This window comes from Atopobium sp., from assembly GCF_034113385.1.
In the GTDB taxonomy this organism is placed as follows: Bacteria; Actinomycetota; Coriobacteriia; order Coriobacteriales; family Atopobiaceae; genus Atopobium.
The window spans coordinates 1-57671 of record NZ_JAXEXL010000011.1 but is presented as its reverse complement, the minus strand read 5'-3'; the positions used below and the strand labels follow the sequence as shown (position 1 = coordinate 57671).

The window sequence follows — 57671 nt, the reverse complement described above, 5'->3', positions numbered from 1 at the left end:
GCATAATCACCCGAACCACCCAATCCTTGGGCGAAACTTTTAGCCTTAGTAACAAGGGGTCGCACATCCTCGCGCAACCCCTTGTTAAAGTCCTTAGCTATATCACGGTCGATATTCTTTAAGGCTGCGATGGTCTCTGGTACTCCATTGACCCGTATATATGCATAAGTCCCCATATCTACCGCCTTAACCTTGCTAACAAATTGCCTACTCGCTCGCCCCTTGATTGCTCGCGCTTTTCCTCAAAGCTCTGTTTTGTTTGGTCTTTGACTGTATAGAGCTGCAAAAACTCGTCAAAGATAAGGGGGTATTCTTCATCGAGCTTTACAAGCTCATATGGAGACACCCCCGATATGCGTGCAAGCTGAGCTACTTGTCGGGCGTAAAGACTAAAGGGGCGCTATCGTCGATAGGCTCAAAGGCTATATCGTAGTTATCAGCAAGGAAGTTAAGGGCATCATCAATAGAACCATCGGGGCAGCCAAGCTCGCCAAGTTTGCCAGCCTGCTTAGCCATGAAGTATGCCCATGCGTAGTCGGTTTTACCAGTCTTGGAGTCAGTATCGGGCAAGGATGCCGAGAAGTCCTGAGACTGCCAGAGAGCAGAACGCCCGCCAATAACTTCAAGAGTTTTCTCGCCTTGAAAAGTGCACTTAACTTTAAACATAGCTCGCCACCTTATTTACAAGGGTAATCTTGATGGGACTGCCAGTCTTAGAGGCTACGCCGATGTTATCTGCGGAGAACTCGACCTCTGCGGCATTGCCATCAGGGGAAACCTGAGGGGTCTCGCAAGTCCAAGGTACGTTGAGGAACTCGACCTCAAGAGTGCACTTATCATCTTGGGAGTGCTTAAAACTCCAAGCAGCAGAGCCATACACAATCTTACCTGCGAGTTTCGTACCACTCTCGGAGCCAGTCAGAACCTTACGGATGATGGAGAAGTCATCGGGGATAGTGGTCACCTTTACGTTGGTTTGCAGCTTGGACTCTGCAATTTCAGAAGGAGAAACCTTGCCAGCGCCGCGATAGCTTGTGAGGCTATTAGACAACTCAAAATTACCCTTAGTGATGGTTACATCAGCAGTTGGGAGTTGGCTATCAGGAGAGAACTTGAATGTGCCATCGGTGGGGATGAAGTAGCCATCGAAACAAGACGGTTCAGTGGAGCCGCTCCACTGCCCGAACAAATCAGCATCAATACCAGCAGCAGTAAGACCGACCTTAAGAGGGTCGTTGCCATCAAACTCAAGATTGAGCGTGTCCATCTTACAGCCAACAGCTTTTTGCACAGTCTGCTGTGATGTATCGCCAATTTGTCCCCAAAAAGTGAGATAAGGGATCGTAGAACCGAGTGTAATTACATGCTTGTAATAGCCAGACTCGGTAGCAGATGTAGATACGCAATTGCCAAGCGTGGCAGCAGCATAAAGACCGAGCGCATCAGCGTAAGCCATAGTCTCGCAGTCAATAGCTACATTTACCTCTTTTACGTAAGACGAATTAGAGGTATTGGCACGCAGACCACAAGCAATGCCCTTTTGTTCCACACTTCGCTCTGGCTTAATAAGGCTTCCGCCAGTTAGACCGTGGCAGAAAGTAGGCTCACTAGCCGCAGTGGATTTATTTGTCTGCTTAGCTACGCCCAATAAACCGATGCTTGTATTAATCATTCTTGTTCTCCTTCTCGGCTGCGAAAGCCTTTACATACTCAATGATTTCTGCGGGGATTGTCTCCCCTTTTTTTATGCGGTACTCGCGACCGTTAATAACGGCTACGATTGCCTTCTTAGCCTTCATGGACGAGCCTCCTAAAATCCTCACTTACCATGTCATACACAGAAATGGTTGTCTCAATTTCAATTGCCGCAGTAAATCGCTTATCTGAATTGAAGTCATAACCTGCGTCACTAATGCGTGGGAGACACCTGTCAACTTTTCTGCCGAGAGTCGCATCGGCAGAAATGCCCATAATGACTGCATCTGCCCAGTAAGTTACCTGCTTTACCGCGTCATTAAAATTGGTTGATACGCACAAAAGATAGGTGCGCAGAATAAACTCGGTACGGTACTGATGAGAAGTTGCAGAGCCTTGTATTTGCACCTCAAAAGGCATAGGGTTAACCCATGCCATGCAAGCAGGACGAGCTTGTCCCAAGCCAATAGACAATACAGGTTTCTTTATGCCGTTGTCGTAAAGCTTGAGCGCCTTGTCAGATAAAACCAGCTCAAGGCGCTTATATAATGCTTCGGCTGCACGACTATAGGGGGTTACCGACCTCATAGCACCATCACCCGATTACAACCGTACTGCTCGATTACCGCATCAACCTCAGGCAGACCCGTAGCACCATCCTTACCAGCCAAAGTAAAGCGAATAAAGCCGCCTTCTACGGCTTCGCCAGTAGCACGCTCTGGCGTAGTAGATGGGCGCAAATAATAGCCAGCTAGGTTCATTACCGCAGCGGACACCTTAGCAGGTATCCAACTTACACCGTAGATGTATTCAATGGTGCCCCGCCCAAGAGGTGCCTGTACTGTGCAATTAGACAGTTGCTCGACATGGGGCGTAAAAATTGCGCTCACATCATTATGCTTGAGCCACATAAAACCACCCGTATATGTTTCCGTCTTTCCGAGACGGTCAACAAAAGAGCGGTGCGCATTTTGCTCAAATACCTCTGTAGCCGCTTGGCGAGCACGAAAAAACTGCTCATCGGTAACGCCCTGAAAATCGTCGGTATCATCTTGAGCTTTGAGCGCAGCAATTGAAAAATAATGACGCTCTACGACCTCGATAATAGCGCTGCAAACAAATGCGCCTCTATTGGTAAAGACGACCTCGCAAATATCGGGCACAGAACTAAAGACAAACTCGTCCGTTGCCTGCTCGGTCTTCTCACCTTTATAGTTGGTAATTTCTACGCGGTCGAACTCCGCGCCACAATCGAGCTTTACTTGCTCGTTGCGTGCTACGCGGAGATTCTCGCCATTATCGAGATGCAGAGTTAGCATTACTTAGCCTTGCCCTTCTTCTTAGGCTTGTCCTCTTGCTCCTCAGGCTTGTCCTCGTCGAGGAGGCCGCGCTCAGCAGCCTCCTCTTCAGACATAATTTCACCCTCAAAAGCAATAAGACGCTCATCGCGCACTACGCGCTTATCGCTAATAAACATGGCTTACTCCAAGTCAAGATTGGTCTTAGTTGCATAGCAGAAAGCAGAGGGTAGATTGACCTCGAGAGCGTTGTCAGTTTCGGCAAGAATGCAAAGCTCGTTCTTAATAAACTGGTCATTTACGTAGCCAACCTCAACCGTCATGCCATTACCGATACGGCGAGCGCGTGCAGAGTTGGCGTTATAGACCAAAATGCCGTCGCAGTCCACATCTTCGACAGCCGTCATGCCCCAGATGGTATCGGTGCCAAGTGACTGATACAGACCCTCTTTAGTCTTGTAAAGGTCGATAGCCTCTTTAATAAGTGGGTTGATGCACACGTGCGTAGGCACGCGGCGGGCAGCATCCATGACCTTAGTGCGCATCTTACGAATCGCGTCGTAATAATTCTTGCCCATGTGGTCTTCAAGCGCGATGATGCCAACTGTATTAGTTACACCAATAATGCCCGTATTGTTGTTCCCCTTGAGGTACTTAGAGTTACGAGCAATCTGTACATCTAAGGTAAGGTCATTGTTGATAACCGACATAAGGGTGTCGTAGTCGCGAAGGCTATCCTTAGAGATTGGAGCATAACCAGCTACAGTCTCCTTATTAGCTACTGCAGACTTAAAGTTATAAATAACCTTAGCCTTTGCGTTGGAGCTGCCTTCAGTTACGCCCTTCCAAGTATCGGGCTTACCAGTGGTGGCGATACGTTGCATATAGGTTACAGAACCGCTCGCAGGTACCTCAATGAGGGTGCTTGCAAAGTTGTTGAGCAGAGGCTCGCCGATAGAAGGCAAATCATAGTCAGTTTCGGTAGGGGTACCGAGGTGAGTTACGGTTACCTCATTCTGGAAACCAACGTTAAGACCTTGGAACTCATCACGTGCGCCAAGTACGCGCTCACCCAGAGTCTGACGAGGGGCAGGGGCAACTTGTGTGTTGCGTGCTTCTTGCTCGTCATTCATAACCTGCTCAAGCGTCAAATCAAGCTGCTTAATTTGACCCTCAATAATACGTGCCTCGTCTAACTTCTGGTCAGTAACAGCCTTAGCCTGCTCGACCTCAAGGCGCTTGCGCTCATTCCAGAGCTGCTTTGAATTAAAAATGCTCATGCGGTTTACTCCTTAATCGTGTACACGTGGTTGCCGAGCACGAGGCTACTTGCCTCAATTGGTAGATTATTTTCATCGTGAGATTTTTCTAACAGACCGTCTGGCACATGCTTAAAATTGCGCATCAAATCACGGTCAAGACATGCTGCATTACGCTGCTTTGTCTCGATTACCTCATCACAAAAGCCCGCTTCAAGTGCTTGTTCTGCGGTGTACCAAGTCTCGGCTGCCATTGCTGCCTTAATTTCGTCAAGCTCGGAGCCAGTGCGCGTCGCAAGAAGGCGAGCGATTGTGTCATCCAAGCCCTCAAGTTGCTTAATCACATCCATAAGCTCGTGAGCATTACCGCACGCAAAAGTCCAGGCATTGTGAATCATGAATTGGGCAAATGAAGACATGACCACTTTGTCAGCCATAATCGCAATGTATGAAGCTGCGCTTGCTGCCATACCATCAACATAGGCTGTTACTTGCCCCTCGTAACGCTGAATCGCAGAAGCAATAGCAAAACCCTCATATACGTCCCCACCACATGAATCAATGCGAATATCAATGGGGCGATTACCTAGCTCGTCGAGGGTCTGCGAAAAATTCTTCGCGGTATTAGACGAATCCTCGTCCCAGTAGTCTTTGCCAATAGTGCCGTAAATGTATACGGTCGCTTTCTCGGCTTCATTCTTGATGTGAAACATCTACTCTCCTTCTATCTTGTTGCTATCTGCATTGAACACATTTACAGAACCGTCGGGGTTGACAGTGCCGTAGTTAAGTGGGAGTAATGGCAGATTTATGCCGTCGATTGGCTTTAAGTCCTCGAGTTCGCGGACATCCTCACGGGTGTAAGTCCCGTTGAAAATCATCTGTTGGTAGTAGGCTCCACGCGCCGCATCGTCTCCGCGCATTAAGCCTTGAAGTTTAAATTTAACCTGAGCGTCGAAAAGCATCATCGAATCAAGCACGGGCTTAAGAGCAAGCTCAATAATGCGCACCTCAGGGACGATAGTATCCGTAACATAATCAATACGCATCTGCTGCCCACCATTGTAAGTGGCAACTTCGCCATCGTAGACCTTCCAGGGCGGCACGTTGCACGCGCGGCAAACTTGATGAAGAACCCATTTCTGTTGTTCAATCAAACTCGCGTCTTTCATCGTCTGATTATCAGTAATCCACTTAGCACCATGCGCAAATATTGGAGTTTCGCCAGCATTGCCAACGCCAGATTTACTCTTAATTGCCGCCTTGAGGTCTGTAAGTTCTTCGGACTTTAATTTCGAATCGTTAGGAACCTCGACATGACCTAATTGGTGATTGCCGTTATTAAGCATCGCGCGGTAAAAACGCTCGAGGTCAATTGACAAGCCTATTTGCTCAGCAGCGAGACTCGCAAGAGAAACACCCTTTACAGCATCGCGAGTAATCGCAGTAGGGATATTGATAATTTCATCAGCAAAGTAATTACCAGCTGGTACGTATTTATCACCCGACGAAACCGAATAAACGGTTCTCTTACCCTTTGGGCGAGATGAATCGTAATCATGTGATACCGCAACGTTAACAGGATAAATTGCAACGGGAACGCCGCCGCTCCACTCCACATACCAGTACGCATTACCTAAGGTGTCTCGTCTGAGAACCGTCCAAGCCATTAAAGAGGCTGCGGACATATCCTCATTAACCATGCCATTAAGTAATTTAGCGAGGGGGTTATCATTTAACTTCGTGTGTCCCTTAGACAGCACGATTGAAACTGGCAAAGATGCCATAGAACGAGCCTTGGTCTGCACACACGCCGCAAAGTCAACGGACATTAAAGAGCCGTAATTTGCAGGCGTGGGCAACATGATACGTTGCCCGTTATCATTGATAGCCACAGGCTCATCACGCTTATAAAACATGTTGTAAAAAAGACCCATGTATCCTCCTTTACTCAAAAAGAGGATATTTTTGGCGTGAGATTAGTTAAAGGTAGCGACATACTCGTCTTGCCCTGCTACAAGTTTATGATAAGCAAGCATTGCAATAGCCAAGGCAATGGCAGCATCAATTTTTGACTTCTTTTTATTCTTTCCAAATCGTGAGCCAAAAGGCTCCCGGTCAAGCTCTACTGTATTTGACAGGTGCTCTTTGAGTTTTGGACACTTATTTATTTTTAGACTACGACCTTTAATAGCTTGCATTACTAGAGATGTTGCTTGGCACATGGTCGGGTTGTTCTGCGCAAAGCTTACTGTTTCAATGCCGTGGACTTTTTGGAGCTGTGAGTCCATGACAATTAGGCGATTAGGATCTATGCCTATTACTTCCGGACGGTATTCAGAATCAAGCCAGACTAAAAGCTCGATAATCTGGTTGAGGTCATAATGCCCTAATTCTTCATCTGGCGTATCGAATACCCATTCCTTTGTATAGCCGACGGTTTTACCTTTGGCAGTCTTGCTCTCTTGGTATGCGACTATCGCGAAAGAGTCACCCGCAGTTGCGCCATCGATGCCAATAGCAAATGGTTTGTTCAAGTCAAAATTATTACGACCCCGATAGCAAGTATTTAGCTGGTTAGACGTAAAACAGCTATATTCGCTTTTGTCGCGCGGGAAGCGATTAGCTGTGTATCGCTCAAAAGACCGCTTAGAAGTTGCAGAGCCTCGCTGATCTTGAATTGATTCCCAGCTAACCCAAGAAGCACAGAGCAGAGGCTCCCAAGATTTACGTTTATTAATATCGGCATTATCATCAAGACCGAGCCAATATAAATACATGCTCGAATCGTCATCTGCTTTTTCTAATGTATCCCAAAGAAAGCCTTCCCGAGAATCGCCTGCAGTAGTGATGCCGATAGCCAAAGGATTATTTAAAACCTTTTGACCTTTCACGCCCGCGTCCCAGACTTTTGAATCTTTATAGGTGTGCAACTCATCAAAAATAACAACATTTAAGTGCCACGATTCCAGGGCATCAGCTTTATTCGGGAATACCATTATCTTGGCACCCGTTTCTTTGTGTGTGATAACGTCTTTTCCAATTTGCCATTGCTGCGACCATGTGTCGTTGAGCTTAATCATAGTCGCGATTTTCTCAAAAATATTGCGTACCTGGTCTTTCGAGGAAGCGACTACACCATACTGCCCGTTATGAATTACCTCCATCGTGGATATGACAAGCACAAGAGCAGCAGCAAGTTCTGTTTTACCAAAACCAGAAGGCAAGCCGATAATTGCACGACGATATTTTCTCTTGAAGCCGTCGGTGGTCATTTTCCCACAGGCAAATAATGGCTTCCAAATATTATCCCGTTGGAATGGCTCTAATAAAAAAGGTTTGCCATAATATCCGTCGTTCGATACATGGCAGCACATAGAGGACAAGCACCTCTCATAGTCGCGCGCAATAGTAAGACCTGCACGCGAATATTTAGTCTTAGTCCTCCTCAACTTCTATTTCTCCTTCTAGCTCATATGCCGAATCAATACTCGAAAACATTTTTGCGGTATCTGCTGCAGTCTTAACCGATGTAGCATCCATAAGCCCAATACGTGATCGTGCTAAAGGCGAAAGCCCGAGAATGTCAGACAGCGCGCGAATTTCTGAGGTTGCTTCCTTGAGAATCTGCAAGGCGGGGTTCTTCCTGACAAGCGGAACCTCTCGACCATCCTCGGTTTTATATGGCTTCACACCTATCTTGTCGAAAATATTTATGCGCCCATCCTCAGAATGGATAGCCTGCTCGGCTTGCTGTGCTACGGCATGCCAGTAGGTTAATCGTCTAAGGATTAAAACATCTTGAGGTGCAAAATTATTTACAGGTGGCGCAAGCCAAGCCCAAATCTCAGACTGCACGGGGTCACGCGCAATATCAGGCGGCATAGTAACGCCTGATGATTCTTCTTTGGCTAAGCCGTAAGCATCACTAAGCCCGCGACGGATTGCATTTTGTTTGGGTTTTGCCCCCTTCATAGTCCCTCACCTCGCAGAGCGTCCTCAAGCTTTTTAGCTACGCGGCGCAGTTTGAGACACAAAGGCGAATGCGTCATCATTGATGCCCGAGATAAATCAGATGCAGCAATATGCGCCTGTTGAATCGTGGACTGCACTTCTTCGGCAGTCATAATCGCAGTGGCTGCAGGTGGCTGCAACTCACCAATATATGGAACGCCGCGTTGTGCCATGAGGCGGCATTTATTCGAGCAATATTTAGCAGTTTTACGTTGAGCTGTAAATTCGCGCCCGCAGACTTCGCAGTTCTTAATCATTTAGATTAAGCCCCCCCCGCAGAAAATAGCGCATCTGTATCTGCTTCATTTGCAGAATTGCCGCACATAATTCTATGTTCTCCAAGCTGCCAAATATCGCCGCGCTTGCATTTGCAAATTACAGTTTCTGGCAACTCATCAGCAGCTTCATCAACAGATGGTGGAGTTTCGTTAAAACAAAACTCTTCAAAACCAAGTGCTTCCCAATTCATATTGAGGTTATCCATATCAGCTACTAAAATCTCATAGTCAAAGCCACTCGACATAGTGGTCTGATTGTGCACATGTGTATAAGCTCGTCGTTGTTCGTCAGTCAAATGGTCAAGGTAAATAACAGGCGCGGTTGTAATGCCGAGTTTCTTTAATGCAAGCACGCGACCGTGCCCCTCTACTATTTCAGGCTTTCCATCCTCATTGTGCCAAACGCCGATAGGGTCACAGTTTCCAAAAGTTGAAATGCTCTCGGCTATCTCATCTATTTGTTTTTGCGGATGCTCCTTAGCGTTGTTCGCATAAGGGGCAAGCTCATCTACGGGCAATTCTGTTACTTCAAGTTTTGGCATCGGACGCATACATTTTCCTTTCTCGGTTGCACTGAGAATAGCCATGCCGTGAGATAGCGGCTCAAAAAATCGAGAAGTTAGCGGCTCACCCCCCAAACCTCCAATTTCGTAGCGATAGATTTTGTTGACAGGGACGCGGGGTATACACATCGCTTTTTCAATTTTTTGAGGGGTACCCCCATCCACCAACAAACCAAGCCCCCCCACCACACCCCCCAACAAACCCCCAAAATGCATAAAAAAACGTACAGGGTCGTTCCTGACGACACCTGTACGCATAAAACACTAACTATTCGATTGTATCCTGCATAAAACTATCTACGCTTACGCCTTGCCGCGTCTACAAAACCGTGGCAGCTCTTACATAACAGCATCAGGTTACCAACTCCATTACCTCCACCATCACACAGAGCTTTAATGTGATGTATCTCTCCACCCATGCCCGAGGTCTGCCATCGCTTGCCATCCCACCAGGCTACCACTCTTCCGCACTTCTCGCACTTGCCACCTGCCATACTGATAACCTGCTGCCTTGCTTGTCTATATATCTTATCGTTGTAGCTGGTACGCCAAGGCTCACGCTTGCCCCTGGTCTGGTCTGCTGCTGTAGGCTTACGCTTGCGTAGTGGCTTACATGTGCACCTCTTCCCTGCCTCTACTACACGCCCACAATCAGGACAGAATCTCTTACGAGTCATCGCGCAATCTATCTTGTAGCTTGCTCTCCATTACCTTAGCTATAGACTCTGCAGCCTGCTTCAATTCGAGCAGGTTAAGCCCCTTAGCCTGTGCAGCCTCGAGCATCGCAGTAATACCTATCTCAACACGTTGCTCATTATAAATATCGTCCATACTCATCCCCCTATGGTTAAACGCTGGATAATATGCAACAACTTCATTGCTTAAGATACGCTTAACAATATTTAATTCAAACATTTACATCACACACTATATCTAGCTGCTTCTCTGATGCCGTACAGCTTCCCCACTCTCGGCAATTAGTCCATAAATTTCTTAACGTACAAAACGTTTTTGGTCCACCACAGTCAATAGTTTTTTGCTCATAGGGGCAATGAAAAGGATCGGGCTTATCCAGCGTAAATAGGCTTAATTGGTCTTGCATTATGCCCATCTCTCAAAAACTACTATCGCACTTGGAAATGGGGCGGCGTTTTTGCTATCGCTAAAATGCAGCCGCCCACGAATAAACCTAATATCAGATGCATTGGGGAACACATAATCATGCCAGTAAGCTGTGTCTGTGCGTGCTGGAATGAGCATCACCACAACCCCTCCTACAGCTTCAGAAGCCTTTTTAACCCACTTAGCAATCTGCCTGCCGTAGGGAGGATTGCACCAAACACGCTCACCATCCCAAGACTGAGCCAAACCGTCTTCTCGTATCGTCCAATGCTTGTCTACAAGTGCATTTTCATGTGTGCTTGCTGCATCTACTGTGAATTTAAATTCACGGTCTAGTGCGTCAAACAGATCTTGAGGGGTGCGCCACTCATTACTTGCACTTGAGCGTAAGCCACTAGTAAAGGTAGTCATCCCTACTCCACCTCATAAGGCTTTGGTAGTGGCATCCAGGCGATTATCTCTGCTTCTACTGGTTCCTCATTTTCAAAAAACCAACCAAAATCATAATCGTAGAATGCAGTCTGAGGTGCAGTGCATGTCTCGCCTGTGTCTAAAACGCTAAGTGTAAGAAGCACCAGCATATCTTCTTTAGGCAACTTCTCACTTACTAGTATCCATTGCATTGCTCCTCCTTTTCACGCATTTGTTCTTCAAAGCTTTCCCTAAGCTCAATAAGAGCATCTAAGCGCTTTTGCTCTATGTCTCCAAGTACCTCAAGCTCTTCTTCATCGAGTTCAAAAGTTGTGATAGAGCAGTGAGGAGCCAGAGCATCTTGACAGCGTATGATTGCCTTGAGCCTTCTTCTCTTTGGGATAAAAAACTCAAGCTTACGCGCGCAGAGCTGAGTAAATTCAGTATTCTGTAGATTGAGGGTGCGTTTTATCTGCTCGTCAATTGCCGCTTTAATTCCTTCTAGACCAACTTCATATGGGTCTGGTAGTCGCCACTTCATTTACTTCTCCTCCACAATACGTGCGCCGCAGTTTGGACAATAATTAGGCTCGCATACATCACCGCACCAGCCGCACGCGGAGCAGGCAAAATCGTAACCCTCGCCGTTGGTACCTTCCTCGCCGCCGAAGTCATTGCACGTCGGGTCTATCAGGTCGGCAAGACGGTCAAACATCTGGTCATCTGCGTCTTCGTAAGATAAAAATCCAAGTGCACGCATCAAATCTTCTACCATCCATGGATAACCGCGCTGATTACACTCTTCTTTTGTTTCGCGTAGCTTCTCGGCTATCTCTTTGCGCTGTTCAAAAATATTCATTTAAGCTTCCCTTCTGGGCATGTTTGTGAGCCTCGAACTGGCTCGATGCCATCTAATACGCCATCGCGGTTAAAGTCTGCAAGCAGCGTACATACTCCGAACTTCTCTACGCCCGAATCGTATGCCTCGACGAAATACATGCATCTCTTGCAATGGTCGTGATAACGCTCGTCTACCTCAGGCGGTTCACCTGCGTATTTGCTGCTAAACATTTAAATCTCCCTTATGACGAGCCTCTCACTCGTCCTTGTATTAAATATGTGCCACTCACCGAATAGGTAAAGCTTTGGCGAATGTGCCCCGTACTGCCAGAGCAGGTCACCACGCCACCAGGCATCGAATGCCTCTTGGTCGTCCCACTGCCACCGAGCGCAAAGGTATGCGCCTCCATGAAAGCCGTTATGGCATCCTGTCGTGCCGCTGCCACACAAGGCGAAAAGTGGGCTGCGCAGGATAAAGCCCGCAAGCTCGAAGGTCTCGCCTTGCCCTCGTGGAATGACGTGGTGACAATTACTCGCAGCCATCCCGCACACACAACACGCCTCGTCAGTGAGCTGGTAACGCTTGCTCTTACCGATATACTCAGCTCCAATGTGAGGCTTACCGTATAGCTCGGCTTTGCCGAGACTTAGCCCGTGCAGCTTGGATTTATCAAGCATGGAGCCTCCTATCTTTACCAGTAACCTCGATAAGCTCACACGCACCAGCGATACGTGATGCCAACCTCTGACCGCTCACTCCGCCCCACAGGCTGCGCAACTCTCCGAGGCGGTAATTGCTCGTAAAAATCGTTACTTTACCTGTACAAACGCGATAATCTATGAGCGTTGTAAGCGTCTCCATTGACCAATCGGTTATTTTCTCCACGCCCAAATCATCCAAGACAAGCACGCGATAGCCCTTAACACGCTCAAGTGTGCCGTGGTTTTCGTCGAAATCAGCACGTATATCAGCTAATAGCTGCGAGACGGTCACCAACTTAGAGCTGCCTAAAGCGTCCTTAACTGCCTCAGCTGCTGCATAAGTCTTGCCTGTACCGCATGTACCGAACAGAAACGCACCCTTACCACCTTGAGCAAGCTTCGAGACACGTGCACCAAGCTCTGAGCTTGCCTCGGCATAGCATCCGTAAAGCCCTGCTTTTTGCAGCTTTGACCTGCGAATACTTTCCATAATTGCCCGCTCGTCAGAGGAGAGAGTACTCATCGATAACCTCCTCTCGATGTGGTGGTGTGCGCTTCAAGGGTTGAGACGGCGAGGCACGCTTGCACCAGTTACGAACTGCGGCACGCCAGTCTTTCATCGGTGAACTGCCGACCTTCCACCCCTTCGAGGCGTAGAAGTCACAGAATCGCTCAGGGTCGATGATGTAACCTTTTTCGTCTGCGTAGGCTTGGACTTCTTCGGGCGTGGGTGGAGCAAAGCGCTTGCGCTTTGGCTTATCTTCCTTCTCTGTACTGTACTGTTTTGTAATGTTATGTACTGTACTGTTATGTAATGTAATGGCTTCGGCACCCTCCGAACCCCCCTTTACATCATCGCTAAGGGGGGTTTCTACACCACTAAAGGGGGGTTTATCATCTTGCAAACCCCCCTTTTCACAATCGCTAAGGGGGGTTTCGCAATTACTAAAGGGGGGTTTAGCACCCTCCGAACCCCCCTTTACATCATCGCTAAGGGTTGGTTTCTTATTCCCACGCCCGCCATTTTTACCAGCTGCACGAGCAGCTTTTGAGTAATCAATATCATCTTTAAGTGATTCAAAGATTACATTACAAGGAAATTCAAGCTCTGGCACAATGCCAAAGGTGCCGTACTGGACAATAGCAGTGACAATCTCACGAAACAGCTCATCGGGGAGCTGCTCTATCACACGAGTAAATTTAGGCTGCCAAGTAAACTTCTCTCCCATGATTTACCTACACAAGCTTTGCTTGCTCGTCTGAATACTCAAGGGGTAAAGGCATAAGCTCAGGGAAAAGCTCCATGCAGATATCTTGACCGACCAAAGGCTGTACTGCCAGTAAGTCTTTCATGCTACGAATCTCAACCGTAAGCTGTGCTTTTTCTTGGTCAAGTGTGATTTTCTTAATAACGCCCCGAGCTTGCGCAATGCCGTAATTATCTTCACGGTGCTTTTTAAGCCAGGCTAACTCTTGGCTTTGCTTTATGGCATAGTCAAATAGACTCTCCCAGTCTTTATAAAAAAGTCCATGAGCATCTAAAAATTCATCGAGATTCTGAATGTGTGTAAGCTCAAGCTTGATAGCTTCTTTAAGCTCGTAGATTTTATTCTCGTCCATAGTGGCTCCTTAAAATGGAATATCTTCGTCATCGGTGGTCTGTGGCTCTTGGTAGCTTGGCTCAGCAGGCTTGCTTGCTGTGAAATCTATATCGTCGCAAATGATGCGCAGCTTGCGGCGATTGGTACCGTCTTGCGCCTGCCACACTTGCTCGTCTAAGTGCCCCGATACGGTTACGTGAGAGCCTTTAGTGATGTATCGGCTTACACTTTCGGCACGTGCGCCAAAGAGCACTATATCAACCCAATTAGGCTTGTTCTCCCACTGCTCGCCACGCTTTACGCGTGCGTTGACGCACACAGAAAAGCTCAAGATATATGAGCCACTCTGTGTTGCTTTAAGCTCAGGCGTGTGCCCGATATTGCCCGAAATGACTACGCTATTTATGCTCACGATTCTGCCCCTTCACCATAAGTGCCAACTGCTTACCAGTCTCAAGTAACTGCTCCTCGGTGAGGTCTGCCACGCCAGCCCCGAACATCGAATGAACCATCTCATTAAGTAGCTCAGGATTAGCGAGCTGCCCTTGCAGCTCTGCAATACGGTCTAATAACTTCTCTCGCTTGCCTGGCTGTGAGCTAGGCTGTGGCTTAGCTTGAGGCTTAGCTTGAGGCTTAGCCTTAGCTATTGCCTCTGCGTCATCGTCAGGTTCACCCGTAATGCCCCAGTCAGTTTGTGCCTGCTGGCGCTTGGTGTAGGTAAGCGCCGAACCAAATTGCTGCGAATTGGGGACGTACTGCACGGGGAATACGCTCAAGTCGAGAATATCCCCTGCCTCGTTTGTCACGTAAGATCTTAGATGCGCGCGCGTCATCTCCTCGGGGTCGTAATTGAACTCTTGAACGTATGCCAGCCCCTCAGCCTTGCAGGCTTCGCGTACAACCCTCAACGTTTCCTTTAGGGTTGCATATTTATTCCTAAAATGCGGATTCTCGCCGTCCAAATCAGGGTTTTTGCATTTGCCCCAGGCACGTGTAAAACGTGCGTAAATGGTCTGCAATGCCTCTGTGGTATTTGTCTTAGTGGTTGCCATTGAGCCTCCTGTATACGTCCTCAAGTGTGCCTTGCTGGGAAATTGCCATTACGTCACAGTGACGGAAGGCATCTACAATTTCGTCTACTAAAAGCTCAGTAGCGCTAGGAATAATTACCACCCATGCGCTGCGCTTCTCCTCTTGTGCTGGCTTAGCCTCAACCACTGCTTGAGGCTTCTCTACTGGCTTTGGAGTTTCTACCACTTGAGGCTTCTCATCCTTGATGGCTGCCTTCTCTGCCTCAATGCGAGCCTTACGCTCTTCCTCAAGCTTTGCTACACGCAAGCGCTCTGATGACTTACGTAAAACCTCGCCCAAGTCGAGCGTTTGAAAGTAGTCGGCTTTCATCGCTTTACGCTCTGCTTCATCTACGTCTTGAGCGTCGATGGTTTGCTCATCCTCAGCTATCTGGTCTACGTGCTTGTAAAGTGATTGCTTAATAGCCTCAGAATTAGTGGAGAGATTCTCCCACTTCTCCTCTGCTGCATATTTCGCACGAAGCTTTGAGAAGGGCACCAGCTCAACCAGTGCAGGGGCATAATCCATATATGCAGCCTCTACATCTTGCAGTTTTGAATCAATGACAAGTGCTTCCCATTGCTCAAGGTAATGCTTATAGTCTGCATCAATGGTATTCAGTGGCTGCAGAGCCTTACGCTTACCTGCCTCGACTGTAGAGACAAAATCTTTAATAACCTTGAGCCTTGCTGCTGCTTCGTCGGTAATAGCCTTGATCTCTTTGCGTGCTTGCGTACGCGCAAGCTTGGAATCTTTATAATCTGCCTGACTTACAATCTCGTGGGGGGAATAATCTCCCACGATAGTGTCTACACGCTCCTGTATGCTTGCGAGCCATTTATCGGCTTCGGATAGCTCGCGAAGCTCGTCATCAATGACAGTAGCTTGCGCTTGTACAGTTTCGGTCATGATAACCTCGTATTCTCGTAGTATCCAATAAGTAAAAAGATATAGGCATTCGCCTCGTCCTTACGATCGGCAATGTTTGAAAAATGCACATGAGCATCTGTCACTTGCTTATCGTCTACGTACGCAATGCCATTTAGAGCATCGCAAACAAGTTTCAGCACGTTATCGGCATCAGGCGTTCTTAAGTCTGGTGCTCCGACTCTCTTTAGGTCGCTTTTCGCAGCAGGGCGGACGATTTTCAAAAAAACACGTACTTCGTCAGCCCACTTTGCCATTTCCAAGCCATGTGACTTGATAAATTCAGCCTTGATATAGTCCTCTGCTGCTTTGGTTGTTTTGGGTGTATAAGCGTGACCACCAGCAAATCGCGGGCGCTGCTTTGTCGGTATTTTCCCGCTTGGGAAAGTAAAGCAACCTTGTACGGTTTTAACAAGCTTCTTTTCCCAGCTCATAAAACCGCCCCCGTAAAGCCATCTACCTTAGATTTTGCAAGCCTAAAGCGCAGCTTGTAATCTTGCTCTAAAGCAATGCGTGCAAGTGCAGGAGCTAAAGCATTTGCAATACTGATGTGATATCGATGCCTTAAGGCTTGGAGAAGATAATTAGGACTTGCGGGAGCATGAATAGACTCAAGCTTCGCGAGCTGTAAGTAATAGCCCCATTCGTCGGGGTGCTCGTCTACCCATTTACGAGCTTTATTCATAAGCTCCTCGCCATCCGAGCCAAGCCCGCGAAGCTCTAATTGCTCAGATGGTTTCTCTCCGTAGTACCTCATGATAGCCCCGCTACCTGCTGTAATGCAGGGATGAGGCACATAAAGACAAATGCCATGATGAGCACGAGGGAAAAGCAAGCGCCGGCGCAAAAGCCGCTCTTAAAAGCCAATCTCTCACGCTGTGGTACACTAAACGTACCTTTTTGGTATTGAGTGCTCATACCGTGGTGGGGACGGGCACTCTTTTTTGCGGTAATCACTATAAAACATCTCCTATTCTCAAACTTTTCTCAAAATTTTTAAATCTTCACGAAATCTATTCTTTTGCGAATAAATTGCTTGACGCGCCTTGTTTTCCTGCTCCTCCCTTCTCAATTCCTCCTGCATTTCTCGCATTTCCTCAGTAAGCTCTTCACGGCGCTTCTTCTTCGTGCAGCAGATGCACCAGCCCGTCTTAGTGCTCAGAGGCTTAAAAGTGCGCTGCCCGCACTTTGGGCAAAACCAGCTCGGACGCAATGAAATGCCCAGCCTGCTTGCCTGTAGCTCTACCGAGTGCTTAGAGCGCCCAAGAGCCGCGCCAATGACTTCTGCGCCGTCGTTGGCATGCTTAGTGAGATAGCGGAGTTCGCGCGTCGTCCACCTCATGAACAGGGCTTCCCCGCTGCGAGCCACTCGAGATACTTTTTCACGAGCACGTATGCCATGCGCTTTACCAGCAACTCTTCGGTGGTCATTTTGCAACCGCCGCGTTAAGTGAACGCTCCTCGCACATGTCAAGAAGATAACTGGCATTGCATAGATAGAACCGACACGCACGGATAATAAAATCACCAGGCATGCTTGTAGGTTCGTTTTCATACTTCGCCAGAGTCTTGGGAGAAACAGCAAGCTTAGAAGCCGCCTCCGATTGCTTTAGCCCCAACCTTGTACGTTCAGATGCTAAGTTTTTCATTAGTACTCCTCTCAGTTAACTATGCATCTAATTGGTACTTACGATTCTAATAGTACGCGCGAGAATAGTACATGTCAATAATAATTCTGTACAATTACACTTTAAATTGGTACTATCTATACTAATAACCGTAAGCTCTTACCGATTCTAAGGGGGTCGTGAGATTTGCAAACACGATTAAAAGAGGTGAGAAAAGATGCTGGATATAACCAGCAAGAAGCCTCAAAACTGTTCGGAGTATCACTAGGAACCTATAGGAATTGGGAGCAAGGGCGCGTAATAATGAATGGGAAACAGCTTATTCAAGCTGCGGAAATATTTAATTCTAATATTGATTACATTCTTATGACTGATAAAGAAATAAAAGAAACGACGCAACAACAAGAAGAATTAGATGCAATTTTTCAAAAACTTACAAAGCAAAGTCGAGCAGTCTTGCTTGATGTCGCGAAATCACTTGAATTACGCGAATCTATAAATTAACAAAGGTGTTTAAAGCTTAGGAGGAACTATGAACTTGTCACGTCGCGATTTTATCGGTCTTTCTGCTGGTGCTTTTGCCATTGGGCTTGTAGGGTGTGCAGGCAAGCCCACCGTACAAAAAGAGCCGCAAGCAGCTACGGAAGCTAAAGAGCAGGATAAACCAACACTTGAGGTAGCAGATTCAGGCTTTTATATGGATGAATACGGAAGTGCCCACTTTGCTGCAAAGATAACCAATAACAGTACAGAATATGCCGCAGCGCAAGTTGATATTACGGCATCTGCCAAGGATACTGATGGAAAAATACTCGGGACATATCCATGCTTACTAAGTGCGATTTATCCTAATGGCAGTGCTTTTGTCGGCGGCAATATCCCTGTATCTGGAGAGGTAAAAACCGTAGAGTTCACAATTGCAGATAAAAAAGACATGTGGCAAAAAACAAAGCAAACGCAAGATGAATACACAAAGACGTTTTATGCCGAAAATCTTAATGTGACAAACGATGGTATTCCACAAGTCACAGGTGAGGCGATAAGCACGTCAAAATATGATTTTCAGCAATCAAAAGTAATTGCTGTGCTTATGGATAACAGTGGAAAGATTATCGGCGGAGACTGCACATACCTTGATAATCTTACAGCTGGCGCAAAACAGCCGTTCTCAGTATTTCTCGGAAAGATGCCAGAATACAAAGATGTTATCGCATACGTAGACGCTGGCACCAAGAAATAAGCCAATGAAAACAGCCGTAATCTATGCCCGTTTCTCGTGCTCCAAACAGCGAGAAGCCTCTATCGATGACCAGCTGCGTGTGTGCCATGACTGGTGCACACGCGAAGGCTATACAGTCGTAGCCGAATACTGCGACTATGCGATGAGTGGCAGGACAGATAGCCGCCCCGAGTTTCAAAAAATGATAGCCAACGCGGGTGAATCGGATATTGTGCTCGTCTATATGATGGACAGGTTTTCGCGCGACCCTTTCGACGCCCCTATATATAAGCGTGAGCTTGAGCGTAAGGGCGTACGTCTCGTATCGTCCTTAGAGGCTATCCCAGATAGCCCCGAGGGCATTATCTATGAGAAACTCTTAGAGGGTCTTGCGGCTTGCGAGAGCCGTAAGACATCAATTCGCACACGTCGCGGCATGGAGGGCAACGCCCTGCAGTGCAAGACGAATGGGGTGCGCGTCTACGGCTACTATGCAGACGAAACCGACCACTACGCCATTGATATAGACCAGGCTGTTATTGTGCGTGAAATCTTCAATCGCCGTCTCAACGGCGAGGCTGTATCCTCCATAGCCTCAGACTTAGCCATGAGAGGGGTTAAGACATATACAGGTCGTAAATGCAGCCACACAATGGTGAACAATATTCTGCATAATCGTAAATATATGGGGCTATATTCATGGGCTGGAATCGAGAAGAAAGACGGAATGCCTCGAATTATCGATGATGATACTTTCTATGCGGTGCAGACTGTCAAGGGCAAGAAACAGCGTAAGAATGAGAGTTGGGGTGACTTTATGCTCGCTGGTAAGATTATCTGCGCAGAATGTGGAAGAAATATAGTCGGTACCTCTGGCAGGGGTCGAGGAAATAAAAAATATGAATACTATGCTTGCAAAAATTGCAAATCAAAGCCCATACGTAAAGAGCAGCTCGAAAGTATGATCGTAGAAGCCATCCGTAGCCTTATGAGCGACCGCAAGGAAGCCCTGAGAGTGGCTGAGATAGTAATTAAGGCTGGAAACGATAAATCTACCGAAGATGATATGAGAGTGGCTAAGAAGTCACTACGCGAGGCTGAGGACGGCTTGAATAATATCTTGCAAGCCATCGAGGCAGGCGTAATACATCCCAATGCCAAGGAGCGTATGGCAGAACTTGAGGCACAGAAGGCACGCGCCGAAAGAGATATTAAAGAGCTTGAGGCGGTTCGCATAGATTTGCAAACATTCGCCGACTTCTTGCAATTTGGGGCGACTTTGGACGATGCAAGCTTACTGGATGCCTTTGTCTATCAAGTATTAATTGACAAGAAAGAGCTGGTAGTTAGCCTAAATTACTCATCAGTTGCAAACAAAAACGAACCCGCAAGATTGACCATCTCACGGGTTCGCACAATTTCTAACTGGCTCCCCGGGCAGGATTCGAACCTGCGACACGCTGATTAACAGTCAGCTGCGCTACCACTGCGCCACCGGGGAATGCTGCAAGCAACGAATAATAAGTATAGCGAACTCATATCTGTGTGCAAGCATTATTTTAAAAAACTTGGAACTAATCTTCCATGTAGTCCTTAAGCTTACCTGACCTGGAAGGATGGCGTAACTTTGCTAAGGTCTTGGACTCAATTTGACGAATACGCTCACGCGTTACCCCAAACTCACGGCCCACTTCCTCAAGCGTACGCGGATGTCCGTCTTCCAAACCAAAGCGCAACTTAATAACCTTGCGCTCACGATCTGCAAGGCCATCAAGCACCTGATCAAGTTGCTCGTGCAACATAGAATCAGAAGCGGCATCAGGAGGAGCAATAGCTTGAGCATCCTCAATAAAGTCACCTAGTTGAGAATCCTCTTCCTCACCAATAGGCGTTTCCAAAGAAACAGGCTCTTGGCTAATCTTTTGAATCTCGCGGACACGATCTGCTGTCATACCCATTTCTTCAGCGATTTCTTCAGGAGTTGGGTCACGACCAAGATCTTGCAAAAGCTGACGCTGTACACGAACAAGCTTATTGATAGTTTCAACCATATGAACAGGAATGCGGATAGTACGAGCCTGATCTGCAATGGCACGCGTAATAGCTTGGCGAATCCACCACGTTGCATAGGTAGAAAACTTAAAACCCTTGGTATAGTCAAACTTCTCTACAGCGCGAATAAGACCAAGGTTGCCCTCCTGAATAAGATCTAAGAAAAGCATGCCACGACCAACATAACGTTTCGCAATAGAGACAACCAAACGAAGATTTGCACTAATCAAAGACTGTTTAGCCTCAAGACCAACCTGCTCAACTCGGGTAAGACGACGTGTTTGCGCACGAGTAAGCTCAATCTCGCCATTCTCGGCAGCTTCAAGTTTATCGGCAGCTTCACAACCTGCCTCAATCTTCATGGCAAGATGTACCTCTTCAGCAGCGGTAAGCAAATCAACCTTACCAATCTCCTTAAGATACATACGTACTGGATCCCCCGTAAGCAATACGGTAGAAGCATCAGACTTACCACGCTTTTTAGCACGAGTTGTGGTGCGCTTTTTTCCAGGCTTAGCACGAGAAACGCTGCGTAGCTCTTCATCTGCAATTTTGACTTCATCAAAATCAGGACGCTTGTCCTCATCATCTAAATCATCATCAAATACAGGAGCGTCATCATCGTCAGTATCACCCAGTACGTCCATCAAACTACTTGCAGCTTCAGAATCACCAGCAGTAGTTACTTCCACGCCACGGGCACGAACAGCATCATACAAATCAGAAAGCTCATCATCTTCAATATCGATATCACGTAAAGCAACCTGGATATCATCTTCTGTAATACTTCCACTCTTAGCAGAAGCATCTACAAGCTTTTGGGCAACTTGTGCCAGTTCCTCGGAAAGCTTGACGTCGGCTTTTTGCTTTTTAGCGGCCACAAAAGTCCTTTCGACGCACGGATTGTTCTATTCTACCCGTTATTTTCGGGAGATAACAGACTTGAAAGTGTTTTACTAAGCTCATTCACGTGTTGCTGTAATTGCGTGGCTTCACGAAAGAGCGCTTCTGTTTCTTCATTCATTTGCGCTCCACGTAACTGAGAGCGAATTTGTCTAATTTTGCGCTTGGATGAAAAATACTCAACCTGGTTCAGAAGAAAATCGAGCTTTTTGTCTTCATTTCCTGTCCACACATGCGACAGGCGACCTAACGATAAAATCTGGCGAGCATCAGCTACCACTGCCTCTGCTGCAGCCACAACTTGAGCTGGAGCCGTGTTCACAGGCGTTGCCAACATTGCCCATGCAATGGCTTCATGACGAGAATCTGCCCATGCAAACCCAGCAATTCTCATATCAAACGGACGGACCTTCTCGATATGTTCTGCCATATAAGAAAGCAACTCTTGCTCGATACTCATGTGGCGGCGGTCATCCAACGACAAGGCAGACGTATCCTCTACAGGATACGGTGCCTGTGCCGGTGACATCTCTTCTGTAATCGTACCTTCATCGTAAGGCTCATACTCATCTGGCGCCACGGTATACAAACTATCCCCAAGCGGCTTGGCCTGCAAAATACGCTGCTTGGCAGTATCGTAATTCATGTCTAATGCATCAGAAAGACGGGTGGCATAGCTATCCAACAAGACAGAGTTTTTAAGCGGAGAGAGCACTGCTGCAAGATCATCCAAAGCGCGCACACGCTGCCCCGGTACCGACAAATCATAGCTGGATAAGCGCTTATCAAATACAAAGTCAATCAAGGGACGCGAGCCATCAAGCTGCGCTTGCAATGCCTCTGCACCGTGAGTGGCTAAAAACTCTGCAGGATCTTGGTTGTTGGGTAATACCACACAGCGAATATCAGACTCTGTTTTATCGACAAATTGAACAGTGCGCTCTGCGGCTTTTTGACCAGCAGCGTCACCATCAAACATACAAATGATAGTCTTTGCAAACCGCGACAATGTCTTTACATGGTCTAGAGAAAACGATGTGCCAAGCGCGGCAACAGCATGAGAAAACCCTGCTTCATGCATGGCAATAACATCCGTGTAACCTTCGCAAACAATGGCTACACCACAAGACGTAATGGCTTGCTTTGCATAATCATAGGCAAACATGTGCTTACCTTTATGAAATACTGGAGTTTCACGCGTATTAAGGTATTTGGGCTTGGCATCACTCATAACGCGACCACCAAAACCAATGCAACGCCCAAGCTCATCATGAATAGGAAACATAACGCGATCATAAAACACATCTTGCAAACGACCATTACGCTGCACTGCAAGATTAGCCGCTTCCATCTCTGCTTTAGTAAAGCCTCTGCGCTGTAGATGCTGTACAAGGCTCCCATGCCCAGGGGCATAGCCAAGCATCCATTTTTTACAGATGGCAGAACCAAAGCCACGACCAGCAAAATAGTTTCGTGCTGCTTGGAAAGCGTCACCTCGTACGCGCATTAGCTGCGTATTGTAAAACTCTTGAGCAACTGTTAAACACTCAAGTAAACGATTACGCTTAGGACCATTGGAATGACCCATGCGTTCTTCTTTAAGCTCAATACCTGCACGATCTGCCAAAAACCTAATAGCATCGGGGAAATCTAGATGTTCTCGCTCACAAACATAATCAAAAACATCGCCACCCTTACCACAGCCAAAACAATGCCACAAGCCTGTAGAGGGAGTAATTTTAAACGATGGACTCTTTTCTTGGTGGAACGGACAGCAACCCCAGAGGTCACCACCGCGCGGTTTAAGCACCACTGTTTCTGAAACTAAGGCAGCAAAATCGGTAGCGTCACGTACCCGTTCCTTATCATTGTTGCCAATCACGAACTAACCTCCATAGGCACACTACCAATATTTGCTGCTACCCATTGGATATTCCCCACAACCGTTTTTTCCAACTCCTCAAGTGATGAGAATTTCCTAGACGGTCGTAAAAATGCAATGAACGCAACTTCAACTTCTTTACCGTAAAGGTCACCTTCAAAGCCCAAAAGGTGAGCTTCTAAAAAGTTTTGCTGTTTTGCTAAAAACGTTGGTGGAGCACCGACGTTGACCGCTGCTGGCCACGCATGATTCTTATAGCGCACAACGCATGCATACACACCTTGTCCAGGAAAACACCAGCTACCATCAGAACGGATATTAGCAGTTGGAAAACCAAACGAAGCTCCTTCTCCCCTGCCATGCTCTACCGTGCCCCGCACAAAATGCCAGCGACCAAGTAACTCATTTGCTACAGCAAGGTGTGTCTGTTTAAGCAAGCCACGAATACGCGTTGCAGTTACCGCGCCTGCTTGCGCTTCTACGAGCGGATGACCTATAACCGTAAATCCATTTTCTTTACCCAACTGCCCGAGCAGCTCAACAGTACCTTGAGCCTGGGAACCCAAGGCAAAATCAACTCCTACATGCAAAGAAGCCATGTGTCCAAAACGCTCCAGCACAGTTAAACAGAACGTCTGATAGCTCGTTTGCATAAGCTTGGGTGTAAAGGTTAGAACTACCACAGCATCAACACCTGCAGCTGCAAGAGCACGAATGCGATCTGGCACAGCAAGCAACATAGTTTGCTGTGCAGCATCTACAAGTGCAGATGGATCAGGGTCAAACGTTACCGCTACAGCCAAGGTATTATGAGCATGCGCATAGGAACAAGCGTCATGCACTAAAGCCTGATGACCCACGTGCATGCCATCAAATGCCCCAATAATATATGAGCGAGAAATGCCTGGGGTGTCCCATGCATTGGTATAGACATACACCTGTGCCTGCTCAGAGGTAGTCACGCTAAGCGGGGCAGGACCACCAAGTATCAAGGCGTGCTGCGTTAATTGAGTACAGGTAGCAGCATCCAAAGGATAGGCTTGCATTACAGCTGCACTCCTTCTATACCATCAGGAAAATTAGCAACGCAAACAAGCTTAGTACCCCTACGCTCCCACACACCAACAAGTTTATTGTTATAAAGTAAACTCACGTGTTGATGCTCCGCTATGCGCTCGTTTTGCAAGCTGCTGCCTAACCAGATTTTGCGACCACAACGCACATCTTCCATTTCTGCATCTTGCAACGTGCGCACAGGATACCCAAGCGCAATAAGAGGATTAAGCCAACTCTGCTGTAATGCGGCTTTACGCACCTCTTCTGTAAGTTCTTGCAAAGACTGAATATCCTCAAGCTGAGCACACGAATCTATGGAAACACTGCCACTTTGCGTACGACGCAAACTACAGATATGTGCAACAGTACCAAGGCTTAAGCCCACATCGCGAGCAATACTGCGAATGTAGGTACCCTTAGAAGCAAGGATATCTACATCCCAAATCAAAGGCTGTGTGGAGCGTATACCCACAAGCGAAGCCTCATGAATCGTAATATGACGCGCAGCCAGCTCCACCTTCTTGCCACTACGTGCCAAATCATATGCGCGCATGCCATTAATAGAGATAGCGCTATAGGCAGGAGGAACTTGCTCATGTTCCCCCACAAGCTGAGCCATAACTTGTGTAGCAAAACATGCATCAGACAGGCGTTCAGGAACCTGGGCAGTTGCAATAACCTCACCTGCGGCATCATCCGTAGATGTCTGCGTACCAAAACAGATACCTGCTTGATAGCGTTTGCTTTCTGCAGAAAGCAAACCCATAAGGCGAGTACCTTGGCCAACGCCCACAACGAGCACGCCAGATGCGTCAGGATCAAGCGTTCCGGCATGACCAATACGACGCTCATGCAAAGCACGACGCAGTTTGTATACTACGTCGTGACTTGTCATACCCAAGGGTTTATCGATTGCTATAAGTGCATGCAACCCTGATGAAGAACGCTTCACCTAAACAAACCTCTACTCATCCTCAAGCAAGGCCTGAAGCATGGGAAGTGCTTCTGCCAAGACCTCTTCGATAGTGCCGGTATACGTAAAGCCTGCTGCTACACGGTGACCGCCACCGCCCAGCTTGCTTGCCACCTGCGAAACATCAAGCTCAGATTTAGAACGCAAGTTGCCACGTACCGTATGTGCATCTGCCTGCTTTACAAATAATGCAAGTTGAGAGCCTGCTACACTACGAACAATATCGATAAGACCTTCGCTCTCTTCAGGCAAAGCGCCATTGGTAGCAAAGTCTTCTTGTGTAGCGTAACTATATGCAATGCGACCATTGGCATACGTTTGAATACGCCCCATAACCACAGACGCAAGATGTAAATATTCCAACCTAAAGCTCTGGTACACGTTAAGCGAGATAAGCGCTGGATTTGCACCCGCATCTACCAGTAGGCTTGCAATCTCAAACGCTTCAGAATCTGCGTTTTGATATTGAAAACTACCGGTATCGGTCACAATTGCGGTAAGCAAACAAGTTGCAATGTCAGGAGTAAGCGCCAACTTACGATTAAGAGCAAACTCTGTAATCAAAACACCTGTTGCTGCCACTTCAGGGCGAGACAAACAGACATCACCCAAAGCTTCCTCACTCGGATGATGATCAATGGTTACACGTTTAGCAGCACGTTCATAGAGCTTTTGTGCATGGTTAAGACGTGATGGATGAGGTAAGTCAATCATGAAGAATAAATCGGGTGTACCCGTATACTGACAAGCAGGCACAAAGCGATCTGACTGAGGCAAGAACTTGTAAATCGAAGGGATAGGTTCATCATCAGCCAGCAGATTAACAACCTCTTTACCAGGCCATACACGCTCAATAAGCATAGCCAAGCCCAAACCAGAACCCAATGCATCACCATCGGGTCTGGTATGAGCACAAATAACAATAGTCTGTGCATCACTGATAAGCTCGGTGATAGCTTCAAACTTTTTTGGCTGTACAGAAAAAGATTCTGTGTAGTGAGGTGCCACTACTCATCTCCTTCATCAGCGGACGCATCAGCAGTATTCACAAGAGGATAACCCTGATCGTCCTTCTCGATAGCCAATGTGGGAGGCACTTGCTCCAAAGCGCGAGCAATACGGTCAGCCTCATCCGTGGTCTTATCGATAGTAAACGTAATTTCTGGTGTAACGCGCCAACCCAAGCTACGACCCAGCAAAGAGCGAATACGGCCTTTTGCACGGGTAAACGCTGCAAGCGTCCTGTCATAGGAATCGGGCTCGCAAGTTACATATACACGCATAAATGAACGGTCAACCGAGACCTCTACGCCCGTGATAGTTACGAGCGTAAGGTCAGGGTCAGAAATCTCGAACATCAGAATGCTTGCAAGCTTTTCTCGCGCCAACTCATTGGTGCGCCTTGAGCTTTGATTCTGCTTCATAGTTGCTCCTTAACGGTGCAGCTCATACTACTCAGTACGAGCAACCTGAACGATCTTATAACCCTCAATAAGATCGCCAGGGTGGATATCCTGGTAATTCTCAAGACCAATACCGCACTCGAAGCCAGACTTAACACTCTTAACGTCATCCTTGAAGCGACGCAGTGAAGCAATCTTGCCATCAAAGACTACAATGCCATCGCGTACCAAGCGTACTTGGTCATCGCGCGCAATCTCGCCTTCAATAATCATGCAGCCTGCAGCAATACCAACCTTGGGAACCTTGAAGGTGTCGCGAACCTCGGCGGTACCGGTCTGAACCTCTTGCTCGGTAGGCTTGAGCATACCAATGCGGGCAGCATCAATATCTTCAATCGCCTTATAGATAACACTATAAGAACGAATCTCGACACCCTGACGCTCTGCGGCAGCACGTGCCTTTGCCTCAGGACGAACACCAAAGCCAATAATAATGGCGTTGGATGCATCTGCCAAAACAACATCGGTCTCGGTAATAGCGCCAACAGCGGAGTGAATGGTGTTAATACGAACCTCAGACTGATCCATCTTATCCAGAGAATCCTGAAGAGCCTCAATAGAACCCTGAACATCTGCCTTGATAATAAGGTTAAGTTCCTTGACCTCAGCATCTGCCATGGTATCAAAGAGGTTTTCCAGCGTAACATGCTTAACGCGATTTTGCTCTTCAATACGAGCCTTGAGGGCACGCTGATCTGCCAAATCACGAGCATCACGCTCATCCGAGAATACACGGAACTCGTCACCAGCCATAGGAACGCTTTGTAGACCCAAAATCTCTACTGCATCAGAAGGCCCGGCTTCTGCAACGGTATTGCCCTTGGAATCAACCATAGCGCGAACACGACCAAAGGACATGCCAGCAACCAAAGCATCGCCGACACGAAGCGTACCACGCGTAACAAGAACAGTAGCAACAGAGCCACGGCCACGATCAAGCTTAGCCTCAAGAACATTACCAGAAGCAAAGGTAGATGGATTGCCCTTAAGCTCCAAAACATCTGCCTCAAGTAGGATGGACTCAAGAAGATCGTCAATGCCAATCTTTTGCTTAGCAGAAATGTCTACAAACATGTTAGAGCCACCCCATTCCTCGGGGATGACGCCGTATTCAGTGAGCTCCTGACGCACACGGGTGGGGTCTGCACCGGGTTTATCGACCTTATTTACCGCAACAATAATGGGTACATCTGCTGCTTTAGCGTGGTTAATGGACTCAATAGTCTGAGGCATAACACCATCATCTGCTGCAACAATCAAAATAACAATATCGGTAACACGAGCACCGCGAGCGCGCATGGCAGTAAAGGTCTCATGACCAGGAGTATCAATAAAGGTAATGGTGCGATCCTTAATCGTAACCTGCGATGCACCAATTGCCTGTGTGATACCGCCAGCCTCACCAGCAGCAACGCCCGTGTGACGAATAGCATCCAAAAGCGATGTCTTACCATGATCTACATGACCCATAACCGTAACTACGGGAGGCCTGGGCTGCAAGTGCTTAGGGTCATCATAGAAGGTAAAGGAGTTCTCCTCTTCCTTAGACATGACCTTTACGTCAGCGCCTAAGTCATCTGCTACCAGCTCAATGAGTTCATCGGTCATGGACTGAGTCATGGTAAGGGGTGTGCCAAGCAAGAACAAGCGCTTAATAATGTCATTAGCAGGTACACCAAGAAGATCTGCCAGCTCAGCTACGGTAGAACCTTGAGGAACTTTAACGGTATCTAACTGGGAAAGATCTTGGTCATTTGCAAGCGCCTGCTCAATACGTGCCTGTTCCGCAGCCTCTTCAGCCTGCTTCTGGCGGCGCTCTTTGCGCTTCTTACGACGACCCGTAGACTCTTTGCTTGCCTCTTCAACAGCAGCGCGAGCCTCGGCTAATACATGATCTCGATTGTACTCTTCTGCCTCACGAGCCATGCGTGTATAGCGATCCTCTTCCTGCTCGTGACGAGGCTTACGGCTGCGACCACGCTTAGAATTACTAGACTCTGCCTCAGCCTTTGCCTGAGCACCTGCTACATCTTCAGGAGTGGTATCCACGGCAGCGGCCTTGCGACGATTGTTGCGACGACCACCCTCCTTCTTTGCAGCGCGCTCCTTCTTGGTAGGCGGCTCTTCTGTCTTTTGTTGCTCGAGCACTTTTTGCTGCGCAGCAATTTGATCTAATAAGCTCGTCATAGAAGGGATGGCTTTGGGAGCAGTATCCTTCACGCGCATCTTTTCCGCTTCTTCGGCTGCCTTACGCTCTGCCTCAGCTTTCTCGGCAGCAAGACGCTCTTTTTCTGCCTTTTCGGCAGCGCGACGCTTTTCTTCCTCGGCACGCTCGGCAGCGCGACGCTGTTCTGCGGCAATGCGCTCCTCTTCTGCCTTGGCCTTTGCAACAGCTTCTTCCTCAGCCTTCGCCGCAGCCTCAGCAGCCTTTGCAGCCTCAATCTCTGCCGCTCGTGCTTCCATAATGGGAGCAAGCTTTTTGCGCACCATGGACAGGTATGCATCTTCCAAGGAAGACGAAGCCGAAGAAGCAGGAATCTTCATTTCCTTGAGATGTCCCAGCATCTCTTTACTGGTCATGCCATACTCTTTGGCAAGGTCATGTACTCGAATCTTAGCCATGGACTCTACCTCCCTAACATCTTAAAAACCTACAGGACAAAGCCCAGACTAAATCAGAGAATCTGGATCGTCGGAAACCTCAACATCATCCATCGAAGCCATGCGCTCATGAACGCCGCAAAAACGAGAGCCCGGACGAGCCATATTACGACACTGAATACCAGATGGAGAGACATATTCACAACGATGTTCTTCATCTACCTCATCGAGAAGATCGTCTGTCTGAGGAGCAGCCTGTGCAGGCATGCCAGCAAGTAAGTTTGCTGCCAAAGACTCATTCTTAATATCAATATGCAAGCCAGTAAGGCGAGCGGCCAAACGAGCATTCTGACCTTCCTTACCAATTGCCAAAGACAGCTGATCGTCAGGAACAATAACGGTTGCATAGTTAGTCTCTGGATCTACTACCACGCGGCTCACCTTTGCAGGAGACAAAGCGTTTGCCACACACTTGGCAGGATCATCACTCCACAAGACTACATCTACGCGCTCGCCATGAAGCTCACCTACAACCGCACGAACACGGCTACCCTTAGGTCCAACACAAGCACCTACGGGATCGAGATGCTCGTCTGCAGAGTACACAGCAATCTTAGAACGAGCACCGGGCTCACGTGCAATAGAACGAATCTCTACGATTCCATCGTAGATTTCAGGAACTTCAGCTTCAAACAGACGACGAATCAAATCAGGGTGCGTACGGCTTACCACAATGGAAGGACGTACATGCTCACCGCGCACAGGGGCTGCGCTATTGGATGGGTCACGAACATCTACAATGATAGCCTTCAGGCGCTGATTGTGAACATAGCGCTCTCCTGCAGGACGCTCATTGCGCTCTTCAGGATTGCGACGCACATCAAAATACGGAAGCTCTGCCTCTACACCCTCACGAATCTTTACGATAGTAAAGTCATTGGTAATTTGCAAAACAGTACAGTTAATAATGTCACCAATGCGCTCAGAAAACTCTTCGTATATTTGCTGGCGAGCAGCATTGCGAACAATGTTGTTAATCTCAATCTTTGCATGTTGGGCAGCAATACGGCTGGTATCCTCGGGAGTGACATCTACCTCGTCAAACTCGGTATACAGACCAGTCTCATCATCCCAAGATTCCTCACGGGGAACCAGCTTATATACGTAAATCTTGCCAGTTGCACGATCAATGGTTACCTTTGCACCATCAATCAGATGCATGACGTCGGCATAACTCTTTGCCAAGGATTGCTCTAAGCGGTCCAACAAATACAGTTGGTCGATGTGCTTCTCTTGACAAAGCGTCATCAATGCTTCCATCATTTCTGATGCCATATTCTCCCCTAACTACTTTTTCTTTGATGAAGAAGACGTAAAATCAAAATCAGGCTTAATCGTGCAACGGTTAATATCTTCTAAGGCAAACTCGTAACGCTCACCATCGCACAGTATTACCACGTTTTCATGTTCCATACCTATGAGCTCACCGGTAAAACGACGGCGACCTTCATGGGCATTGGTGCTGAGCGCTACCGTAGCGCCAGCAAAACGCGTAAAGTCCTTGGCGCGACGCAAAGGACGAGAAAGACCTGGAGAAGAAACCTCAAGGGTAAAGCTCGTGGAAAACGGATCAATCTGATCGATACAATCCCCAATCCAACCCGTATGAGCTGCTACATCATCCAAAGTGATGGACTCTGCTTTTGGATCAAGATGATCAATGCGCACACGAATAGTTGGATTTTTGGTAGCACCCACAACCTCTACATCTACGATATCAATATTGTTTTGCTCTCCTGCCTGCTCCAAAACCTCAATAATACGTGCAACAATTGCCTCGTTAGCCATAGCGCCCTCCTTCCTGTGTACATACAAGAAGGAAGCGGGGCCCAAACGAGCACCCCACTTCCTTAAGAGTCAAACTTCATTCTTGTATAAATATACCTATCTACAGAGGTTTTATCAAGCGTAACAGCCAATACCAGCAATCAACACGAGTCCTACAAGGAAACAACAAGCGTGCTAGCTTACGGTATACGATGGTACATCCGCTTGTGGGTCATTAAAACTCGTAAGCTTTCCTTCTTTGGTAAAGTTCAGCGTTACCGTGTGGGTATCTGTAGACGTAACGCCTGAGTATTCCCCACCTAATGCAGACCAATCCCAGCGCACCGTAACCGAAGCGCTTACGTGGCCTTTCTCGTCACCAACAAGACTGTCAACACTAAGCAATGTACGAGGTAGCATGCCTAATTTTTGATCAACGCCTGCAGGAAGAGATTTACCATTTTTTACAAGCGCATAGTATACGTCCCTATTGGAAGCATGGGCAGCCGAGCTGCCACCAATGGTCACAGAGCTATCTACATACTGTTTGATAACGCCACCACAAGCGTATCCATCAGATGCAGGACTTCCACTATACACAGCTGTTACGACTGCTTTGGCGTTGTCCTCAATTTTTTTGATATAGCTTTGTGTAACAGAAATGGTAACTACTGCATCTTTTTCTACCGCTGTACCAACTTCAGGATCTACTGCTACAACCACGCCTTCTTTTTGGTCTGCCGTAGCAGCCACATACACAACCTTGGCCTTAAGCTGTGCCATAGTGAGTGCATTAGTAGCATCTGCCTCTGATTTATTTAGAATGTCAGGTACCGTACGTTTTTTAGATACTTCAACCTTAATTTTGTTTTTTGACGAAGCCTTATTACCAGCTGCTATGTTTGCAGAAAGTACAATGTTCTCGTCTCCATCAGCTATGACTTCTACAAATTCATACGTAAGACCGGCTTCATCTAACAGCTTTTGAGCATCATCTTTAGATTTACCAATAATATCTGGCATGACGCGTGCTTTAGAAATAACTAGTGTGATGGCGGTACCAGGAGCAAGTCGAGCGTTGGAGTCGGGGTTCATACTCAAGACAAAGCCTGGCTCTCCATCATCAAACTCTTCCGTTACTTCTACCTTAAAGCCCTTTTGTTCCAATGCTGCTTGCGCTCGCTCAAGGCGCCATCCAACAACATTATTGGGCGAAACACCACCACACGCCTGCAGATGCCACAGCATAAAGCAGATAATAACAAGAGCTAGCAAAAAGATACCAATGCCAAATGCTTTGCCGTGACCATCCCAAGGATGACGCACGTGCTCAATAGTTGCAGAACCACGTAAAAGCTTTTTGCGCTCTGCTGCACGTTTTGCTCCTTCTACCACACCAGGAGCATCAGAAAGATTTGCAAGACTATGACCACACTCAGGACATCTAACAGGGAGTATGCCATCTCCAAGATCATGAGAACAATTTGGACACAGCATACTTCCTCCCTTACCTACCTACTACGAAATAATGAACTTATTATTTTGCTACAAAGTTTACGAGCTTGTTAGGCACAACGATTACCTTAACAATCTGCTTACCCTCAAGCAAATTGGAAACCGCCTCATGAGCCTGCTGCTGCATCTGCTCTTTAGTAGCGTCAGTGGGAACATCAATACGAGCACGTACCTTGCCCATAATCTGAACGACAATCTCTTGAGTTGCAGCGATGGCCTGCTCTTCGTCAAACTCAGGCCATACCTCATCATATACCGAGGTACTAAAGCCAAATGCTTCATGATAGAGCTCCTCTGCCCAATGAGGACAAATGGGAGCCAACATGGCAACAATGTCACGAGCAACTCGTGCACACAAAGCAGCATTACGATTCTGAGGAGTAGCTTGGGTATCTACCAAGTATTTACTTGCCGCATTTACCAACTCCATGACAGCAGAAATAGCAGTATTAAACTGACCGCGGTCATAGTCGTGTGTACAGCGAATACCAAGTTCATGCAAGGCGCGGTTGAGTTCTGCAGATTTTTTATCCAGCTTATCCAACTCTATCGTTGCATTAAAGTCTGCAGACTGGGTAAGCCCCCAAACCACACGCCAAGCACGCTTGATAAAGCGATTGGCGCCACCAACGGCCTCTTCATCCCAGTCAAAGTCCTTCTCGGGAGGCGCAATAAACAAAATGGCAAGACGCATGGTATCTGCACCGTATGGCTCGATAACACTTGAAGGAGGAACAACATTGCCCTTTGACTTAGACATGGTGGCACCATGAGCATCTTTAACCATGCCTTGCGTCAACAGGTTGGTAAAGGGCTCATCTACGTCTATCATTCCCAAGTCACGTGCAACCTTGGTCCAAAAGCGAGAATACAGCAAGTGCAAAATGGCATGCTCGATACCACCAATGTAGTTATCTACGGGCATCCAATGGTTTGCCTTCTTGCGATTGTAAGGTAATTCATTGTTATGCGGGTCGGTATAGCGCATAAAATACCAGCTTGAACACGTAAAGGTGTCCATGGTATCTGTAATGCGTTTGGCGGGCTTACCACATACAGGGCAGGTAGTTGTATAAAACTCTTCATTTTGTGCCAGTGTTTCTCCGGCACCCAAATCCAGGTTTTGAGGAAGCAATACAGGAAGATCTTGCTCGGGGACAGGCACATCACCACAGTCATCGCAATGAATCATAGGAATAGGATTGCCCCAATAACGCTGACGAGAAATAAGCCAATCACGCAGGCGGAACTGAACCTTAGCACGACCACAGCCAGCGTCCTCAAGCCACTTTGTAATAGCATCTATCGCTTCTGAGTGTTTGCCACCCTTCAGACCAGTAAACTCGCCAGACTGAATGAGGTACCCTTCAGCAGCCATAGCGCTATCCCAGTCTACAGAAGTTACTCGCAGGTCTTTCTCATCCTTGAGCTGCTCATACAAAGGGTCATCTTTGGTGCAAATAATAGGCGCAATTTCCAGACCATACTTCTTGGCAAAGTCAAAGTCACGCTGATCTCCGCACGGAACACCCATAACAGCACCTGTGCCGTAATCCAGCAATACATAGTTAGCAATCCAAATGGGCACAGGACGACCGTTAATGGGATTAATACCATAACGACCAGTAAAGACGCCGCTTTTCTCTAGATTAGAACCTTGACGATCTACACTAGAAATCTTCTCGGTTGCCGCTTTAAGCTCACGATAAGCAGCTTCATAGTGCGTACCAACAACCAGCTGAGCAGCTAACTCGCTTTCTGGAGGAAGCACAATAAAACTTACGCCAAAGATAGTATCTGCACGAGTGGTGAAGACGGTAATTTTTTGATTGGTAGGAGATGTGCCATCCTCATCTGCCAGGATAAAGTCAATCTCTGCACCTTCAGAGCGACCAATCCAGTTGCGCTGTTGGGCTTTTACGTTCTCTGGCCAACCCTCAAGCTTGTCTAAATCATCCAAGAGCTCTTGCGCATAGTCTGTAATCTTGAGATACCACTGAGAAAGATTGCGTTTCTCGGGAATGGACCCACACCGCCAGCACTTACCATCTACAACCTGCTCATTTGCAAGAACGGTTTTGCAGTTAGGACACCAGTTTACCGGGCTGGTAGCACGATATGCCAAGCCCTTTTCCCACATCTTAATAAACATCCACTGACCCCAGCGATAGTACTCAGGATCACAGGTATTAAACAAGCGGTCATAATCATACGAGAAGCCCATGCGGTGCATAGTCTCTACAGCCTGAGCAATGTTTTGATAGGTCCACTGGGCTGCCTGGGTATTATGCTTAATCGCAGCGTTTTCTGCAGGAAGGCCAAACGCGTCAAAGCCAATGGGGTGCAACACATCATAGCCACGCATATGAGCCTGACGAGCCATAGCGTCACCAATGGAATAGTTGCGCGCATGACCCATGTGCAAATCGCCCGAAGGGTAGGGAAACATCTCAAGCACATATTTCTTAGGACGGTCTGATTCATCAGAAGCTTTGAAGGTCTTTTTGTCTTCCCATATCCTTTGCCATTTAGCTTCAATTTCTTTGGCGTCATACCAAGGAATGTTTGAATTTTTCTCGTCTGTAGTGCTAGCGTCTGCCACGTGGACTCCCCTCATGTTAGTTAGACAGCTATAAAGTTTAACCCAGTTTGAAATAAATAAAAACGACACCTCAGAGCTTTGAGGTGTCGTTACGCAATTGTTACGAAAACTTTCAAATACTACTAAGAAACTCTCAGTCCTTTACTGGTGTTTCTTAAACTTACGAGCCATCGCCAGAATTGCTGCTCCCAAAGCCCCTATACCAAGCACAGCCGCAACACTTGCTGCATCACCCGTCTTGGGCAACACACTTACTTTAGGCTGAGCTTGAGCCGTGTTTTGAGGCGAAACCTTTGCCGAAGCATTTAGAGTTATTGCGGGGGCTGAAGGATTTGCTGGCTGCGTAGGTGCCTGTGGAATCTTAGGAGCTGGTGGGGCTTCCTTAACCGTAAGCTTTGCAGTCTTGGTTGTCGTAGCACCGTTCTTATCCACCAAGCGGAATGTAAGAACGTACTCTCCTACCTGAGCAGTGTCAAATCCACTAGGTTTGATGATTTGAACACTTGATTTAAGGTCCCCATCTTCTTGATCTGTTGCGGTGACTATTAAAGAAGTAAGGTCAAGCGTATCACCCTTGGTAATAGTCGTATCCTGAACCTCAAGTACGGGAGCGGTATTGAGTGTAGCCATCTTGGGGTTAACGGTTACAAGAGCCTTCTTGGTAACGGAGGCACCCAGCTTATCCGTTACCTTAAAAGTAACGGTATACCTGCCAACTACATCATTTTTAAAGCCACCATCATCAACAACCTTAACCTCAGAGCTCAGGTCCTTGTTCTCATAATCCATCGCAGATGTTACGAGCGACAGCAATTCGAGCTTCTCGCCCTGTTGTATGGTCTTATTTTGCACGTTAAGCGTAGGTGCGGCAGACATGACCTTAGGCAAGACGAGCGCGTTGAGCTTAAGCTTAAGATTGTTAGTGGTACGTGCAACAAAACCATCGGAAAACTTAGTGGTATTGTCTGCATCAACACTCAGGTAGCGTTCCTGCTCTGCGTATTTCTCATCAGGCAAGACAGTAAACTTAATCTCAGCAACACCATTGGGGAAATCTGCCTTAGCATACGAAACGGTCAATTGCTTGGTAGCAGGGTCATATACATCACTCAGAGGAAGTGTTTTCTTTACTTCTCCAAGAGAGTTCACTAAAGAAATCGTATTACCAAGTTTGAGCTCGTCAGTGCGAGCCGAGCCATCGGCATTGGTGTGCTTGAGCGACAGTTTAGTAGTGCCCTCAGTAAATGAGTCCTTAAACTTAGTAACAACATCAACCCGAGCGCTTATCGTAATGTTGTCGCGATTGTCATTGCGCGTATTACCCTGAGCATCTGCCTGTTTCGTATCATTAAAAGCACTCAGCTGTGATCCGGTACGCTCAAAAAGACGAACTATATAATCAAAGGTAGCGCTCTCTCCGGGATTGAGCGTTACTGGTTTCCACTTCATCCAAATACCTGTGTCTCCACGACCTTCCACTTTAGCGTCTGGAGCATAATTTTTGCTTTCATCACCAGGAGCTAGCAGGTTATTTGATGGAAAGAACGGAATGTTCATACTGTTCTCAAAACCATCTTTCAAAGGATGACGATACAGACCGTTATACCAATTTCTGAAATTATGAGGCGCATGAGGTGTTGTGAAATCGTACACAAGCCTGTAGTTATCGTTCTCAATATATAAGCCTTTATTCTGGCCATACATGCGCACGGGCACGCTATCATTACCCGCAAGATCAGTATCCACACTCTTCATATAAACAAACTTCAATGGTTTATCGCCAGTATTTTTTATAGTGACACTATGCATAATGCCACTGGCGCCACTAGGATACTGCTCTGCCGTGAACTCAACTTTTCCGTAATTAGGAATTTCTTTTTCTACAACACCCTTAATGCGATTTACACTACCATCCGCCTTACGGGTAACAAAAAGTCTTCCACCAAATCCTGGAGAGGAGAAAATATCATAATTTGTACCAGAATCATCCTTCATGAGTCCGAGCAAAAAATTAGAGCTAGAACTATTAGCACCCCAGATATGGTCAATTACCCAGTTGTTACTAATAAGATATACATTAGGTTTAGAAAGTTGAATCTGAACCGAAGGTATTGTTCCCATTCGCAAGGTCTCCGAAGACCCGAAACCATAATTGAGACTGTCAGAACCAGCAGGGATAGTACCTCTGGGACCCGTAGTAACCTCGGTATATTCCTCTTGAGCTAAAATAACCGTAGGGATAGCACATGACAATGTTGTCGCCATCATCACACAAAGCGCCGTCACAAGCCTGACTTTACATTTTAAATTCAAGATATACTCCTGTTACACAATTCTTCACTCTTTTCTAGAATAAAAATGGTACCAAAGGAGTATCAATATGCCTGAAGCTGCATAACAATGTGATAAAGCTGTATAAAAACCCAAATGCACATTATTGTGCATTTGGGTTTAACAGGTAAAATCTATTTTACCTGGTTACAGGTTACATAGATAAGAGACAGCGGTTACAGCTTATGAGCGGAAGTTATTCTCGGAAGGACTATCCTTAAGCACAACGTCATGTGCGCCACCTTCTACCAAAGAGGTTGCAGAAACAAGCGTAATCTTGGCTTTCTCACGAAGTTCAGGTAAATCAAGAGCACCACAATTACACATGGTAGAACGCACCTTAGTAAGAGAGCCTTCCACGTTGTCCTTTAAAGGACCTGCATACGGTACATAAGAATCAACACCCTCAACAAAAGAGAGTTGCTTTTTAGCGCCACCCAAGTCGTAACGTGCCCAGTTGCGAGCACGGGCAGAGCCCTCACCCCAGTACTCCTTCATATAGGAACCATTGACGTTCACACGACGTGTTGGAGACTCATCAAAACGAGCAAAGTAACGACCAAGCATCAAGAAGTCTGCACCCATAGCAAGGGCAAGGGTCATATGATAGTCATACACAATGCCACCATCAGAGCAAACAGGAACGTAAACACCGGTCTCTTCATAATACTCATCACGAGCGCGGCATACATCAATCAGAGCAGAAGCCTGACCGCGACCGATGCCCTTCTGTTCACGCGTAATGCAGATAGATCCGCCGCCAATACCAACCTTAATAAAATCAGCGCCACAATCTGCTAGATAACGGAAACCTTCTGCATCTACAACGTTACCAGCGCCAACCTTTACAGAATCACCGTAGTGCTCACGAATCCAATCCAAGGTGAGCTTTTGCCACTCCGAGAAGCCCTCGGAGGAATCAATGCACAACACATCTGCACCAGCCTCTACCAAAAGAGGTACGCGCTCAGCGTAGTCACGAGTATTGATACCAGCACCAACGATATAGCGCTTATGCTCATCCAAGAGCTCTTCAGGACGCGCCTTATGAGAATCGTAATCCTTGCGGAACACCAAAGAACACAAATTGCCGTTTTTATCGACAATAGGAAGCGTGTTGACCTTGTTATCCCAGATGATGTCATTGCATACCTTAAGCGAAACGCTTGGGTCTGCCGTTACGCATTCGGAAGCAGGTGTCATAAACTCGCTTACCAAAAGATTACGATCATCACGAGAAACTCGATAATCACGACTGGTTACAATGCCGCAGAACTTACCAAAGGGTAAGCCATCCTCAGTAACAGGCATGGTGGTATGACCAGTGGTATCACGAATATCCAATACATCCTGGAGCGTCATGCTGGGAGTAAGTGTGGAATCAGAAATAACGAAGCCAGCCTTATATGACTTAACTTCGCGCACCATAGAGGCTTCATCCTCGGGAGTTTGAGAGCCATAAATAAAAGAAATACCACCCTGCTGTGCCAAAGCAATAGCAAGACGAGGACCAGAGACGGCCTGCATAATGGCAGAAACCATGGGGATATTCATGGTAATAGCCGATTGCTCACCGCGCTTGAATTTAACAAGCGGCGTCTTCAAAGAGACGTTAGCAGGAACATTTTGCGATGAGGAATAACCAGGAACCAACAGATACTCGGAGAATGTATGGGACTCCCCCTCGAAAAACGTTGCCATATGAGCTGCTCCTCCTTTGTTTTTTGGCGACCTGAAAGCCACCCGTTTTACTATTTGAACGATTGTAGCGCACTCAATCGCATTTATGACTGAGGTGAGCTGGGAAACCCTGACTCAACGTTGGTATTCACAACGTCGTCAAACGAAACAGCAATCGTATGCTTTGTGGGAACCCATTCAACCTTTTTAAACAAAGCTGCAACCGTAATGGGAATATATGTCATCATAAATAAGGGGAAAGTAAAGAGGTTGGTAATAATCTTTAGTTTATTGTTGCAATGAATATGCTTATATTCCGTAATGGTAGTCAAAACACCCAAAAGGAAAAACACACTATACATAGAGGTAAACGTCATAACTAACGAGCCAGATGCCATGGCAATCTCATTAGACTTTGCCAAAAAACCGCTCGATAAATTACCAACTATTAAATACGTGGCATTCACAAAGAATGAAAGAAGCGTCAAAATCATGCCCGGGGCAATGGTCATCATCATGTCATACGCGCTAAACTTGCGAGCGCCAATGCCGCGCAACAAGTCTTTCCAATACGAGAAAAACACCTGATAAAAGCCTTTGGTCCAGCGCATACGCTGCACCCAAGATGCTTTAAAGGTAGTGGGTTGCTCGTCAAAAAACTCTGCAGGCGCATAACCAATACAAATATCATTTGCAGCACAAAAGGTAGAAAACTGAATATCTTCCGTCAGGGTATGGAAATCCCATCCATGCATACCTCGAATGATTTTCTCGGACACCATCCACCCAGAACCAGAAACTGCACAACTGGTATGGCTTTGCATGCGTGCATTGTTTAAGAACTTACCTTCGCGCAAATACCAAGTAGCATAGCCGGCAGAAATCCAATTGGAATCAAAGTTTTTGGAATTGCGATAGCTGGTAGAAACCAAATAGCCCATGTCAAAGACTTGATTCATGATGCTTACGTAATCAGGCGAGGCAATGTTGTCTGCATCAAAAATAAAGAAAGCCTCAAACTCATCACCATATTCATTCAAAATACGGTTAAAACCATAATCCATAACCCAGCTCTTGCCCTTGCGCGCTAGGTCATTGCGCTCATACACCACAGCGCCTGCCTCACGCGCAACGCGCGCAGTGTCATCCGTGCAAGCATCTGCTACCACGAATGTCTCGATAAGTTCTGCAGGATAGTTTTGGTTCTTGATAGAGCGTACAAGATTGCCAATCACTTCCTCCTCATTATGAGCTGCAATAAAGAACGCATACTTGTGCTGCTTTTGAGCGGGCGGAAGCTTTACATCACCCTTAATAAGCACACGAATAATGAAAAAGAACTGGTACAAATAGGCAAAGGTGTAAAACAAGAACAAAATGCCATTAAACAACACAATGGGCGTAATGGCCATGTGGTTAAACTCGTACACTACTCTATCCAATCGCATGTAAAGAGCTGCTCGATGATTTTCTCGCCAGCTGTGGTTTTACCGAGTGAACGATCTTGTATTGATTGTAAGGTAGTTGCTAAATCACAAGGTAAGCAATCGCCCATCTCTATGGTCTCTCCCGAAACAGGATGAGAAAACATAATATGCCATGAATGCAAAAATTGCCTGGTGAGATTGAGGTTTCTTTGCAAACTGCCCTTACCATACAGCTGGTCTCCCACCACCTGATGACCAATATGGCGCATATGTACACGGATTTGGTGCGTGCGACCGGTATACAGGTGACATTCTAATAACGAATATCCCTCATCCTTGGGACCAGCTTCAAAACGATCAAGCGTACGAAACGTAGTAATGGCCTCACGCGCCAAAGGATTATCAGACACGGTCATAGATAAGCGATTGCGCGCCGAACGAGCAATGCCCGTCTCGATAGTACCCTGATCTGCAGAAACATACCCTTGTACCAATACTACATAACGGCGATCCAAAGTGCGCAAACGAATCAAATCTTGTAGACACTTTTGCGTATGGTCATCCTTAGCAGCAACCATAAGACCTGACGTATCCATATCTAAGCGATGGACAATACCAGGACGATCATCCCCTTGCAGCAAACCCAAATGGTTGTAGCCACAATGGGCAACCAACGCATTAGCAAGCGTGTCATCCACATGACCAGGACTGGGATGACAGACCAAACCAGCTTGTTTGGAAAGCACCATAAGGTACTCGTCCTCAAAGCGAATGTCTAAATCAATGTAAGGATTAGGGCGCAAAACGCCCTCTTTTTGCTCATCTGGTACCTCATAGATGACACAAATACGGTCACCGAGCATGACACGTTCAGATTTATTTTGAGCAATAGTGCCGTTAATGGTTACCGCGCCAGCTTCTATAAGCTTGACACAGGCAGATCGCGAAGCAAAGTTTCCTGCTTGGGCAATATATGCATCCAAACGCTGGCCGGCAGTTGCTGGATCTACAAGAAAATCAAGCATCTGACTGGCCATTATGCCTGCCCTTGATCAGGAGAATCTTTTTGATTAGAAGTGGAGTCTTCAACAGAGGAAGCGTTGGCATCTAATCTGGCAGCATCAAAGTGATGCACCAATAAAAACGTTCCGATAATTCCGCAGGTAATAGCAATGTCTGCCACGTTAAAAATAGGAAAATCGATAAACTCTGTAGCAAGAAAATCTGTAACTGCGCCAGCAACCACACGGTCAATGAGGTTGCCAACACCGCCACCACACACAATGCCCAGCCCTATCACAATGCTTGCGGGCAGTTGTTTATCACACACCACCCATATATAAGCTGCTACCACAATAACAAGCGCAAAGATAACAAAGAGCCATGATGAACCTTCGCCAATACTAAACGCAGCACCTTTGTTTTGTACAAGTACCAAACGTATAACGCCTGGCAACAATGGTTGAGGACCAGACGCAAGATAATGGCGCATGTATGCTTTACTAAATTGATCAAACGCAACAACCGCACAGGCCACTGTTGTCATAACAAACAGTTTGGCCCATACGGAAAGCGTAAATGTTTTTGCTAACTTACTCATCCAGTGAAGCTACTGCATCATGACAGCGTGAGCACAAACCGTCATCACCCAACTGACGCCAGTTCCAGCAGCGTGGGCACTTCTCGCCCTGTGCAGGAAGCACCTCACAGACAAGCTCATTACCCACATGAAGGCAAACATCAGAGCAAACAAAGGATTCTGCCAAATCAATCTTGTGAGCAACAATAAGATCATACAAATCTTGCGGTAAAGAAAGCTCGGCACGAGTAGCCTGCGTGGTCTTCTCGGTAATAACACCAGCAGCCAAAGCAGCGTCATACGCGCGAGTATAACTTGCACGTGCTGCAGACACTGCAACATATACAGGCAGATACTCACGATACTGCCCCTCGCTCAGAGGTGCTTCAAACCAGTCGAGCAATGCTGCATGAGTCTGGCCATCACGCAAAGACTCTGGCATAAAGTCCATGACTTCATCGGTGGTATATACCAAGATGGGCTGGAAATCATGGACGAGCATACTTACTATATATGACCAGGTAGTAAGGGCACTTCTACGCTCAAAAGAGTCCTTGCCACCGCAATAAGTACGGTCCTTAGTTGCATTGAGATAATCATTGGAAAGCTCGGTAATGATGTAGTCATACAGCGTACGGTAGACCACATTAAAGCGGTAGCTTTCATACGCCTGCGACACAATCTGGTGTACTTCACACATACGAGCTAAAGCGATTTTATCGTTAGGAAGCAACTCATCCAGTGCAATGCCATCAGAGGCAAGGTCAAACTGACCCTCAAGCTCGCCAAGCAAGAAGCGGATGGTGTTGCGAATTTTACGATATGCGTCACCTACATGGGACAAAATATCGGTATCACAAGCTACATCAGTAGAGGTATCTACCGAGGCAACCCACAGACGCAATACATCGGCACCCTGTGTATCACACACCTTGTTGGGATCAATAACGTTACCTAAGGATTTAGACATCTTGCGGCCATTACCATCCAAGGTAAAGCCCTGAGATACAACTGCCTTATATGGGGCCACACCATAAGCGCCTACTGAGGTGATAAGCGAACTCATGAACCACCCACGGTGTTGGTCAGAACCTTCTAAATACATATCTGCTGGGAACTGTAGATTGTCACGATGCTTGCAAACTGCAGTGTGACTTACGCCAGAATCCCACCATACATCCAAAATATCAGCATTGGGCTTAAGGTGATGCCCCCCGCACTGGGGGCATACATTTGCCTCACCCAAGTAGCTTGCAGGATCATCCGTAAACCAAGCATCAGAGCCCTTTTTGCGGAACAAATCGATAACACGATCTAATGTTGCATCAGTAATGACGGTCTCACCACAATCCGCGCAGGTATATGCAGGAATAGGCACACCCCAGTTACGCTGACGAGAAATGCACCAATCTGGACGGCCTTCTACCATAGAGCCAATGCGGTTACGAGAGTGCTCGGGATAAAACGTGACACGGGATAATTCATCCGTAGCTTGAGCACGCAGGCCCGTTTTATCCATAGAGACAAACCATTGATCTGTTGCACGGAAAATGACAGGATTTTTACAACGCCAGCAATGGGGATAGCTGTGAGAAATATCTTCATGCATGATAAGAAGACCATGCTCGTCCAACCACGCAATGATAGCGGGATTAGCCTCATTAACTTCCATACCGCTGAAGGGACCGCCACTTCCGAGTCCTTCACCTTTATAGAAATATCCATCATCATCTACGGGCATGACAATTTGAATATCAAAGCGCTGACCGGCATTGTAGTCATCCACACCATGACCAGGAGCGGAGTGTACAACGCCCGTACCATCATCAAGCGTTACATAATCTGCATAGATAAACTTACCTCGTACGCCCTGATCGCCAAAGATGGGCTGCTTATACTCATTGCCTGCAAGCTCAACGCCATTGCGAGACCACAAGGTACCGTCCTCATTACGAATCAATTCGTAGTTGGTATAGCCAAAGCGTTCCACATTCTTTTGAACTAATGCCTCTGCCATAAGCTCAATACGGTCTTCAACCTTAATGGCAACGTAGCTGGCCTCTGGATGAAGAATAACAGCCATATCGGCAGGCATGGTCCAAGGGGTGGTGGTCCAAATGTCTACCCAAATAGCGCCGGCATACGCCTCAAGACCCTCGGGTACGGTAGTGAGTTCAAAACGTACAAAGATGGCAGGCGATACTTCATCACTGTACTCAATCTCTGCCTCAGAAAGTGCCGTATGACAATGCGTGCACCAATGCACAGGTTTACTACCGCGATAAACAGCACCATTATCAAAGACGGCTTTAAAGATTTCTATATCGGTAGCATCATAATCATGGACGTAAGTCAGATAGGGATTGTCCCATTCGCCCAAGACACCTAAACGTTTAAAGCCTTGACGCTGTGTATCTACTTGCTCTACCGCCATTTTGCGACAAAGCTCACGGATTTTCTCTACAGGCAGCTCATTGAACTTAGCAGTACCAAGCATTTCTTCAACTTTATGCTCAATGGGCTGACCATGGCAATCCCAACCAGGAACATAAGGGGTTTGATAGCCGCGCATGGACCAATAGCGATTAATAATGTCCTTGGAAATCTTGTTTTGAGCATGACCAAGGTGAATGGGACCATTTGCATAAGGAGGGCCATCATGCAGGACAAACTTTTTGTGCCCTTCATTCTTTTTGAGCATTTGCTCATAAACACCCTCTTCATCCCAAGCACGACGGCGCTCAGGCTCACGAGAAGCCAAGCTTGCACGCATAGGAAAACCAGTGTTTGGAAGATTCATTGTCTTCTTATACTCGTTTGCCACTCAAGTACCCCTTTTCGTACCGCGTAAAAGAAGAACCTGCCATACACTCAGGTTCTTCTTGGATGCATGTATGTAAATCGTTATGATAGCACGCCTATATGGTAAACAGTCAGGTTGTGAATAATACGTTGGGGATTCATGAATATATTTTGTCCATCGTACGCCTACCTAACCCTGCGCATACTAAGACGCGCATGGCCATACAATCCCGTACAATCAAAACAGGCACGCAACGAGTTGACACATACCACCTATCAGTTGTTTTGTAACAGATAGTAAAAGGAGCACTGCCGTGCAACACCAAAACACAGAACAGTATTTTGATACTGCATACCTCAAACTTCTTTCCGAACAATTCCCCACATCACAGGCGGTTTACACGGAAATCATTAATCTGCAAGCCATCCTCAATTTGCCCAAAGCAACCGAGCATTTTATGAGTGATGTACACGGAGAAGCGGAAGCGTTTGAACACATCCTTAACAACTGCTCAGGCGTTATTCGCGAGCGCGTACGTGCTCTTTTTAGACATGAGCTCACAGCCACCGAGCAAGATGATTTGTGCACGTTACTCTACTACCCACGCGAGAAACTCTCTTTGCTTACCAAGAAGGATGATGCCTGGTATTACAACACCCTCTTGCAACTGGTTCGCATTGCTCGACATCTTTCCAGTGTGTACACCCGCTCCAAGGTACGCAAAGCATTACCACAAACGTACGCGTATATCATTGACGAGCTGCTGCGCGCATCTTCCATCGGGGAAGAAAGCCGTCATGACTACCATGTACACATTATTGAATCTATCGTAGCAACAGGTTCTGCCAATGACTTCATCATTTCTTTGTCGGAGCTCATTAAACGCTTAGCCGTAGACCATCTGCACATCGTCGGCGATCTTTTTGACCGCGGAGCTCATGCCGATAAAATCATCGACCGCCTTATGGTCTACCACTCTCTTGATATTCAATGGGGCAATCACGACATTTGTTGGATGGGCGCTGCCGCAGGGTCAGACGCCTGCATTGCATCGGTTGTACGCAACAATATCCGCTACAACTCCTACGACCTGCTGGAACGCTCATACGGCATCTCCCTGCGTGAGCTCGCGCTGTTTGCCGAGAAAACCTATCGAGCAGATGACGCCATCACTCCCATCAATAAAGCCATTGCCGTCATACTCTTTAAGCTCGAAGGCCAGGTCATTAAACGGAGTCCAGACTTTGCTATGATGGACCGCCTGTTTTTGGATAAGATGGATATATCTGCTGGCACGGTACAAATTGGTAACCAGACCTTCGACCTTATTACCACAGACTTCCCTACCATAGACTTCACCAACCCTTACGCGCTTTCCCCCGAAGAAACCACCATTATGCAGGGCCTACGTAAGTCTTTCCGCGAATCAGAACGTTTGCAAAAGCATATTAACTTCTTATATGAACATGGCTCAATCTATCTAACCTACAACAACAATCTATTGTTCCATGGCTGCATTCCGCTCCATATGTATGGCAGTTTTAGACCAGTTACCTGCGCAGGAAGACATTTTGCTGGCAAGGAATACCTAGACTTTTGTGACCGCATTGCACGCCGTGCCTGGCATGAGCATGACCAGGCGGCGCTGGACTGGATGTGGTATCTGTGGTGCGGTAAGTATTCTCCCCTTTCGGGACGGGTCGTAAAAACGTTTGAGCGCAGCTTTATTGCTGATAAAAGCTCCTGGACAGAACCTCAGGATGCCTACTACAACCTCACTGAGTCTTCTCATGTGTGTGAGCGCATTTTGGAAGAGTTTGGCTTAACTGGCCCACATTGCCATATTATTAACGGTCATACACCCGTTAAAACCATTAAGGGCGAGAAACCCCTGCGCGCGCAAGGAAAACTGCTTGTGATTGATGGCGGTTTTTGTAAGGCGTACCACGCAAAGACAGGTATTGCAGGCTATACCCTTATTGCCAGTGCTCACGGTATGCGCATAAAAGCACATCGTCCCTTCCAAGGCGTTGCATATGCACTGGTAAACAATGCAGATATTGAATCTGATGATGACAGCTTTGAGCTGGAAGATAAGCCACTCAAAATTGCCAACACAGACATTGGAGCCTCTATCAAAGAGCGTATCAATTCACTGTACGCGCTACTCTTTGCGTATCGTACGGGAGAGATTGCTGAGCATACTGCCTAAGCACACCGTGCGTACATAATCGATGAATATGTGCGTATGAACCATAACTCCAAGGGGTATTTTCCTATCATTGTTGCTGCTCATGCTCTAAGAGAGGAAGTACCTAATGGAAATGAATAAGCGCAAAAAACATCAATCGATGTTACTGTATGCGCTTCTGGCAGCGGCTGTAATTTTTGCTCTTAACTCTGCATTTTCCAGCTTGCGCTCGGGAAGTGCCATTCAGACAAGTTACAGCGAGTTTTCTACCATGCTCAATAATGGAAGCATTACCTCAGTAAAACTCAACACCAATTCTGGTGAGTTGTTTTACACCGCTTCTAAAGATAATAAAGAGCAAAACTTTGTAACCACACAATTCCCTGGTGACACATCACTGGTAGAAACCCTTAATAAAAAGGGCGTAAAGTACTCTGCAACCACGCAAAACAATGATACCAACACACTTATTATCTACTACCTTGTAACAACCATCCTACCCCTCATTCTTATGATTGCAGCAGGTGTTTGGCTTAACCGTAAGCTTAAAAAGGCAATGGGTGGCGATAACTCCATGACCTTTGGCGGTAACCCCTTTGGCGGCAGTCCTTTTGGTGGTGGATTGGGTAAATCTGGTGCCAAGGTAGTCAATGGTGAAGAAACAGGTGTCACCTTTAAAGATGTTGCTGGTCAAGACGAAGCAAAAGAATCTCTTGCAGAAATCGTAAGTTTTCTAGAAAACCCTGATAAGTATTCTGCTATTGGTGCCAAACTTCCCCATGGAGCTTTGCTGGTAGGCCCTCCAGGCACCGGTAAAACCTTACTTGCAAAAGCCGTTGCTGGTGAGGCAAACGTTCCGTTTTTCTCTATCTCCGGCTCTGAATTTGTAGAAATGTTTGTTGGCCGCGGTGCTGCAAAAGTTCGCGACCTCTTTAAACAAGCCAATGAGAAGGCACCTTGTATTGTCTTTATTGATGAGGTAGATACCATCGGTAAGCGCCGCGATGCTGGACTTTCCACTAATGATGAGCGTGAGCAAACCCTCAACCAGCTCCTTACCGAGATGGATGGTTTTGACAACCATAAGGGCATTGTAGTTCTTGCAGCTACCAACCGCCCAGACTCTTTAGACCCAGCTCTTTTGCGTCCCGGCCGTTTTGACCGACGCATTCCGGTGGAACTTCCTGATCTTGCTGGTCGTACTTCCATTCTTACGCTGCATTCTCATGACGTAAAAATGGAGCCTGGCGTAGACCTCGATGTTATCGCTCGTTCTACCCCTGGTGCCTCTGGTGCAGACCTTGCAAACATCATCAATGAAGCAGCACTTCGAGCCGTACGTATGGGTCGTGTGCGCGTCACGCAAGAAGATGTCCAAGAATCTGTAGAAGTGGTTATTGCTGGCGAGAAGCGCAAGTCCACCGTGCTTTCTGAACACGAGAAGCAAGTTGTTGCCTACCACGAGATTGGCCACGCAATTGTTGCCGCCTCTCAAAAAGGCGCTGCTCCCGTCCAGAAAATTACGATTGTCCCCCGTACTTCTGGCGCGCTTGGCTACACCATGCAGGTGGAAGAGGATGAGAAGTTCTTAACCACGCGTGAGGAGGCAGAGAACAAGATTGCTGTTTTGTGTGGTGGCCGCGCAGCAGAAGAGCTTATCTTTAATGAGGTTACTACAGGCGCTTCCAATGACATTGAAAAAGCTACCCAGATTGCGCGCAACATGGTTACCCAATACGGCATGTCAGACAAGTTTGGCATGGTTGCGCTTGGCCAAGTACGCAATCGTTACCTCAATGGTGGAACCGAACTCAATTGCTCCGAAGGCACTGCTCAACAAATTGATGAGGAAGTTATTCGCCTTGTCGAGAAGGGTCATCAAGCCGCAAGAGATGCCCTGACCGCCAATCGCTTTAAGCTCCATGAGCTCGCCCGTTACCTACAAAAGAAGGAAACCATTACTGGCGAAGAGTTTATGCGTATCTTTGAGCGTCAAGATGGCTTTGCACCAGTAGGTTCTGCTTACGAAAAGTAAGCTTTTGCCATACCCACATACCTTCTGCCATACCCCGCTTCTTAAGCGTTTTTTGCACGAGGATGGTATAGATGCCAAAGCGGCGTAATTGCACATTGCAACTACGCCGCTTCTATCTTTTTAACACCTTATTGCAGCCGTTCAGACTTGTTACACACCTAACGGCAAAGTTCCCAGAATGCCACCGCAGATGCAGCGGCCACATTAAGAGAATCTACACCATGCGCCATAGGAATACGCACCACAACATCGCAGCCATCAATAACACTATGAGTCAGTCCATCTCCCTCAGTACCAAAGAATAGAGCAAGACGTTCATGTTCTTTAAGGCTCGGATTATCTAGGGTTAATGAGGTATCAGAGAGTGCTAATGCCGCACAAGTAAACCCTGCAGCATGGAGTTGTTCTATACCCTCCAAAGGCCATACACCTTCAAAACGTGCATGAGGAACCAAAAAGACATTACCCATGGACACACGAATGGAGCGACGAGAAAACGGGTCTGCACACTCTGGTGACAACAAAACAGCGTCCACATTAAGTGCTGCTGCAGATCTAAAAAGCGCTCCTACATTAGTGGAATCCACGATGCCCTCAAGCACAGCTACCCGCCGAGCAGTACGCAAAAGCGTTGTTATGTCTGCCTGCGCAGGTCTTCTCATGGCAGCAAACGTACCACGTGTTACCTTGTAACCAACCAGCTCACTCGCAAGAGCATGCGGCATAACAAACACGGGGACCTCATACGCAAGCTGAGCCACCACGTCTTCCATAGCTGCAAGTTTTTTCTCATCCACTAACAAAGACAGAGGTTCCAGACCATGAGCCAAGGCAACTCGAATAGCAATTTCTGACTCAACAATCATAATGCCACGCTCAGGATCAATTGCATTTCTGAGTTGATGCTGCGTGAGCTTGGTGTATACCTCAAGCCGTGGATCATCTAAAGTATGAACTCGTAAAATTGGCATAATAAACTTTCTTTGTAAAACGGAATGCCGCCCCCTATCCAACAAGAACAGGGTATCATGGAGGTCACTCTGTACCGTTAATACCTTTACAGCTTTAAGAGAGCGGTTTTATTGTATGTCTAACCCCAAGCACTTCTCTGACTTATCTGACAATTCATCAGATACTTCGTCTGAGGACTTAGATACAACAACTTCTTGTGAACCCGCTAAAGAACAGCACTCTTTTAACAAAAAACGCATAGCTCTTATTGGTGGCGTAACTGTTGCTCTTTTAGCTGGTATCTACGGTGCTGGAGCATGGGTGTTCTCGGGAAGGTTCTATCCTAAAACCACCCTGCAAGCCCAGGATGTTTCCCTTAAAGCTGCCCATGATGTATCCAGCCATATTGACTCAAACTTGGATACGTTTGCTATTACTATTGATGGCAACGGTATTTCTAAGCATCTCTCTGCCCAAGACCTAGATATTAAGCTGGATACAGCTGCATTTGTTGCCCAAGCGCTTTCTGAGCAAAACATTTGGGCGTGGCCTCTTGAGCTCTTTAAGACCCATAAACTAAGCGCTCAATATAAAGCAAGCTTTAACAAGGACAAACTACACGCTGCCTTAACTGAGGATGTTGCCACCATTAACAAAGATGCTACGCAGCCTCAAGATGCATCCCCTCAGTTTGATAAAAATCAGCAAAAGTTTATAGTCGCTAAAGAAATATATGGCACCGCCCTTGATGAAGACGCCCTCAACAAGTTTGTGGAAGAGAAAATCATAGCTCTGCAATCTACTATCAAGCTCGGTGAAGAGTCCCTCAAGTTACCTGCCATTACCTCTGACAATGCAGATTTAAAAGCTCAGGTTGAGAAAGCCAACAGCTATATGATTGGCAACACGAAGCTTACCTTTAATGGCACAGAAGCTCGCATTCTTTCCAACGAGGATATTGCCCAGTGGGTGCTTTTCTCGGGAACTACGGATGCCAGCTTAGACACGAATGCAATTACCACATGGACAAAAGATGATTTATCCAAACAACTAGATACTGCAGGCACTACGCGCACCTACACCCGCCCTGATGGAGTTCAGGTCTCTGTAACGGGTGGCACCTACGGTTGGATTATTGATGGCACTGCTCTTGCCGAGAAAATCGTGGCGCAAATTGAAGCAAAGTCTACCAATGATATTGAGATTCCTGCTAAACAATCAGCTCAGGCTTGGACTGCTGCTGGCGGGCAAGATTGGAGCAATAGCTACATTGATGTAAGCCTTGGCGAGCAGTATGCACGCTACTATGTAGATGGCACGTTAACATGGGAAAGTTACCTGGTAAGTGGCAACACCTCAACCCGCCATGGCACTCCTACTGGTGTATATGCTGTTAATACCTATAAGGGTACCAATCAGACGCTCATTGGTTTTGATGAAGACCACGATGGCAAACCTGATTACAAGAGCCATGTTAATTACTGGATTCCTTTTGTTGGCAACGTAGTTGCGTTCCATGATGCTCCATGGCGTGCAAAGTTTGGCGGCTCTATTTACCAGTATAATGGCAGCCACGGCTGTATTAATCTACCTGCCGATAAGGCCGCGGAACTGTACAACCTTGTTCCTGTTGGCACAGTCGTGGTTGTGCACCAATAGACCAATAGTTCTGTGTATTAGAACCGTATATTGCGTGGGTCAATGCCCATGCGCTGCATCATGCCCTTCATCTGGCGCATGTTTGCCTTATTGCCGCCTTTACCAGTATTGGTCATGGCCTTCATTTTGCTCATCATTTTGTTCATCTCGCCCCATTGACGCAACAGACCATTAACCTCTTGCACGGAACGACCAGAGCCAGCCGCAATGCGCTTGCGACGCTGTCCGTTAATAGTTTTTGGACGCAGGCGCTCTGCAGGTGTCATAGAGCGAATCATTGCCTCAATACGCGTGATGGCATCATCATTAAGATTACCGGCACCACCAGCCTGATTGATAGCACGCTCAACACCAGGAATCATACTCGCAAGTTTAGATAGGCCACCCATCTTACGAATTTGCTGCATTTGTAAAAGCATGTCATCCATGGTAAATCCGTCGCGCATCATGCGCTCAGCAGCAGCCATGGACTCCTTATTGGCAAGTTGTTGAGCCTGCTCAATGATGCCATACATATCGCCCATGCCCAAGATGCGCTTGGCCATACGATCTGGATGGAACACTTCAAGAGAATCGGGTTTCTCGCCAAGAGAAACAAACTTAATGGGCTTACCGGTAACAGCGCGCACAGATAAAGCGCCGCCGCCACGAGCGTCACCGTCAAGCTTAGACATGATGACGCCATCAAAATCCGTACGCTCAGAGAACTCAGAGACAACATTTACAATATCCTGACCAGTCATGGCATCCACAACCATAAGAACCTGATCAGGACGAACGGCATGCTTAATATCCACGGCTTCTTGCATCATGGCTTCATCAATTTGCAAGCGACCTGCAGTATCCACAATCACAATGTCACACAGACGATTTACGGCATCATTGATGGCCTCAGTTGCAATGGCAACAGGATGAGCACCATCACCACGATAGACCGGTATGCCAATCTCGCCACCAAGGGTAGCAAGCTGATCTGCTGCTGCAGGACGGTAGGTATCGCAAGCAGCCAGCAAAGGTGTATGTCCCTGCTTCTTAAGCAGGTATGCTAATTTTACGGCAGCGGTAGTCTTACCAGAACCTTGCAAACCAACCAGCATAATAACGTTGGGTGTACGATTTTGCGCAAGCACGAGCTTAGACTCGGTTTCACCCAACAAATCCGTCAGCTCTTCCAACACAATAGCAACAACGTTTTGAGTAGGATTAAGCGAGCTTAAAATCTCTGCTGTTACGCACTTTTCTTTACATGAAGCAACAAAATCCTTAACTACACGGTAATTAACGTCTGCTTCCAACAGTGCCATGCGGATTTCACGCATAGCCAGCGTGATGTCTTCTTCGGTTAAGCGACCCTTACCACGCAGTTTGTCAAAGGTATCTTGAAGCCTGTCAGACAGGTTATTAAACATGAACTATATCCCTTCAGTTGAACCCACAAGTGCCTCGCAGAACTGCTGAGGATTAAATACCTGCAAGTCTTCAATCCCCTCGCCTACACCTATGCGATAAATTGGCAACTTAAGCTGATTAGAAATGGCAACAGCAATGCCGCCCTTTGCGGTACCATCCAGTTTAGTAACGATAAGACCGTCAATATCCAACGCATCATTAAACTCTTTTGCCTGAGACAAACCATTCTGCCCGGTTGTAGCATCAATAACAAGCACAACAGCTACGGGCATGTTAGCACGCTTGCGGGTAACACTTACTACCTTTGCTAACTCACGCATAAGGTCAGATGAGGTATGAAGACGCCCTGCTGTATCGATAAGAACAAGCGAGGAGTTGGTTTTCTCGGCCTGTTCCAAAACGTCGTAGCACACGCTTGCTGGGTCTGCACCGCGCTCGCGAGTAACAACGTCTACCTGTGCGCGCTTGCCCCAAACCTCAAGCTGCTCGATTGCTGCCGCGCGGAACGTGTCTGCTCCACCAATAAGCACGTTTGTGCCATTTGACCGAGCATTACCTGCAAGTTTACCCACAGTGGTTGTTTTGCCTGCGCCATTAATGCCTACAAACAATACGCAGCTGGGAGTATCGGTAAAGGGATCACGCTGAGTTTGAGGAAACGTTGCTGCCAGTTTAGCAGCCAATGCACGACGAAGTGCCGGTGCTGTGCGCAGGTTTTCTTTAGCGGCCTGCTCACGCAGCTCATCAGTAACACGCATGGCAACTTCTGCCCCAATATCGCCCATGACAAGGGTGTCTTCGAGGTCTTCCCAAAACGTTTCGTCAACTTCGCCACCCAGATAAAAAAGCTCACTTAAGGCTTCACGTGAACGAGAGAGCCCTTCTCGTAAACGGTCTGCAATACCCATTTAGGCGTCAACCACCTTTCCTGTTGCATGATCCAAGCGCTGCGAGACAACATGACTTACACCATCTGCCTGCATAGATACACCATACAGCACATCTGCCTGCTCCATGGTGCGACGCTGGTGAGAAATAACAATAAGCTGCGTATGTTCTTTAAGTTGCTCAATAGCACCTAACAACTTGTCGAGGTTAGAGTCATCCAATGCAGCCTCAACCTCATCAAAGACATAAAACGGAACCGTACGCGTGCGATAAACCGCAAAAAGCAGCGCAAGTGCTGTAAGTGATTTTTCACCACCGCTCATAAGCATCATCTTGGTAATACGCTTACCACGAGGCTGCGCCACAATCTCTATGCCTGTCTCGGACAGATGATCTGGATCGGTCATCTCTAAACATGCCTTACCACCTGGGAAAAGCATAGCAAATACCTGCTGGAAGTTCTTGTTAACGGTATCAAACGTAAGCAAGAACTGCTTGCGCATTTTACGCTCGATGGCAGCGGTAATCTTTACGAGCGCACTACGTGCTGCTTCCAAGTCCTCTACCTGCGCACCAATATAATCCGAACGCGTCTTGAGCTTGGTATACTCATCCATAGCAACTTGGTTTACGGGGCCAATATCTGCTAACTGACGCTTAAGAGAGGCAACTTCACGCTCATCTGCTTCACGGTCTTCAGGCTCAGGAAGTTCAAGTGCATCTTCTAAGGTATAGCTGCCATCTGCCACAATAGCCTGAATTGCTTGCTCTACTTGCACCTCAAGCTTACCTATACATACCTTAAGGTCACCCACCTGCACCTGCGCTTGCTCATACGCCTTTTGCGCATCGGTAACCTGCGCACGCGCATCATTAATAGTTTTCTTAAGCGATTCAGAATCCGCTTCTGCTAAACTCGCGCGATCTTGCAGTCTAGACGCCCAAGTCATGGCAACATCATGAATAGCAGAATAGCGCTCATGCAAAGGTTGTACCCGTAAACGCAGTACTTCAAGGGAGCGGGCGCTGTATTCTAATGAACTATGGCGGCTTTCCAAACCATGAAGACGACGTTCCAGTTCCTGCACATTGGTTTCTAAATGACGCTTACGCTCACGTACGGTAGCCAATTGCAAGCGTGCCTCAGATAGCTGAGCTGCCAATTTTGTTTCATGAGCAGAGAGTTCTTCACGAGACTCCACAACCTCTTGCAGTTTTTGCGTAAGAGCATCTGCTGTTTGAGCTGCCTCTTGGGCTTTGGTCTTATGCTCATCAAGTTGAGGTTGCGCCTGACGTGCACGCTGCGTCGCTTCTTCACGACGCTTAGCGAGTTGCGCACGCTCATTTTGTGCAGCACTACGCTGGCCCTGTAAACGGCCAAGTTCAGAAGACACACTTGACAGCTCACCTTTGAGCAACGCCACATGACTCTTGGAGCTATCCAGCTCTTCTCGAGAAGTGCTTAGTGTGGTGCGTGCTTGCTCCACTGCTGCAGTTGCCTGCACAAGAGCATGCTCCAAACCATCCATACCAGCCTGGAGTGTACGTATGGAACGCTTGCGCTCCAACGAACCAGACTCACTCGAAGATGCGGCGCCTACCAATACTCTGCCATCAGTGAGCACGGTAGTGCCATCCACAGTGGCATATACCAGCAAAGGATTGCGTTTATGAGCCTCTAGAGCCTGCTGAGCGCTCGGACATACGCACACATTACCCAAAAGCGCAGCTACCACAGCCTGTGCATCCTGAGTAATAGTAAGTTGGTCAAGCAACATAGTGCCATCTGCAGGACAAGCAGGCGCAAGCGTATTGTGTTTGCGGATGGCAGCAGATGAGGCAGATAGGTCTTTATTTACCAGCGTTGCATGACCGGTATGAGAAGCATCTTGCGACGCTTGATCGATGAGCAAGCTCAGGTCCTTCTCGGTAGATGTAACCAAAGCGGAAACGTCATCAGAGAGCAAGCGCTCTACCAATGCTTCGAGCTGCTGTGGCACTTCAATACAATCGCTGAGGCGCCCATCTATTAAAGAAGCAGTTTTTTTATTGTTAAGCAAACGTGCTACCAGCGGATTTGCAGTAGCATGTGTACGTTCTACCGCATCAAGAGCAGCAAGCGATGCCCTGGCTTCACTCAAAGCTTGACGTGCAGCTTCTTCTGCTGTCGTAGCCTCAGACAGCTGCTGCTTGTGCGCCTCTATAGCAGCAGTAGTGCTGCGTACACCCTCATCCAGCTTGGCAATGGAATCTGTAAGCTCTTGCTGCTTGGCCGTGCGCTCTGCAAGAGCCTCATCACAAATGGCAATAGTCTCATCCAGCTGAGAAAGACGGCTTACAAACAAAGAGTCTTCTAACTCAGCGTTAGAAATCTGCTCCTTAAGGCGGGCGTACGCTACGGTTTCCTGATCGCTTATGCGCTGCGCAGCACGCTGCTCGGCTGTGATTTGAGCGATGGTGCCGTCTACCTCACGCAACTCTTCTCGAGCAGCCATGGCCTTGGGCCCCAGCTCACTCACCTCTTGGTCGAGCTGATTAAACCGAGCCGTAAGATTAGCAAGCTCATTGCGATTGCGATCCAAATCCTGTGTACGATCTGCTTTTTGTTTTTCCAAAGAAGAAAGATTCATGCGCATATCAGAAAGCTTGGCAACCATGTTCTTGCCCTTTTCTTCCAACAGACGCATGTCAGAGTTAATGCGACCCAGCGCATCTTGCATACGACGGCGCTGGTCTCCCAAATCACCTACAAACAAACCTTTTTGCTCAAGCATGGATTGTAATTTTTCAAGCTCAGCTTGTTTCTCGTCCAGACGGTAACGCGCAAGCTCGAGCTCTGCATCAGACTCTTTACTTTGAGAGTTGAGTCGCGTCCATTCACGCTGAAGAGCACGAAGGTCATCTACAGCCAAAAGCGTGGTTAGTTCAGACAAGCGATTTTGTACATCATTGGCACGCTTGGCTTTATCTACCTGGCTCTCAAGAGGACGTAACTGACGATTAATCTCGCGCGCAATGTCTTTTGCACGATGCAGATTTTCATCCATGCTTTTTAGCTTGCGTTGCGAGCGCTCTTTGCGACGACGGTGCTTGGAAATGCCAGCAGCTTCCTCAATGAGCTCACGGCGCTCTTCGGGACGACTTTGTAAGATGGCATCTAGCTTACCCTGAGAAATGATGGAGTGAGTATCCTTACCTAGGCCAGAATCATGAAG

At 47.2% G+C, this 57671-nt stretch carries 59 protein-coding genes and 1 tRNA gene (1 of these 60 running past the window's edge); 7 read left to right on the top strand and 53 right to left on the bottom strand.

From position 1 onward, the window contains the following. The 21 genes from SPD80_RS02810 to SPD80_RS02710 all read right to left on the bottom strand — a co-directional run. Positions 1–176: the 5' portion of a hypothetical protein gene (locus SPD80_RS02810; RefSeq protein ID WP_320828402.1), read on the bottom strand. 253 nt of this gene lie to the left of the window's left edge; 176 of the gene's 429 nt are visible here — the first part of the coding sequence; the start codon lies at positions 174–176; the stop codon falls past the left edge of the window. Positions 177–369: 193 nt separating this feature from the next. Further along, positions 370–666: a hypothetical protein gene (locus SPD80_RS02805; protein WP_320828400.1), complete on the bottom strand. Its 297-nt coding sequence runs from the start codon at positions 664–666 to the stop codon at positions 370–372. Beyond that, positions 659–1672: a phage tail tube protein gene (locus SPD80_RS02800; RefSeq protein WP_320828399.1), complete on the bottom strand. Its 1014-nt coding sequence runs from the start codon at positions 1670–1672 to the stop codon at positions 659–661. Before SPD80_RS02800 ends, SPD80_RS02805 begins: the two co-directional genes overlap by 8 nt. Beyond that, positions 1665–1799 (bottom strand): hypothetical protein, encoded by a 135-nt coding sequence (locus tag SPD80_RS02795; protein ID WP_320828398.1) that lies wholly within the window; start codon positions 1797–1799, stop codon positions 1665–1667. The genes SPD80_RS02800 and SPD80_RS02795 overlap by 8 nt, the downstream gene beginning before the upstream one ends. Then, positions 1789–2283, bottom strand: coding sequence for a hypothetical protein (locus tag SPD80_RS02790; RefSeq protein ID WP_320828397.1), 495 nt, complete (start codon positions 2281–2283; stop codon positions 1789–1791). Before SPD80_RS02790 ends, SPD80_RS02795 begins: the two co-directional genes overlap by 11 nt. Then, on the bottom strand, positions 2280–3014 hold the full coding sequence (locus tag SPD80_RS02785; RefSeq protein WP_320828396.1) for a hypothetical protein: 735 nt from the start codon (positions 3012–3014) through the stop codon (positions 2280–2282). The genes SPD80_RS02790 and SPD80_RS02785 overlap by 4 nt, the downstream gene beginning before the upstream one ends. Beyond that, positions 3014–3172 (bottom strand): hypothetical protein, encoded by a 159-nt coding sequence (locus SPD80_RS02780; protein ID WP_320828395.1) that lies wholly within the window; start codon positions 3170–3172, stop codon positions 3014–3016. The genes SPD80_RS02785 and SPD80_RS02780 overlap by 1 nt, the downstream gene beginning before the upstream one ends. 3 nt (positions 3173–3175) lie before the next feature. Then, positions 3176–4273: a phage major capsid protein gene (locus tag SPD80_RS02775; RefSeq protein WP_320828393.1), complete on the bottom strand. Its 1098-nt coding sequence runs from the start codon at positions 4271–4273 to the stop codon at positions 3176–3178. 5 nt (positions 4274–4278) lie between these two features. Then, the gene (locus tag SPD80_RS02770; protein WP_320828392.1) at positions 4279–4965 is read right to left on the bottom strand and encodes a head maturation protease, ClpP-related; all 687 of its coding nucleotides are present in this window, start codon (positions 4963–4965) and stop codon (positions 4279–4281) included. Beyond that, complete coding sequence (locus SPD80_RS02765) at positions 4966–6189, bottom strand: phage portal protein (protein WP_320828390.1); 1224 nt, start codon at positions 6187–6189, stop codon at positions 4966–4968. It lies immediately after the preceding gene. Positions 6190–6231: 42 nt separating this feature from the next. Further along, the gene (locus SPD80_RS02760; protein ID WP_320828389.1) at positions 6232–7629 is read right to left on the bottom strand and encodes a terminase large subunit domain-containing protein; all 1398 of its coding nucleotides are present in this window, start codon (positions 7627–7629) and stop codon (positions 6232–6234) included. Positions 7630–7690: 61 nt separating this feature from the next. Beyond that, positions 7691–8227 carry a P27 family phage terminase small subunit gene (locus SPD80_RS02755; RefSeq protein ID WP_320828388.1) on the bottom strand — a complete coding sequence of 179 codons (537 nt, stop codon included), beginning with the start codon at positions 8225–8227 and terminating at the stop codon, positions 7691–7693. Further along, positions 8224–8523, bottom strand: a complete 300-nt coding sequence (locus tag SPD80_RS02750; RefSeq protein WP_320828386.1) for a hypothetical protein — start codon at positions 8521–8523, stop codon at positions 8224–8226. The genes SPD80_RS02755 and SPD80_RS02750 overlap by 4 nt, the downstream gene beginning before the upstream one ends. Positions 8524–8528: 5 nt before the next feature. Next, positions 8529–9365 carry a ParB/Srx family N-terminal domain-containing protein gene (locus SPD80_RS02745; protein WP_320828385.1) on the bottom strand — a complete coding sequence of 279 codons (837 nt, stop codon included), beginning with the start codon at positions 9363–9365 and terminating at the stop codon, positions 8529–8531. A gap of 35 nt (positions 9366–9400) precedes the next feature. Further along, positions 9401–9601, bottom strand: coding sequence for an HNH endonuclease signature motif containing protein (locus SPD80_RS02740; RefSeq protein ID WP_320828384.1), 201 nt, complete (start codon positions 9599–9601; stop codon positions 9401–9403). Between the two features lie 172 nt (positions 9602–9773). Then, positions 9774–9938, bottom strand: a complete 165-nt coding sequence (locus tag SPD80_RS02735) for a hypothetical protein (RefSeq protein WP_320828383.1) — start codon at positions 9936–9938, stop codon at positions 9774–9776. Positions 9939–10208: 270 nt separating this feature from the next. Further along, the gene (locus SPD80_RS02730) at positions 10209–10640 is read right to left on the bottom strand and encodes a DNA N-6-adenine-methyltransferase (RefSeq protein ID WP_320828382.1); all 432 of its coding nucleotides are present in this window, start codon (positions 10638–10640) and stop codon (positions 10209–10211) included. A 2-nt stretch (positions 10641–10642) separates the two neighbouring features. Next, positions 10643–10852, bottom strand: coding sequence for a DUF551 domain-containing protein (locus SPD80_RS02725; RefSeq protein WP_320828381.1), 210 nt, complete (start codon positions 10850–10852; stop codon positions 10643–10645). Further along, entirely contained in the window at positions 10837–11181 is a 345-nt protein-coding gene (locus SPD80_RS02720) for a hypothetical protein (protein WP_320828379.1), read from the bottom strand. Before SPD80_RS02720 ends, SPD80_RS02725 begins: the two co-directional genes overlap by 16 nt. Beyond that, positions 11182–11499, bottom strand: coding sequence for a hypothetical protein (locus SPD80_RS02715; RefSeq protein ID WP_320828378.1), 318 nt, complete (start codon positions 11497–11499; stop codon positions 11182–11184). Continuing rightward, on the bottom strand, positions 11496–11711 hold the full coding sequence (locus SPD80_RS02710; protein WP_320828377.1) for a hypothetical protein: 216 nt from the start codon (positions 11709–11711) through the stop codon (positions 11496–11498). The genes SPD80_RS02715 and SPD80_RS02710 overlap by 4 nt, the downstream gene beginning before the upstream one ends. Before the next feature lie 177 nt (positions 11712–11888). Between SPD80_RS02710 and SPD80_RS02705 the strand changes: the two genes are divergently transcribed. Further along, entirely contained in the window at positions 11889–12110 is a 222-nt protein-coding gene (locus SPD80_RS02705; protein ID WP_320828375.1) for a hypothetical protein, read from the top strand. A gap of 40 nt (positions 12111–12150) precedes the next feature. On the opposite strand, the gene SPD80_RS02700 is transcribed toward SPD80_RS02705, so the two are convergent. The 10 genes from SPD80_RS02700 to SPD80_RS02655 form a co-directional block, all read right to left on the bottom strand. Then, complete coding sequence (locus SPD80_RS02700) at positions 12151–12705, bottom strand: ATP-binding protein (RefSeq protein WP_320828373.1); 555 nt, start codon at positions 12703–12705, stop codon at positions 12151–12153. Then, positions 12686–13411, bottom strand: coding sequence for a DUF6291 domain-containing protein (locus SPD80_RS02695; protein WP_320828372.1), 726 nt, complete (start codon positions 13409–13411; stop codon positions 12686–12688). Before SPD80_RS02695 ends, SPD80_RS02700 begins: the two co-directional genes overlap by 20 nt. A gap of 7 nt (positions 13412–13418) precedes the next feature. After that, positions 13419–13802 carry a hypothetical protein gene (locus tag SPD80_RS02690; protein WP_320828371.1) on the bottom strand — a complete coding sequence of 128 codons (384 nt, stop codon included), beginning with the start codon at positions 13800–13802 and terminating at the stop codon, positions 13419–13421. 9 nt (positions 13803–13811) lie between these two features. Further along, on the bottom strand, positions 13812–14195 hold the full coding sequence (locus SPD80_RS02685) for a single-stranded DNA-binding protein (protein WP_320828370.1): 384 nt from the start codon (positions 14193–14195) through the stop codon (positions 13812–13814). After that, the gene (locus SPD80_RS02680; protein WP_320828369.1) at positions 14182–14835 is read right to left on the bottom strand and encodes an ERF family protein; all 654 of its coding nucleotides are present in this window, start codon (positions 14833–14835) and stop codon (positions 14182–14184) included. Before SPD80_RS02680 ends, SPD80_RS02685 begins: the two co-directional genes overlap by 14 nt. Further along, on the bottom strand, positions 14822–15763 hold the full coding sequence (locus SPD80_RS02675; protein ID WP_320828368.1) for a hypothetical protein: 942 nt from the start codon (positions 15761–15763) through the stop codon (positions 14822–14824). Before SPD80_RS02675 ends, SPD80_RS02680 begins: the two co-directional genes overlap by 14 nt. After that, positions 15760–16215 (bottom strand): RusA family crossover junction endodeoxyribonuclease, encoded by a 456-nt coding sequence (locus tag SPD80_RS02670; protein ID WP_320828367.1) that lies wholly within the window; start codon positions 16213–16215, stop codon positions 15760–15762. The genes SPD80_RS02675 and SPD80_RS02670 overlap by 4 nt, the downstream gene beginning before the upstream one ends. Then, positions 16212–16538, bottom strand: a complete 327-nt coding sequence (locus SPD80_RS02665) for a hypothetical protein (protein WP_320828366.1) — start codon at positions 16536–16538, stop codon at positions 16212–16214. Before SPD80_RS02665 ends, SPD80_RS02670 begins: the two co-directional genes overlap by 4 nt. A 219-nt stretch (positions 16539–16757) precedes the next feature. After that, positions 16758–17123 carry a hypothetical protein gene (locus SPD80_RS02660; protein ID WP_320828364.1) on the bottom strand — a complete coding sequence of 122 codons (366 nt, stop codon included), beginning with the start codon at positions 17121–17123 and terminating at the stop codon, positions 16758–16760. Positions 17124–17208: 85 nt separating this feature from the next. Beyond that, positions 17209–17430, bottom strand: coding sequence for a helix-turn-helix transcriptional regulator (locus tag SPD80_RS02655; protein WP_320828363.1), 222 nt, complete (start codon positions 17428–17430; stop codon positions 17209–17211). Positions 17431–17595: 165 nt separating this feature from the next. Here SPD80_RS02655 and SPD80_RS02650 point away from each other — a divergent pair, with 165 nt between their 5' ends. Genes SPD80_RS02650 through SPD80_RS07420 form a run of 3 tightly spaced genes read left to right on the top strand, consistent with a single transcriptional unit; the run spans position 17596 to position 20096 of the window. Then, the gene (locus SPD80_RS02650) at positions 17596–17913 is read left to right on the top strand and encodes a helix-turn-helix transcriptional regulator (protein ID WP_320828362.1); all 318 of its coding nucleotides are present in this window, start codon (positions 17596–17598) and stop codon (positions 17911–17913) included. A 28-nt stretch (positions 17914–17941) separates the two neighbouring features. After that, positions 17942–18649 (top strand): hypothetical protein, encoded by a 708-nt coding sequence (locus SPD80_RS02645; protein WP_320828361.1) that lies wholly within the window; start codon positions 17942–17944, stop codon positions 18647–18649. A gap of 4 nt (positions 18650–18653) precedes the next feature. Continuing rightward, positions 18654–20096, top strand: coding sequence for a recombinase family protein (locus tag SPD80_RS07420; RefSeq protein ID WP_414429690.1), 1443 nt, complete (start codon positions 18654–18656; stop codon positions 20094–20096). Here SPD80_RS07420 and SPD80_RS02640 read toward each other — a convergent pair. The 18 genes from SPD80_RS02640 to ileS all read right to left on the bottom strand — a co-directional run bounded on the left by SPD80_RS02640 (position 20055) and on the right by ileS (position 45343). Next, positions 20055–20129: transfer RNA gene (locus SPD80_RS02640), tRNA-Asn, on the bottom strand. The two genes, SPD80_RS07420 and SPD80_RS02640, sit on opposite strands and share 42 nt — an antisense overlap. 73 nt (positions 20130–20202) lie before the next feature. After that, on the bottom strand, positions 20203–21561 hold the full coding sequence (rpoD, locus tag SPD80_RS02635) for an RNA polymerase sigma factor RpoD (RefSeq protein WP_320604136.1): 1359 nt from the start codon (positions 21559–21561) through the stop codon (positions 20203–20205). A gap of 32 nt (positions 21562–21593) precedes the next feature. Then, entirely contained in the window at positions 21594–23465 is a 1872-nt protein-coding gene (gene dnaG, locus SPD80_RS02630) for a DNA primase (RefSeq protein WP_320828359.1), read from the bottom strand. Beyond that, positions 23462–24511 (bottom strand): riboflavin biosynthesis protein RibF, encoded by a 1050-nt coding sequence (gene ribF / locus SPD80_RS02625; RefSeq protein WP_320828358.1) that lies wholly within the window; start codon positions 24509–24511, stop codon positions 23462–23464. The genes dnaG and ribF overlap by 4 nt, the downstream gene beginning before the upstream one ends. Then, entirely contained in the window at positions 24511–25473 is a 963-nt protein-coding gene (gene truB, locus SPD80_RS02620; RefSeq protein ID WP_320828356.1) for a tRNA pseudouridine(55) synthase TruB, read from the bottom strand. Before truB ends, ribF begins: the two co-directional genes overlap by 1 nt. Before the next feature lie 12 nt (positions 25474–25485). Further along, positions 25486–26502 carry a bifunctional oligoribonuclease/PAP phosphatase NrnA gene (locus SPD80_RS02615; protein ID WP_320828355.1) on the bottom strand — a complete coding sequence of 339 codons (1017 nt, stop codon included), beginning with the start codon at positions 26500–26502 and terminating at the stop codon, positions 25486–25488. Next, entirely contained in the window at positions 26502–26918 is a 417-nt protein-coding gene (gene rbfA / locus SPD80_RS02610; protein ID WP_320605884.1) for a 30S ribosome-binding factor RbfA, read from the bottom strand. The genes SPD80_RS02615 and rbfA overlap by 1 nt, the downstream gene beginning before the upstream one ends. A gap of 27 nt (positions 26919–26945) precedes the next feature. Continuing rightward, on the bottom strand, positions 26946–29579 hold the full coding sequence (infB, locus tag SPD80_RS02605; protein WP_320828353.1) for a translation initiation factor IF-2: 2634 nt from the start codon (positions 29577–29579) through the stop codon (positions 26946–26948). Between the two features lie 48 nt (positions 29580–29627). Then, complete coding sequence (nusA, locus tag SPD80_RS02600) at positions 29628–30893, bottom strand: transcription termination factor NusA (RefSeq protein ID WP_320828352.1); 1266 nt, start codon at positions 30891–30893, stop codon at positions 29628–29630. Positions 30894–30905: 12 nt separating this feature from the next. Beyond that, positions 30906–31406: a ribosome maturation factor RimP gene (gene rimP / locus SPD80_RS02595; RefSeq protein ID WP_320828350.1), complete on the bottom strand. Its 501-nt coding sequence runs from the start codon at positions 31404–31406 to the stop codon at positions 30906–30908. A gap of 174 nt (positions 31407–31580) precedes the next feature. Then, positions 31581–32882 (bottom strand): PASTA domain-containing protein, encoded by a 1302-nt coding sequence (locus SPD80_RS02590; RefSeq protein WP_320828349.1) that lies wholly within the window; start codon positions 32880–32882, stop codon positions 31581–31583. Between the two features lie 40 nt (positions 32883–32922). Then, the gene (leuS, locus tag SPD80_RS02585; protein WP_320828348.1) at positions 32923–35517 is read right to left on the bottom strand and encodes a leucine--tRNA ligase; all 2595 of its coding nucleotides are present in this window, start codon (positions 35515–35517) and stop codon (positions 32923–32925) included. A gap of 126 nt (positions 35518–35643) precedes the next feature. Beyond that, positions 35644–37815: a bacterial Ig-like domain-containing protein gene (locus SPD80_RS02580; RefSeq protein WP_320828347.1), complete on the bottom strand. Its 2172-nt coding sequence runs from the start codon at positions 37813–37815 to the stop codon at positions 35644–35646. 201 nt (positions 37816–38016) lie between these two features. Further along, positions 38017–39534: an IMP dehydrogenase gene (locus tag SPD80_RS02575; RefSeq protein ID WP_320604465.1), complete on the bottom strand. Its 1518-nt coding sequence runs from the start codon at positions 39532–39534 to the stop codon at positions 38017–38019. 83 nt (positions 39535–39617) lie between these two features. Then, entirely contained in the window at positions 39618–40961 is a 1344-nt protein-coding gene (locus SPD80_RS02570) for a glycosyltransferase family 2 protein (protein ID WP_320604463.1), read from the bottom strand. After that, positions 40943–41977, bottom strand: a complete 1035-nt coding sequence (locus SPD80_RS02565) for an RluA family pseudouridine synthase (protein ID WP_320828346.1) — start codon at positions 41975–41977, stop codon at positions 40943–40945. Before SPD80_RS02565 ends, SPD80_RS02570 begins: the two co-directional genes overlap by 19 nt. Then, complete coding sequence (lspA, locus tag SPD80_RS02560; RefSeq protein WP_320604458.1) at positions 41977–42540, bottom strand: signal peptidase II; 564 nt, start codon at positions 42538–42540, stop codon at positions 41977–41979. The genes SPD80_RS02565 and lspA overlap by 1 nt, the downstream gene beginning before the upstream one ends. After that, the gene (gene ileS, locus SPD80_RS02555) at positions 42533–45343 is read right to left on the bottom strand and encodes an isoleucine--tRNA ligase (protein ID WP_320604456.1); all 2811 of its coding nucleotides are present in this window, start codon (positions 45341–45343) and stop codon (positions 42533–42535) included. Before ileS ends, lspA begins: the two co-directional genes overlap by 8 nt. 292 nt (positions 45344–45635) lie before the next feature. Here ileS and SPD80_RS02550 point away from each other — a divergent pair, with 292 nt between their 5' ends. Both SPD80_RS02550 and ftsH read left to right on the top strand, forming a co-directional pair. After that, complete coding sequence (locus tag SPD80_RS02550; protein ID WP_320828344.1) at positions 45636–47534, top strand: fructose-1,6-bisphosphatase; 1899 nt, start codon at positions 45636–45638, stop codon at positions 47532–47534. A 106-nt stretch (positions 47535–47640) separates the two neighbouring features. Then, positions 47641–49548 carry an ATP-dependent zinc metalloprotease FtsH gene (gene ftsH, locus SPD80_RS02545; RefSeq protein ID WP_320828342.1) on the top strand — a complete coding sequence of 636 codons (1908 nt, stop codon included), beginning with the start codon at positions 47641–47643 and terminating at the stop codon, positions 49546–49548. Between the two features lie 158 nt (positions 49549–49706). Here ftsH and SPD80_RS02540 read toward each other — a convergent pair whose 3' ends face one another. Next, positions 49707–50519, bottom strand: coding sequence for an RNA methyltransferase (locus SPD80_RS02540; RefSeq protein WP_320828341.1), 813 nt, complete (start codon positions 50517–50519; stop codon positions 49707–49709). 115 nt (positions 50520–50634) lie between these two features. On the opposite strand from SPD80_RS02540, the gene SPD80_RS02535 reads away from it, so the two are divergent. Further along, positions 50635–52158, top strand: coding sequence for a L,D-transpeptidase family protein (locus tag SPD80_RS02535; RefSeq protein WP_320828340.1), 1524 nt, complete (start codon positions 50635–50637; stop codon positions 52156–52158). Positions 52159–52175: 17 nt separating this feature from the next. On the opposite strand, the gene ffh is transcribed toward SPD80_RS02535, so the two are convergent. The 3 genes from ffh to smc form a co-directional block, all read right to left on the bottom strand. Continuing rightward, positions 52176–53567 carry a signal recognition particle protein gene (gene ffh, locus SPD80_RS02530; protein ID WP_320604446.1) on the bottom strand — a complete coding sequence of 464 codons (1392 nt, stop codon included), beginning with the start codon at positions 53565–53567 and terminating at the stop codon, positions 52176–52178. 3 nt (positions 53568–53570) lie between these two features. Continuing rightward, positions 53571–54476, bottom strand: a complete 906-nt coding sequence (gene ftsY / locus SPD80_RS02525) for a signal recognition particle-docking protein FtsY (protein ID WP_320604444.1) — start codon at positions 54474–54476, stop codon at positions 53571–53573. Continuing rightward, positions 54477–57671 (bottom strand): chromosome segregation protein SMC (smc, locus tag SPD80_RS02520; protein WP_320828338.1); only part of this gene is annotated, 3195 nt, incomplete at its 5' end. It lies immediately after the preceding gene.

Bases quoted from the DNA above. Each gene is read 5' to 3' on its own strand.
- SPD80_RS02805 (WP_320828400.1), bottom strand. From the start codon at position 666: ATGTTTAAAGTTAAGTGCACTTTTCAAGGCGAGAAAACTCTTGAAGTT.
- SPD80_RS02800 (WP_320828399.1), bottom strand. From the start codon at position 1,672: ATGATTAATACAAGCATCGGTTTATTGGGCGTAGCTAAGCAGACAAAT.
- SPD80_RS02795 (WP_320828398.1), bottom strand. From the start codon at position 1,799: ATGAAGGCTAAGAAGGCAATCGTAGCCGTTATTAACGGTCGCGAGTAC.
- SPD80_RS02790 (WP_320828397.1), bottom strand. From the start codon at position 2,283: ATGAGGTCGGTAACCCCCTATAGTCGTGCAGCCGAAGCATTATATAAG.
- SPD80_RS02785 (WP_320828396.1), bottom strand. From the start codon at position 3,014: ATGCTAACTCTGCATCTCGATAATGGCGAGAATCTCCGCGTAGCACGC.
- SPD80_RS02780 (WP_320828395.1), bottom strand. From the start codon at position 3,172: ATGTTTATTAGCGATAAGCGCGTAGTGCGCGATGAGCGTCTTATTGCT.
- SPD80_RS02775 (WP_320828393.1), bottom strand. From the start codon at position 4,273: ATGAGCATTTTTAATTCAAAGCAGCTCTGGAATGAGCGCAAGCGCCTT.
- SPD80_RS02770 (WP_320828392.1), bottom strand. From the start codon at position 4,965: ATGTTTCACATCAAGAATGAAGCCGAGAAAGCGACCGTATACATTTAC.
- SPD80_RS02765 (WP_320828390.1), bottom strand. From the start codon at position 6,189: ATGGGTCTTTTTTACAACATGTTTTATAAGCGTGATGAGCCTGTGGCT.
- SPD80_RS02760 (WP_320828389.1), bottom strand. From the start codon at position 7,629: ATGTGCTGCCATGTATCGAACGACGGATATTATGGCAAACCTTTTTTA.
- SPD80_RS02755 (WP_320828388.1), bottom strand. From the start codon at position 8,227: ATGAAGGGGGCAAAACCCAAACAAAATGCAATCCGTCGCGGGCTTAGT.
- SPD80_RS02750 (WP_320828386.1), bottom strand. From the start codon at position 8,523: ATGATTAAGAACTGCGAAGTCTGCGGGCGCGAATTTACAGCTCAACGT.
- SPD80_RS02745 (WP_320828385.1), bottom strand. From the start codon at position 9,365: ATGCGTACAGGTGTCGTCAGGAACGACCCTGTACGTTTTTTTATGCAT.
- SPD80_RS02740 (WP_320828384.1), bottom strand. From the start codon at position 9,601: ATGGCAGGTGGCAAGTGCGAGAAGTGCGGAAGAGTGGTAGCCTGGTGG.
- SPD80_RS02735 (WP_320828383.1), bottom strand. From the start codon at position 9,938: ATGGACGATATTTATAATGAGCAACGTGTTGAGATAGGTATTACTGCG.
- SPD80_RS02730 (WP_320828382.1), bottom strand. From the start codon at position 10,640: ATGACTACCTTTACTAGTGGCTTACGCTCAAGTGCAAGTAATGAGTGG.
- SPD80_RS02725 (WP_320828381.1), bottom strand. From the start codon at position 10,852: ATGCAATGGATACTAGTAAGTGAGAAGTTGCCTAAAGAAGATATGCTG.
- SPD80_RS02720 (WP_320828379.1), bottom strand. From the start codon at position 11,181: ATGAAGTGGCGACTACCAGACCCATATGAAGTTGGTCTAGAAGGAATT.
- SPD80_RS02715 (WP_320828378.1), bottom strand. From the start codon at position 11,499: ATGAATATTTTTGAACAGCGCAAAGAGATAGCCGAGAAGCTACGCGAA.
- SPD80_RS02710 (WP_320828377.1), bottom strand. From the start codon at position 11,711: ATGTTTAGCAGCAAATACGCAGGTGAACCGCCTGAGGTAGACGAGCGT.
- SPD80_RS02705 (WP_320828375.1), top strand. From the start codon at position 11,889: ATGAAAGCCGTTATGGCATCCTGTCGTGCCGCTGCCACACAAGGCGAA.
- SPD80_RS02700 (WP_320828373.1), bottom strand. From the start codon at position 12,705: ATGAGTACTCTCTCCTCTGACGAGCGGGCAATTATGGAAAGTATTCGC.
- SPD80_RS02695 (WP_320828372.1), bottom strand. From the start codon at position 13,411: ATGGGAGAGAAGTTTACTTGGCAGCCTAAATTTACTCGTGTGATAGAG.
- SPD80_RS02690 (WP_320828371.1), bottom strand. From the start codon at position 13,802: ATGGACGAGAATAAAATCTACGAGCTTAAAGAAGCTATCAAGCTTGAG.
- SPD80_RS02680 (WP_320828369.1), bottom strand. From the start codon at position 14,835: ATGGCAACCACTAAGACAAATACCACAGAGGCATTGCAGACCATTTAC.
- SPD80_RS02675 (WP_320828368.1), bottom strand. From the start codon at position 15,763: ATGACCGAAACTGTACAAGCGCAAGCTACTGTCATTGATGACGAGCTT.
- SPD80_RS02670 (WP_320828367.1), bottom strand. From the start codon at position 16,215: ATGAGCTGGGAAAAGAAGCTTGTTAAAACCGTACAAGGTTGCTTTACT.
- SPD80_RS02665 (WP_320828366.1), bottom strand. From the start codon at position 16,538: ATGAGGTACTACGGAGAGAAACCATCTGAGCAATTAGAGCTTCGCGGG.
- SPD80_RS02660 (WP_320828364.1), bottom strand. From the start codon at position 17,123: ATGAGGTGGACGACGCGCGAACTCCGCTATCTCACTAAGCATGCCAAC.
- SPD80_RS02655 (WP_320828363.1), bottom strand. From the start codon at position 17,430: ATGAAAAACTTAGCATCTGAACGTACAAGGTTGGGGCTAAAGCAATCG.
- SPD80_RS02645 (WP_320828361.1), top strand. From the start codon at position 17,942: ATGAACTTGTCACGTCGCGATTTTATCGGTCTTTCTGCTGGTGCTTTT.
- SPD80_RS07420 (WP_414429690.1), top strand. From the start codon at position 18,654: ATGAAAACAGCCGTAATCTATGCCCGTTTCTCGTGCTCCAAACAGCGA.
- ribF (WP_320828358.1), bottom strand. From the start codon at position 24,511: ATGCAAGCCTATCCTTTGGATGCTGCTACCTGTACTCAATTAACGCAG.
- rbfA (WP_320605884.1), bottom strand. From the start codon at position 26,918: ATGAAGCAGAATCAAAGCTCAAGGCGCACCAATGAGTTGGCGCGAGAA.
- infB (WP_320828353.1), bottom strand. From the start codon at position 29,579: ATGGCTAAGATTCGAGTACATGACCTTGCCAAAGAGTATGGCATGACC.
- nusA (WP_320828352.1), bottom strand. From the start codon at position 30,893: ATGGCATCAGAAATGATGGAAGCATTGATGACGCTTTGTCAAGAGAAG.
- rimP (WP_320828350.1), bottom strand. From the start codon at position 31,406: ATGGCTAACGAGGCAATTGTTGCACGTATTATTGAGGTTTTGGAGCAG.
- SPD80_RS02590 (WP_320828349.1), bottom strand. From the start codon at position 32,882: ATGCTGTGTCCAAATTGTTCTCATGATCTTGGAGATGGCATACTCCCT.
- leuS (WP_320828348.1), bottom strand. From the start codon at position 35,517: ATGAGGGGAGTCCACGTGGCAGACGCTAGCACTACAGACGAGAAAAAT.
- SPD80_RS02575 (WP_320604465.1), bottom strand. From the start codon at position 39,534: ATGGCAACGTTTTTCGAGGGGGAGTCCCATACATTCTCCGAGTATCTG.
- SPD80_RS02570 (WP_320604463.1), bottom strand. From the start codon at position 40,961: ATGCGATTGGATAGAGTAGTGTACGAGTTTAACCACATGGCCATTACG.
- SPD80_RS02565 (WP_320828346.1), bottom strand. From the start codon at position 41,977: ATGGCCAGTCAGATGCTTGATTTTCTTGTAGATCCAGCAACTGCCGGC.
- lspA (WP_320604458.1), bottom strand. From the start codon at position 42,540: ATGAGTAAGTTAGCAAAAACATTTACGCTTTCCGTATGGGCCAAACTG.
- ftsH (WP_320828342.1), top strand. From the start codon at position 47,641: ATGGAAATGAATAAGCGCAAAAAACATCAATCGATGTTACTGTATGCG.
- SPD80_RS02540 (WP_320828341.1), bottom strand. From the start codon at position 50,519: ATGCCAATTTTACGAGTTCATACTTTAGATGATCCACGGCTTGAGGTA.
- SPD80_RS02535 (WP_320828340.1), top strand. From the start codon at position 50,635: ATGTCTAACCCCAAGCACTTCTCTGACTTATCTGACAATTCATCAGAT.
- ffh (WP_320604446.1), bottom strand. From the start codon at position 53,567: ATGTTTAATAACCTGTCTGACAGGCTTCAAGATACCTTTGACAAACTG.
- ftsY (WP_320604444.1), bottom strand. From the start codon at position 54,476: ATGGGTATTGCAGACCGTTTACGAGAAGGGCTCTCTCGTTCACGTGAA.